This window comes from Lelliottia jeotgali (assembly GCF_977070485.1).
In genome coordinates this window covers 1-57,304 of record NZ_CDRVFO010000025.1, presented here as the reverse complement: position 1 = coordinate 57,304, position 57,304 = coordinate 1, and the positions used below count along the sequence as shown (strand labels likewise).

The 57,304-nt window shown below is 58.2% G+C and carries 49 protein-coding genes and 10 pseudogenes (1 of these 59 cut by a window edge); 18 read left to right on the top strand and 41 right to left on the bottom strand.

All coding sequences use genetic code 11. The features are described from left to right. From ACW4TB_RS25730 to ACW4TB_RS25700, 7 genes and pseudogenes are all read right to left on the bottom strand, one after another. Positions 1–727, bottom strand: a pseudogene (locus tag ACW4TB_RS25730) (DUF3422 family protein) (it extends 502 nt beyond the left edge of the window). Positions 728–965: 238 nt separating this feature from the next. After that, complete coding sequence (locus tag ACW4TB_RS25725) at positions 966–1,364, bottom strand: VOC family protein (protein ID WP_009681673.1); 399 nt, start codon at positions 1,362–1,364, stop codon at positions 966–968. Positions 1,365–1,407: 43 nt separating this feature from the next. Then, positions 1,408–2,517 (bottom strand): S-(hydroxymethyl)glutathione dehydrogenase/class III alcohol dehydrogenase, encoded by a 1,110-nt coding sequence (locus tag ACW4TB_RS25720; RefSeq protein WP_023435204.1) that lies wholly within the window; start codon positions 2,515–2,517, stop codon positions 1,408–1,410. A 59-nt stretch (positions 2,518–2,576) separates the two neighbouring features. After that, entirely contained in the window at positions 2,577–2,852 is a 276-nt protein-coding gene (gene frmR / locus ACW4TB_RS25715; RefSeq protein ID WP_007182548.1) for a formaldehyde-responsive transcriptional repressor FrmR, read from the bottom strand. 282 nt (positions 2,853–3,134) lie between these two features. Continuing rightward, the gene (locus ACW4TB_RS25710; protein ID WP_455828631.1) at positions 3,135–4,025 is read right to left on the bottom strand and encodes a carbon-nitrogen hydrolase family protein; all 891 of its coding nucleotides are present in this window, start codon (positions 4,023–4,025) and stop codon (positions 3,135–3,137) included. Further along, positions 4,022–4,630: a GNAT family N-acetyltransferase gene (locus ACW4TB_RS25705; protein WP_286776515.1), complete on the bottom strand. Its 609-nt coding sequence runs from the start codon at positions 4,628–4,630 to the stop codon at positions 4,022–4,024. Before ACW4TB_RS25705 ends, ACW4TB_RS25710 begins: the two co-directional genes overlap by 4 nt. Position 4,631: 1 nt before the next feature. Further along, positions 4,632–5,039, bottom strand: coding sequence for a ketosteroid isomerase-related protein (locus ACW4TB_RS25700; RefSeq protein WP_455828632.1), 408 nt, complete (start codon positions 5,037–5,039; stop codon positions 4,632–4,634). A gap of 154 nt (positions 5,040–5,193) precedes the next feature. Here ACW4TB_RS25700 and ACW4TB_RS25695 point away from each other — a divergent pair, with 154 nt between their 5' ends. Continuing rightward, on the top strand, positions 5,194–6,099 hold the full coding sequence (locus tag ACW4TB_RS25695; protein WP_455828633.1) for a LysR family transcriptional regulator: 906 nt from the start codon (positions 5,194–5,196) through the stop codon (positions 6,097–6,099). 307 nt (positions 6,100–6,406) lie between these two features. Here the strand turns inward: ACW4TB_RS25695 and ACW4TB_RS25690 are convergent, their stop codons facing one another. The 14 genes and pseudogenes from ACW4TB_RS25690 to ACW4TB_RS25625 all read right to left on the bottom strand — a co-directional run. Continuing rightward, positions 6,407–6,769 (bottom strand): ABC transporter substrate-binding protein, encoded by a 363-nt coding sequence (locus tag ACW4TB_RS25690; RefSeq protein WP_455828635.1) that lies wholly within the window; start codon positions 6,767–6,769, stop codon positions 6,407–6,409. 221 nt (positions 6,770–6,990) lie between these two features. Then, complete coding sequence (locus tag ACW4TB_RS25685) at positions 6,991–7,818, bottom strand: helix-turn-helix domain-containing protein (RefSeq protein WP_455828636.1); 828 nt, start codon at positions 7,816–7,818, stop codon at positions 6,991–6,993. A gap of 483 nt (positions 7,819–8,301) precedes the next feature. Beyond that, on the bottom strand, positions 8,302–9,573 hold the full coding sequence (locus ACW4TB_RS25680; RefSeq protein WP_455843106.1) for an OprD family porin: 1,272 nt from the start codon (positions 9,571–9,573) through the stop codon (positions 8,302–8,304). A 160-nt stretch (positions 9,574–9,733) separates the two neighbouring features. After that, positions 9,734–10,888, bottom strand: a complete 1,155-nt coding sequence (locus ACW4TB_RS25675) for an iron-containing alcohol dehydrogenase (protein WP_455828637.1) — start codon at positions 10,886–10,888, stop codon at positions 9,734–9,736. Positions 10,889–10,905: 17 nt separating this feature from the next. Further along, positions 10,906–12,060 carry an iron-containing alcohol dehydrogenase gene (locus ACW4TB_RS25670; protein WP_455828639.1) on the bottom strand — a complete coding sequence of 385 codons (1,155 nt, stop codon included), beginning with the start codon at positions 12,058–12,060 and terminating at the stop codon, positions 10,906–10,908. A 9-nt stretch (positions 12,061–12,069) separates the two neighbouring features. Further along, positions 12,070–12,717, bottom strand: a complete 648-nt coding sequence (locus ACW4TB_RS25665) for an ATP-binding cassette domain-containing protein (RefSeq protein WP_455828640.1) — start codon at positions 12,715–12,717, stop codon at positions 12,070–12,072. Continuing rightward, the gene (locus ACW4TB_RS25660) at positions 12,714–13,496 is read right to left on the bottom strand and encodes an ABC transporter ATP-binding protein (RefSeq protein ID WP_455828641.1); all 783 of its coding nucleotides are present in this window, start codon (positions 13,494–13,496) and stop codon (positions 12,714–12,716) included. The genes ACW4TB_RS25665 and ACW4TB_RS25660 overlap by 4 nt, the downstream gene beginning before the upstream one ends. Continuing rightward, on the bottom strand, positions 13,493–14,437 hold the full coding sequence (locus ACW4TB_RS25655) for a branched-chain amino acid ABC transporter permease (protein ID WP_455828642.1): 945 nt from the start codon (positions 14,435–14,437) through the stop codon (positions 13,493–13,495). Before ACW4TB_RS25655 ends, ACW4TB_RS25660 begins: the two co-directional genes overlap by 4 nt. Continuing rightward, positions 14,437–15,336, bottom strand: a complete 900-nt coding sequence (locus ACW4TB_RS25650; RefSeq protein ID WP_123722561.1) for a branched-chain amino acid ABC transporter permease — start codon at positions 15,334–15,336, stop codon at positions 14,437–14,439. Before ACW4TB_RS25650 ends, ACW4TB_RS25655 begins: the two co-directional genes overlap by 1 nt. Before the next feature lie 72 nt (positions 15,337–15,408). Beyond that, positions 15,409–16,728, bottom strand: coding sequence for an ABC transporter substrate-binding protein (locus ACW4TB_RS25645; protein WP_455828644.1), 1,320 nt, complete (start codon positions 16,726–16,728; stop codon positions 15,409–15,411). 30 nt (positions 16,729–16,758) lie between these two features. Continuing rightward, positions 16,759–18,003: an ABC transporter substrate-binding protein gene (locus ACW4TB_RS25640; RefSeq protein WP_455828645.1), complete on the bottom strand. Its 1,245-nt coding sequence runs from the start codon at positions 18,001–18,003 to the stop codon at positions 16,759–16,761. A 373-nt stretch (positions 18,004–18,376) separates the two neighbouring features. Next, positions 18,377–19,726 carry a sigma-54-dependent transcriptional regulator gene (locus tag ACW4TB_RS25635; protein WP_455828647.1) on the bottom strand — a complete coding sequence of 450 codons (1,350 nt, stop codon included), beginning with the start codon at positions 19,724–19,726 and terminating at the stop codon, positions 18,377–18,379. Between the two features lie 7 nt (positions 19,727–19,733). Then, complete coding sequence (locus ACW4TB_RS25630) at positions 19,734–21,449, bottom strand: sensor histidine kinase (RefSeq protein ID WP_455828648.1); 1,716 nt, start codon at positions 21,447–21,449, stop codon at positions 19,734–19,736. A gap of 211 nt (positions 21,450–21,660) precedes the next feature. Beyond that, positions 21,661–22,029, bottom strand: a pseudogene (locus tag ACW4TB_RS25625) (IS3 family transposase); the annotation flags it as partial. On the opposite strand from ACW4TB_RS25625, the pseudogene ACW4TB_RS25620 reads away from it, so the two are divergent. Further along, positions 22,028–22,198 (top strand): annotated as a pseudogene (locus ACW4TB_RS25620) (IS21 family transposase); the annotation flags it as partial. The pseudogenes ACW4TB_RS25625 and ACW4TB_RS25620 sit on opposite strands and share 2 nt — an antisense overlap. 343 nt (positions 22,199–22,541) lie before the next feature. On the opposite strand, the gene ACW4TB_RS25615 reads toward ACW4TB_RS25620, so the two are convergent. Next, positions 22,542–23,285, bottom strand: a complete 744-nt coding sequence (locus ACW4TB_RS25615; RefSeq protein WP_455828649.1) for an SDR family oxidoreductase — start codon at positions 23,283–23,285, stop codon at positions 22,542–22,544. Positions 23,286–23,407: 122 nt separating this feature from the next. Between ACW4TB_RS25615 and ACW4TB_RS25610 the strand changes: the two genes are divergently transcribed. Further along, positions 23,408–24,316, top strand: a complete 909-nt coding sequence (locus tag ACW4TB_RS25610; RefSeq protein ID WP_336848870.1) for a LysR family transcriptional regulator — start codon at positions 23,408–23,410, stop codon at positions 24,314–24,316. Between the two features lie 30 nt (positions 24,317–24,346). Here the strand turns inward: ACW4TB_RS25610 and ACW4TB_RS25605 are convergent, their stop codons facing one another. Next, positions 24,347–24,661, bottom strand: a complete 315-nt coding sequence (locus tag ACW4TB_RS25605) for an ArsR/SmtB family transcription factor (protein ID WP_455828650.1) — start codon at positions 24,659–24,661, stop codon at positions 24,347–24,349. Between the two features lie 84 nt (positions 24,662–24,745). On the opposite strand from ACW4TB_RS25605, the gene ACW4TB_RS25600 reads away from it, so the two are divergent. From ACW4TB_RS25600 to ACW4TB_RS25590, 3 genes are all read left to right on the top strand, one after another. Then, positions 24,746–25,837 carry an NADH:flavin oxidoreductase/NADH oxidase gene (locus ACW4TB_RS25600; RefSeq protein ID WP_455828651.1) on the top strand — a complete coding sequence of 364 codons (1,092 nt, stop codon included), beginning with the start codon at positions 24,746–24,748 and terminating at the stop codon, positions 25,835–25,837. Positions 25,838–26,025: 188 nt separating this feature from the next. Beyond that, on the top strand, positions 26,026–26,319 hold the full coding sequence (locus ACW4TB_RS25595) for a putative quinol monooxygenase (RefSeq protein ID WP_100773696.1): 294 nt from the start codon (positions 26,026–26,028) through the stop codon (positions 26,317–26,319). A 10-nt stretch (positions 26,320–26,329) separates the two neighbouring features. Beyond that, complete coding sequence (locus tag ACW4TB_RS25590) at positions 26,330–27,349, top strand: zinc-binding alcohol dehydrogenase family protein (RefSeq protein ID WP_455828652.1); 1,020 nt, start codon at positions 26,330–26,332, stop codon at positions 27,347–27,349. Between the two features lie 152 nt (positions 27,350–27,501). On the opposite strand, the pseudogene ACW4TB_RS25585 reads toward ACW4TB_RS25590, so the two are convergent. Together ACW4TB_RS25585 and ACW4TB_RS25580 are read right to left on the bottom strand one after the other, a co-directional pair. Beyond that, a pseudogene (locus ACW4TB_RS25585) lies at positions 27,502–28,697 on the bottom strand (OprD family porin). A 310-nt stretch (positions 28,698–29,007) separates the two neighbouring features. Further along, positions 29,008–29,482 (bottom strand): annotated as a pseudogene (locus ACW4TB_RS25580) (IS5 family transposase); the annotation flags it as partial. 86 nt (positions 29,483–29,568) lie between these two features. On the opposite strand from ACW4TB_RS25580, the pseudogene ACW4TB_RS25575 reads away from it, so the two are divergent. Next, a pseudogene (locus ACW4TB_RS25575) lies at positions 29,569–30,584 on the top strand (IS110 family RNA-guided transposase). Between the two features lie 235 nt (positions 30,585–30,819). On the opposite strand, the pseudogene ACW4TB_RS25570 reads toward ACW4TB_RS25575, so the two are convergent. The 6 genes and pseudogenes from ACW4TB_RS25570 to ACW4TB_RS25545 all read right to left on the bottom strand — a co-directional run. Then, positions 30,820–31,024: pseudogene (locus ACW4TB_RS25570) on the bottom strand (IS5/IS1182 family transposase); the annotation flags it as partial. Between the two features lie 26 nt (positions 31,025–31,050). Next, a pseudogene (tnpC, locus tag ACW4TB_RS25565) lies at positions 31,051–32,550 on the bottom strand (IS66 family transposase). Positions 32,551–32,613: 63 nt separating this feature from the next. Next, a complete protein-coding gene (gene tnpB / locus ACW4TB_RS25560; RefSeq protein WP_003189483.1) occupies positions 32,614–32,949 on the bottom strand; it encodes an IS66 family insertion sequence element accessory protein TnpB in 336 nt (111 codons plus the stop codon). Beyond that, entirely contained in the window at positions 32,946–33,266 is a 321-nt protein-coding gene (gene tnpA / locus ACW4TB_RS25555) for an IS66-like element accessory protein TnpA (RefSeq protein ID WP_009681580.1), read from the bottom strand. Before tnpA ends, tnpB begins: the two co-directional genes overlap by 4 nt. 417 nt (positions 33,267–33,683) lie before the next feature. Beyond that, a complete protein-coding gene (locus tag ACW4TB_RS25550) occupies positions 33,684–34,028 on the bottom strand; it encodes a hypothetical protein (RefSeq protein WP_154211951.1) in 345 nt (114 codons plus the stop codon). Between the two features lie 175 nt (positions 34,029–34,203). Then, entirely contained in the window at positions 34,204–34,506 is a 303-nt protein-coding gene (locus ACW4TB_RS25545; RefSeq protein WP_009681578.1) for a ribbon-helix-helix domain-containing protein, read from the bottom strand. A gap of 207 nt (positions 34,507–34,713) precedes the next feature. Here ACW4TB_RS25545 and ACW4TB_RS25540 point away from each other — a divergent pair, with 207 nt between their 5' ends. The 5 genes from ACW4TB_RS25540 to ACW4TB_RS25520 all read left to right on the top strand — a co-directional run bounded on the left by ACW4TB_RS25540 (position 34,714) and on the right by ACW4TB_RS25520 (position 38,470). Continuing rightward, a complete protein-coding gene (locus ACW4TB_RS25540; protein WP_009681577.1) occupies positions 34,714–35,106 on the top strand; it encodes a VOC family protein in 393 nt (130 codons plus the stop codon). Positions 35,107–35,227: 121 nt separating this feature from the next. Further along, the gene (locus ACW4TB_RS25535) at positions 35,228–35,788 is read left to right on the top strand and encodes a hypothetical protein (protein ID WP_009681576.1); all 561 of its coding nucleotides are present in this window, start codon (positions 35,228–35,230) and stop codon (positions 35,786–35,788) included. Positions 35,789–35,798: 10 nt separating this feature from the next. Beyond that, on the top strand, positions 35,799–37,367 hold the full coding sequence (locus ACW4TB_RS25530) for a GMC family oxidoreductase (RefSeq protein WP_009681575.1): 1,569 nt from the start codon (positions 35,799–35,801) through the stop codon (positions 37,365–37,367). Continuing rightward, entirely contained in the window at positions 37,364–38,158 is a 795-nt protein-coding gene (gloB, locus tag ACW4TB_RS25525) for a hydroxyacylglutathione hydrolase (RefSeq protein ID WP_455828653.1), read from the top strand. The genes ACW4TB_RS25530 and gloB overlap by 4 nt, the downstream gene beginning before the upstream one ends. Positions 38,159–38,179: 21 nt before the next feature. After that, complete coding sequence (locus ACW4TB_RS25520) at positions 38,180–38,470, top strand: c-type cytochrome (protein WP_009681572.1); 291 nt, start codon at positions 38,180–38,182, stop codon at positions 38,468–38,470. A 131-nt stretch (positions 38,471–38,601) separates the two neighbouring features. On the opposite strand, the pseudogene ACW4TB_RS25515 reads toward ACW4TB_RS25520, so the two are convergent. After that, positions 38,602–39,457: pseudogene (locus ACW4TB_RS25515) on the bottom strand (IS630 family transposase). 128 nt (positions 39,458–39,585) lie between these two features. Next, a complete protein-coding gene (locus ACW4TB_RS25510; RefSeq protein ID WP_455828665.1) occupies positions 39,586–39,882 on the bottom strand; it encodes a 3'-5' exonuclease in 297 nt (98 codons plus the stop codon). Between the two features lie 386 nt (positions 39,883–40,268). On the opposite strand from ACW4TB_RS25510, the gene ACW4TB_RS25505 reads away from it, so the two are divergent. The 3 genes and pseudogenes from ACW4TB_RS25505 to tnpC (ACW4TB_RS25495) form a co-directional block, all read left to right on the top strand. Beyond that, positions 40,269–41,117: a DEAD/DEAH box helicase gene (locus ACW4TB_RS25505; RefSeq protein ID WP_455828654.1), complete on the top strand. Its 849-nt coding sequence runs from the start codon at positions 40,269–40,271 to the stop codon at positions 41,115–41,117. A gap of 99 nt (positions 41,118–41,216) precedes the next feature. After that, positions 41,217–41,648: a hypothetical protein gene (locus ACW4TB_RS25500; protein ID WP_455828655.1), complete on the top strand. Its 432-nt coding sequence runs from the start codon at positions 41,217–41,219 to the stop codon at positions 41,646–41,648. Between the two features lie 589 nt (positions 41,649–42,237). Further along, a pseudogene (gene tnpC, locus ACW4TB_RS25495) lies at positions 42,238–42,828 on the top strand (IS66 family transposase); the annotation flags it as partial. A 235-nt stretch (positions 42,829–43,063) separates the two neighbouring features. Here the strand turns inward: tnpC (ACW4TB_RS25495) and lpdA are convergent. From lpdA to mdeB, 3 genes are all read right to left on the bottom strand, one after another. After that, positions 43,064–44,887 (bottom strand): dihydrolipoyl dehydrogenase, encoded by a 1,824-nt coding sequence (lpdA, locus tag ACW4TB_RS25490; protein WP_455828656.1) that lies wholly within the window; start codon positions 44,885–44,887, stop codon positions 43,064–43,066. A 10-nt stretch (positions 44,888–44,897) separates the two neighbouring features. After that, a complete protein-coding gene (gene aceF / locus ACW4TB_RS25485) occupies positions 44,898–46,214 on the bottom strand; it encodes a dihydrolipoyllysine-residue acetyltransferase (protein WP_455828657.1) in 1,317 nt (438 codons plus the stop codon). An 84-nt stretch (positions 46,215–46,298) separates the two neighbouring features. Further along, entirely contained in the window at positions 46,299–48,944 is a 2,646-nt protein-coding gene (gene mdeB / locus ACW4TB_RS25480; RefSeq protein WP_455843108.1) for an alpha-ketoglutarate dehydrogenase, read from the bottom strand. Between the two features lie 154 nt (positions 48,945–49,098). Here mdeB and ACW4TB_RS25475 point away from each other — a divergent pair, with 154 nt between their 5' ends. Then, positions 49,099–49,620 carry an Lrp/AsnC family transcriptional regulator gene (locus ACW4TB_RS25475; protein WP_455843105.1) on the top strand — a complete coding sequence of 174 codons (522 nt, stop codon included), beginning with the start codon at positions 49,099–49,101 and terminating at the stop codon, positions 49,618–49,620. Positions 49,621–49,785: 165 nt separating this feature from the next. On the opposite strand, the gene ACW4TB_RS25470 is transcribed toward ACW4TB_RS25475, so the two are convergent. From ACW4TB_RS25470 to ACW4TB_RS25450, 5 genes are all read right to left on the bottom strand, one after another. Beyond that, positions 49,786–50,076 (bottom strand): hypothetical protein, encoded by a 291-nt coding sequence (locus tag ACW4TB_RS25470; RefSeq protein ID WP_455828659.1) that lies wholly within the window; start codon positions 50,074–50,076, stop codon positions 49,786–49,788. A 58-nt stretch (positions 50,077–50,134) separates the two neighbouring features. Next, positions 50,135–50,566: a hypothetical protein gene (locus ACW4TB_RS25465; RefSeq protein ID WP_455828660.1), complete on the bottom strand. Its 432-nt coding sequence runs from the start codon at positions 50,564–50,566 to the stop codon at positions 50,135–50,137. Next, a complete protein-coding gene (locus ACW4TB_RS25460) occupies positions 50,550–51,032 on the bottom strand; it encodes a (2Fe-2S)-binding protein (protein ID WP_455828661.1) in 483 nt (160 codons plus the stop codon). The genes ACW4TB_RS25465 and ACW4TB_RS25460 overlap by 17 nt, the downstream gene beginning before the upstream one ends. Before the next feature lie 66 nt (positions 51,033–51,098). Further along, positions 51,099–51,530 (bottom strand): c-type cytochrome, encoded by a 432-nt coding sequence (locus tag ACW4TB_RS25455; protein ID WP_455828662.1) that lies wholly within the window; start codon positions 51,528–51,530, stop codon positions 51,099–51,101. Positions 51,531–51,680: 150 nt separating this feature from the next. Next, positions 51,681–52,349 (bottom strand): hypothetical protein, encoded by a 669-nt coding sequence (locus ACW4TB_RS25450; protein ID WP_438308564.1) that lies wholly within the window; start codon positions 52,347–52,349, stop codon positions 51,681–51,683. 481 nt (positions 52,350–52,830) lie between these two features. Here ACW4TB_RS25450 and ACW4TB_RS25445 point away from each other — a divergent pair, with 481 nt between their 5' ends. Both ACW4TB_RS25445 and gshA read left to right on the top strand, forming a co-directional pair. Beyond that, positions 52,831–55,686, top strand: a complete 2,856-nt coding sequence (locus ACW4TB_RS25445) for an FAD-binding and (Fe-S)-binding domain-containing protein (RefSeq protein WP_455828663.1) — start codon at positions 52,831–52,833, stop codon at positions 55,684–55,686. 3 nt (positions 55,687–55,689) lie between these two features. Further along, the gene (gene gshA / locus ACW4TB_RS25440; protein ID WP_009681568.1) at positions 55,690–57,267 is read left to right on the top strand and encodes a glutamate--cysteine ligase; all 1,578 of its coding nucleotides are present in this window, start codon (positions 55,690–55,692) and stop codon (positions 57,265–57,267) included. Positions 57,268–57,304: the final 37 nt, after the last annotated feature.

The following is a 57,304-nucleotide window of genomic DNA, read 5'->3' as shown; positions in this document are numbered from 1 at the left end:
CGGTCAATTCGGACAGCAGCACGTCGCTGTCGCGCCGTTCCACCAAGCTCGTACACATCTCGTCGGTGATCGCCGCAAGGCGCGACTCCATGCGCCGCAGCTCCGACGTCATCGACCGCGTCAACGGCAAGGACAGCAACGCCAAGGTACGGTAGGTCTCGATCTCCAGCAGACGTTGAGCCAGCGCACCCACCCGCGCCGGGGTCAAATCGCGGGCAAGGACGAGGATCTGCGTCAGGCCATCCTCATCCTGTCGAAAGTCGGTCAGGATGGCGGCAGAGCCGTTCTCCACCAGCGAGTAGCACAGGCTGGCAGGATCGAAGCGATCGGCCTCCTTCTCCGTTTCCGGCGTCCATGAAAGAAGTCTCAAACGGATGCCGGATACGATCGGGCCGGGAGGAACAAATCCATGCTTGAACGGATTTTCGCCGCACGGCTCTCCCGTCTCGGAATCCAGCGAAGCGCACCAGAGATACGTTGAGAACTCGGTGTGTTTTTCACAGTGCAGGTCTCCCTCATCCCATGTCACGCCGTGAAGCGGCGTAGCGTGGTCGGGCTCGGCAACGCCGAAGCAATGAGACAACTCACTCATCGCCATCTGATCCCTGGCCTGATCGCCTTCGGTCATGAAAGCGAGCTGCAATATGCCGCGGGGGGCCTGAATCAACAGATGCGGGCGCGCATGCACTTCACCCACGGCCGCAGCACGATCGGCATAGGCCGGCATGCCGTACACGGTGGCGGTCGGGGTGGGGTGTACGGTCGTCGTATTGATGTTGGCCGGCTCTTGCATAACGACCTCATTTCTTCTTGGTTGAAAAACACGCTTCAAAGCAAATGCCCGCAGCCATGCGTTTCGCACATGGCTGCGGGCCGATCTTCATGAGCGGGCACCGCTCTACACGGTCCGTCTACGTGTAGAGGCTTGTGCTGGCCCTTTCAGAACGCCCTCAGCTTCCTAGCTTTCAGACGAAGGTGTACGAGCAAACCTTGTTGCCCGCCGGATCACGCAGGTAGGCCGCATAGGCACCCGGCAGGTGGCCACGCGGGCCAGGCTGGCCCTCGTCGGTGCCGCCTGCGGCAAGGCCGGCGGCGTGGAAGGCATCCACTTCGGCGGGAGTGGCGGCCGCAAAGCCGACCGTCACACCGTTGCTGGAAGGCGCTTCACCATTGCCAGGACGGGCGATGATGAAAGCCGGCTTTTCGCGACCGAAAAGCACCCATCCGTTGCCGAAAGGACCGAGGTTCTTGATGCCGAGAGCACCCAGAGCGGCGTCATAGAACGCGGTCGACTTCTGGACGTCGGCGGCGCCGACGAAGACGTGCGAGAAGATGCCGTCGCCGGAAATGACAGGATTGGACATGGTTAATTTCCTTGGTGGCTGGTGTTGAATGGATAGTGAGTGATCAGTAGTGGATCACCGTGCGAATCGACTTGCCTTCATGCATCAGGTCGAAGGCCTTGTTGATGTCGTCGAGGCCCATGGTGTGGGTGACGAACGGGGCGAGATCGATCTCGCCTTTCATTGCGTCTTCCACCATGCCGGGAAGCTGAGTGCGGCCCTTGACCCCACCGAAAGCCGAACCCTTCCAGGTGCGACCGGTGACCAACTGGAACGGGCGGGTCGAAATTTCCTTGCCAGCACCAGCCACGCCGATGACGATCGACTGGCCCCAGCCGCGGTGGGCAGCTTCCAGAGCCGAACGCATCACGTCGACGTTGCCGATGCACTCGAAGGTGTGATCGACACCCCAGCCGGTCATCTCGATCAGAACCTCGTGAATCGGCTTGTCGAAGTCCTTCGGGTTGAGACATTCGGTCGCGCCGAAGGTACGAGCCAGTTCGAACTTCGCCGGATTGGTATCGATGGCGATGATGCGGCCCGCTTTGGCCTGGCGTGCACCTTGAATCGCAGCGAGACCGATGCCGCCGAGGCCGAAGATGGCCACCGAGTCGCCGGGCTGTACCTTGGCCGTGTTGTGCACGGCACCGATGCCGGTGGTCACGCCGCAGCCCAGCAGGCAGACGTGCTCGGGGTTGGCGTCCGGGTTGATCTTGGCCAGCGAGACTTCGGCGACGACCGTGTATTCGCTGAAGGTCGAGCAGCCCATGTAGTGGTAAAGCGGCTGACCGTTGTACGAGAAGCGAGTCGTACCATCGGGCATCAGCCCCTTGCCCTGGGTTGCACGAACCGCGACACACAGGTTGGTCTTGCCGGACTTGCAGAACAGGCACTCGCCGCATTCGGCGGTGTAGAGCGGAATGACGTGATCGCCAGGCTTCACGCTGGTCACACCTTCACCCACCTCCACGACGATACCCGCACCTTCATGACCCAGCACGACCGGGAAGAGACCTTCGGGGTCGTCGCCCGACAGGGTGAAGGCGTCGGTATGGCAAACGCCGGTATTCGTGATCTTGATGAGCACCTCGCCCTTGCGCGGCGGCTCGACGTCGATCTCGACGATTTCCAGCGGCTTTCCTGGCCCGAAGGCAACTGCTGCACGTGATTTCATGATGTCGCTTCCTTTACTAGCTAACTAAATTTGCCCTCACCGAGGGCACCCTGGTGCCTCTATCGCAGATAGGAGCGGACGATAGAGATGGTCTCGTCAATGGACTTGTTCTGCGAATCGCTCCTGATTTCGCTACTGGGAAATTCTTCCCGCAGATAGCTCTCCAGAACGGTTGCCATCAATCCGTTGACTGCCCCACGAACGGCCGCAAGCTGCTGAAGAATTGCAGGGCATTCCGCACCTGCATCAAGCGCTTGCTCAAGAGTCGCTACCTGACCTTTGATGCGCCGGATGCGCGTCAGTGCTTGCTTCTTTTCTTCCGGACTGTGTGGCATCGAACACCTCTCTAGTTGGGTACACCGCCGCATTATACAATACTCCCCCATAGTATATGCGGCCGAACTTCACCACAAATTCTGTGTTCTTCGAGCACTCTTACAGGCTAGTACAGGTTTGTTCCCAAGAAGCGCGAAACATTCATATCAATGAATATTTCTTGCATGTATCGACAGCATCGGGGCAAGTTCAAAACTGGTCAAACTGGAAAAATCTATGCGCAGATAGATATGACCTATCTAAGCCGACTAATTGAGTTGAAGCTATCAAGATGAGACCGGCTAGGCGACCTGATGACCCGAGTGTCGAGCTTTCCGCAGTGCAGGCAACATCTGTCCGTCCCACTCACGATCGACCGCAACCTGGGCCTGTTCTTGGTTTCGTTCGAGTGCTTCAACGTCAAGATCACCGATCGCCCATGTCTGCGTGCCGCAAGTAGTCGCGAGAATGCCATCCTCGGGGAATCCACGATCCATGGGTGCATAGATCGTGGCCTCGCCAGTGTTCGTGTCCAGCGCCGGACTCCAGTCAGCAGCTCCGGTCGTCACGGCCTGCGCGACGAACATCCGGTTCTCCAGTGCCCGCGCCATGCAGCCCACACGAACCCGGGTTGCACCTGCCCTCGTGTCCGTACAGCTCGGGACCAACAGCAGGCGTGCACCCGCCTCTCGCTGGGCTCGCACAGGCAATGGAAACTCACTGTCGTAGCAGACAGCGATGCCGGCACGCACGCCATTCAGGTCGAACACCTTGAGTTCGTCGCCCCCCTCGATGACGCCAGTGTCTTTCTCGAACCCCGTCAACTGCAATTTGTCCTGGTAGTCACGCGTGCCGTCCGGCGCAAACCACCACGCCCGGTTGCGATAGCGATCCGGTCCAACCCGGGTCAAGAACGTACCGGCCTGAATGGTCATGCGCTGCTCGCGCGCCAGGTCGGTGTACAGGGCTAGCCACGCAGGCTGCAAGGCCTGCAGCGCGGCCAGCGAGGCGTTGAAATCCTGGCGGATGCCAGACTCGAACATCGCAGCCAGTTCGAGGGACAGATATTCGGGCAACACGGCCAGTTCCGCTCCGGCACGGCTCGCCTCCTCCAGAACCCGCCGCTGCCGCGCTGCGAATGCCTCGAAGCCCGTGGGCTGACCCACTGCGTATTTCGCAACTGCTACTTTCATTTCGCGTTCTCCAGGGAGCGCAGCCACATCGTGAGCGTCTGCTCGGTTTCGCTCGGCTCACCCACCTGTTTCCAGGGCAGCGTAACCTTCATGTCCGACTGCCGCACGTAACCACGACGGGTCCAGAAGGGATCATTACTGCGGTAGTTGGAAGGACGCCGGGGATCGTCGCCTGCGCGATCCACCGACGCGAACGATGTCCACTGCATGCCGCCCAACGAACGGGCATGCGCTTCGCGTTCGTCAAAGAAGCGATGGCCCAGGCCAAGGCCCCGGAAGGCCGGGAGAAGGACTGATTCGCCGCAGTAAAACACTGCCTCCATCGGGATTCCTCGATCGGCGAACGGCACCTGGAAGGCCGGCTCCGCATCGCCGAGCGGCAATCCCGTGGACGCACCCACGACCACGTCATCAGCGAGCGCGAGTACCAGCAGGCTGTCTGCCGAACGGGCGTACATAGCGAGGTAGTGCTTCTCGTATTCGGTGTCGCCCTCGTACAGGTAAGGAAAGCTGCGGAAAACGCTCGCCCGCAGGCCTGCCACGGCATCGAACCATTCGGCAATGTCCGGACCACGACGAACCAGCACCTGCACATCGCTGGTCATTTCAGGCGTCCCCTCCAACCTGTGCGATCCAGTCGCCGAGATTGCAGTAGTTGGTGACACGAGCGATCTTGCCATCGCGGATCTCGAAGAACGCGCCGCCCGGCAGCACGTAGCGCTGGCCCTGGGCTTCCGGCAGCCCGTCGTCCGTGACTTTGTATTCGCCATGCACCACGTACTCCGCGCCTGCACACAGGCCGTCGGCGCTGACCATCACCACGATCCCGCGCAGTTGATCGCCATAGCAGCGGTCCATGCGCTGCAGGAAGGCGCGGAAGGCTTCGCGACCGACCTCACGAGCGCCCTGGTTCAAGTCGTGCGCGACGTCATCGGTCAACATTGACAGCATGGCCTCGCGGTCGCCGCGGTTGAAGGCGTCGTAGTAGGCAGTGATGAGAGTCGCAGCGTTCATTCGCGTTCCTTATTGGATTGTTCGGAGCGGAGCATTCCGGGGTGTTGTCAGTCTGGGCAACCGCGCCTCCCTTGTATATGGAATTGTTACGATTTTATAATTCCACAATCTGAAACAATCAACGAACAGCGAAATCGGCCATGAGGCGTGCGTCATGAACAAGGAACTGGAACTACTGCGCATCTTTCGGGTGGCGGCCGAAAGCAGCAGTTTTCGCGATGCGGCCGTCCGGCTGGGGACTTCTCCGCAAGGTGTAACCCGTGCCATCCAGCAACTGGAGCAACACTACGGCGAGGTGTTGTTTCATCGAAGCACGCGCCAGGTGCGCATCACCGCCTTCGGCGAAGGGCTGCTAGACCAAGTGCGCCCCGCATTGGAGCGGTTCGAGGATCTGTGGCGAACGCCTGGCTCCGACCAGCAGGCCACTCTGTCCGGTACGGTTCGCATCACCGCACCGCACAGCTTGGGCACCAGAGCGGTGCTACCGGCACTGGAGCGCGTGGCCGCGCGTCATCCCGGCATCACGCTGGATGTGCGCCTGTCCGATCGCATCAGCAATACGGTTGACGAAGGGATTGACGTCGGGATCAGGGTCGGATTCATGCGCGATAGCCGCTTCGTCGCACGCAAGGCCGCCGACATGAGACTCCCCATCGTTGCCGCTCCGCGCCTGATCAAGAAAGTGGGCGTACCTGCAAAGATCGATGCGCTAAGCAGTCTGCCAGTTACCGTGGCCTTGGATATTAATACCGGTCGTCCCTGGCCTTGGCACTTCAAGGCGGGACGCCAGTGGACACCTACCGCACCCACTCTCGTCGCCGACAATGCCGACATGGAAATGGGAGCGGCGCTGGCCGGGATCGCGTTCGCGCAGCTGGCGGACTACATGGCCGCCCCCTACATTGCCAGCGGGAAGCTCGTGCGAGTGCTGGAGAACGAAGAACCTCCGGCATGGGGGTTGTACGTCTATCGGCCTCAGCGTGGCCCAATTCCGGGAAGGGTTCGAGCGGTATTTGATGAAATGCTGGTCGCCGTTGGATCGTTGCCAGCTTTGCGCTGACACGTCGCAAGACGCTGTAGGGCACACACCTTGGAAAGCGGGGCACTGAGCCTCGGTGGCTCACCCCTCCGGTTGAATGGTAATCCCCCCACTAACCGAACTGGCCAGACTCTTTACTACCAGCATTTATGCAAAGCGAAGCAAATGAACGTGGTTTGAAGAGCACAGGGGAGAATGGTTTTTGTCGGAGACAAACACCATTCGTTGGAACGAAGTCATCAAGATGTGTCTACCGGACGCTTAGTGCGCCAGTTAAAGCTGGCGGAGGATAGTCGATGAAAGTTCGATACTGGTAAGAAATGGCGAATCAACCAGGCCCCGAGTCATGCATGTTGCACCGTGAGGTGCAGGGTGAACCGTCATGAAATTTAACGCCGTGCCGCAGCTTGAAAGTCCAGGTCTTGCCGTTGTCGCTGCTTTCGCAGGAGGTGGCAAGCCCGGGGGAAAACTCCTCAGCACTGCCTGGCACGTTGTATACCACTAGTGTCTCGTAGATATTGCCAAGCACCCGCACTTCTTCCGAAAAAGCCGAGGCTGGATCCCAATCCTTGAAAGAGGCTCGATCCGCGACAACCAAGGTATTGTTTGCCGCATACACCAAACCACTGGTCAATGGCGCAGTAATGGACAGTGCCATCAACCCCGCCATCAATGTTCTTTTGAATTTCATAGGTGTTCCTCTTATTTTTATGGTGGGCGCAGCGGATCACTTGTAGAAACAGGCACTCATTCAACTGGAATGAATGATGTGATTGGCCGTTAACGAAACTGACTTCTAAGGGGTGTATGGCATTATCGATCTGCCGCACGGCCAGCTCAATTTCGCGAGCACGAAGAAAAAAACGCCAGATGACGCCCAGAAGCGTCACCTAGCGTCTTTTTTAAAAAGGACTAAAACAGCGGAGGGACGAGGTTGAACTCACCTTCTGGTGGATGTACCAGCAGCCGCGCCCTCACCTCGACGGGAATCTCAGGGGCATCAATCGGAAAACAGCTGCAACTGGTGAGCGCGTTACGCAGGTCGATCGACTCGCCTAGGTGCTCAAATACAATATGGGCACCAAAAGGACGGCGGAAATTGTCACCCGAGACGCCGAGTACCAAGCCGTTGAGAAAACGAAAACGACTGCGGTAGGAGGGATAAATCGCTGACCAGATATAGCCCCGGGACGAGAGGTACTCGCGCTCGACGATGTAAATCAGATCCGATGAGGCAAAGCAGAACCCACGATATTTATTGATGCCGAAGCTCTTCAGCTGGTCATCGCCCAACCTCATCCGCTCGTAGGTTTTACTCAGGATTTTTTCGCCGGAGCGGGTCAAGCGGGTAATCGACTTGATCACCTCCCCCGGCGCAGAAGGCGACATCAAATAGACAAAGTAGTAGCCCTGGTACTTCGACAGCTCCTGCGCGGAGCTCGGAAAAAAGTCGGCTGGTACCGCACTGTCCGACTCTCGCGCCGTGCGTTGCCTGTTGAGCAGAGCGCGGAAGGATTCATGCTCGGAGAATATTTCATCCTCATCCACCCCAAAAAAAGTGCAGATCTTGCGCAGGGTAAAGGATGAGGGAGTCGCTTGCGCCCCCAAATATTTGTTGAACTGCTGGCGGTTGATATCAAGGGAGCGGCACACCTTCGCCACCGACTTATAATATCCGCAGAGAAGGCGCAAGTTTTGACTGAAGTCTTGCATCGACTGGGATGAACTGGAGCTCACCATAAAGAGTATTCCTAATGCCACAATTGACAACACGCTGAACTAATCGTCGCTTGGGGTCACGGTTTCAAAAGCTGAGTGCAATACAGTACCTGAAAGTGGCGCAGAAGCTCGGCATTGCCAACCCGTGATCGACGTGAGCATTGAGCCCGACCATAGCGTCTATGGTGAGGGAATATTCAACAGATACACAATCTTATCCAGCGATTCCTGACGCCTCGGTAGAATTAGCATCGGCTGCATATTTGTAATTCGTGCCTATTGCTACCCAAGACGTCACCGCTGTGCTCTTCATTGGCACCGCCGGTGCGGGCGAGGTGTCTGCATCTATGATGGGGGGGGAAACGGTGTCCTGTCTTTCATGGGCTCGTTCAGCAGGTTTCAGATGTGCTTGCAACTCCTGCGGGCCCGATCGCAATCTCGTTCTTTGGCAGCGGCTACAAAAGTCTGTAGCCGCTGGCGTAGCGTGCGATCTGTTTAGCGGTATTAAAGCGCCGAGAAGGGGTAGCTGATAATCAGACGGTTCTCGTCGAACTCCAGGCTGCTGTAATCGCGACGCAGGGTGCTGTTGCGCCATTTCAGCGACAGGGTTTTCAGGCTGCCACTCTGGATCACATAGGCCAACTCACTCTCCCGGCCCCACTCCTTGCCGTCAATCACAGTCGCGGTGTGTACGTCTTCACCGCTGATGTAGCGGTTCATCAGGGTCAACCCGGGAATGCCGACACCAACGAAGTTGAAGTCGTGACGCAACTGCCAGGACCGCTCCTTGGCATTGTCGTAACTGGAGTTGTAGCTGTCGTTGGCCAGGGTGCCGCCGCTGGTGCCATTGACGCGCATCCAGGCATTGTCGCCGCTGACTTTCTGCAAGCCCAGGTAAAAGGTGCTGCTGCCGTACTTGGCCGAGAACATGGCGGAGGCGGTTTTGTTGTCCAACTCCCCTGCCCGCTCGCTGCCGCTTTCCTTGCCGACGAAGTAGCCAAGATTGGCACCCAATACCCAGCTACCCACTGCTTGGCTGTGCACCAGGTTGATGAACTGCTGGTTGTAGATGTCCTTGAGCTCGGCATTCCACAGGCCAATCATGGTTTGCTTGCTGTTGAAGCTGTACTCGCCCCCGGCAAAGTTGAACCGATCGGAGGTAACTCCGGCCCGACCGGTCATCGACATATCGTCCATGCTTGCGTCGTTGCGTGGGCTGTTGCCGCGAAACTGCCCTCCATACAGGGTCAAACCGTCGATTTCCTTGGAGGACACCTGCCCGCCCCGGAAGGTTTGCGGCAGGGAGCGCCCGTCATCGGAACGCAGGATCGGCAGTACCGGCATCCATTCGCCGACCTTCAATTCGGTTTTCGACAGGCGAGTCTTCAACGCCACGCCCAATCGCCCAAAATCATCGGCAGGACGGCCATCCTCATGCACCGGCAACAATTGAGTGTTGGTGGTGCCACGGCCACTATCGAGCTTGAGTGCATACAGCCCCAGCACGTCTACACCGAAACCCACCGTCCCCTGGGTAAAGCCGGACTTGGCGTCGAGGATAAAACTCTGGGTCCACTCCTCGGCCTTGCCTTGGGAATAAGCCGGATTGGTGAAGTTGCGGTTGATGTAGAAGTTGCGCGCCGTCAGGCTCGCCTTCGCGTCCTCGAATAAACCCTCGGCCAGGGCCGGAAAGGCAGACACGGCCAGCGCCAGTCCGAGGGCATGGGTGCTGACGACAGGTGCAAGCATGCGGATGGTTTTACTGCTGCAGTTCATTATTTTTATTCTCATGGTTAAAAAGCGCACAGAACCCTCCCCTCTGCGTTGACAGACGAGGTGAAAAAAGGGAGGGGGGGGCAAGCTGATACGGCCCCTCAAATGAGGGTGCGTACCCCTTCAGCACACCGCCTGTTAACAGGCGATGCGCGTCAATCGGTTAGAAGATGCTGCGGTAGAGGGCTTCTACGTCCTGCTCGGTCATGTCCTTGGGGTTGCTGTCGATCAGGCGACGTAGGTTCACCACCACCGAGCTGGCCATTTCGGTCAGGGCGGGTTCGTCCACTCCCAGTTTCGACAGTCGGGTTTCCAGGCCACTGTCGGCCACCAGCGCCTCAATGACCTGGACAAAGGCTTCGGCGGCTTCGGCGTCGTCCTCGAAATGGCGGCCCGGCAATAGGTACGCCGCGAGCTCCGCGTATTGGCTTTGCGCAGCGCTCAGGTTGAAGCGCAGCACCGGCGCCATCACCAGGGCATTGGCGTGGCCGTGGGGAATGTGAAAGCGCGCCCCCAGCGGATAGGCCAACCCATGGATCGCCGCCACCGAGGCGTTGACGAAGGCCATGCCCGCCATCAGCGAGCCTTGCAGCATCGCCGTGCGCGCCGCCACGTCCTGACCGTTGGCCAGCACTTTGCGCAGATTGGCGCCCAGCAACCCTAGGGCGGTGGTGGCCAGGCCATCGGCAATCGGATTCTTGCGGGTGCAACTGGTGTAGGCCTCGATGGCATGCACCATGGCGTCCAGGCCGGTGGCGGCGGTGACCTTGGCCGGCAGACCGAGTGTCAGTAGTGGATCCAGCACCGCCACGTCCGGCATCAGTTGCGGCGAATACACCGCTTGCTTGCGCTGTTGCTCGTCAGTGATGACAGAGACCCAAGTCACTTCCGAGCCGGTGCCCGCCGTGGTCGGCACCAAGACCAGCGGTACCCGTTGTCCCTGGGCTTTGTCAGTGCCATACAACTCCTCCAAGGGCTGTTCACTGTTAATCAACAACGCCACCAGTTTGGCCGTGTCCAGCGAACTGCCACCACCGAGGCCCAGCACGCCATCGGCCTTGAACTGACGTGCCTGCCCGGCCGCCTCCTTGACCACGGCGGACGACGGATCGGGAACCACTTGATCGAACACCGTGACCGCGCAGCCAACCGCTTCTAGCGCTGCCTGGGCCTTACCTGCAAAACCGAGGCTGACGATGCCAGGATCGCACACCAGCATTATCCGTTGTGCGCCAAGGCCCTTGAGCACCGAGCCCACACTGTGCAACGCGCCCGCTTTGCAGACAATGCGCGGAACGCTTCTGAATTCATAACTCATCGGTCAGTCCTTTTTGTTTACAGCACCGAGGCATAGATGGCGCGGGCATCTTGGCGAGTTACCGGACGCGGATTATTGATAAGCAGGCGTTCGACCTTCATCGCGTCATCGGTCAGGCGATCCAGGTCGTCGGCAGTCACGCTCACGTCCCGTAGCCGCTGGGCAAACGGCATGCGTTCCACCAACCGGGTCATGAACTCAATAAAGGCATCACAGGCCAACGCCTCGCTGGCAAAGCGCTGCCCTGGCAGCACCGCCGCCGCCAGTTGCGCGTACAGCGCCTCGGCTGCAGGACGATTGAAGTTCAACACCGGCACTAGCACCAAGGCGTTGCTCAAGCCGTGGGGCACATGGAAGTGGCCGCCCAACGGGTACGCCAGGGCATGCACCGCCGCCACCGGCGAGTTGGCAAAGGCCATGCCTGCTAGCATCGAGCCGAGAAGCATGTCGGAGCGGGCCGGTAAATCCCCAGGCGTCGCCAGGACCCGATCCAGATTGCCCGCCAGCAGGCGCAACGCCTGCATTGCCAGGCCATCGGACAGCACATTCTTCTTGTGCACGCTGGTGTAGGCCTCGATGGCATGGACCATGGCATCGATACCGGTCATGGCGCTGACGGCTGCCGGCAAACCGACGGTCAGTCGGGCATCCAGCAGCGCGATATCCGGATACAGCAATGGGCTGACAACGCCCTTTTTCTCATTGCCGGGCGTGGTGACAATCGCCACCGCCGTCACTTCCGAGCCCGTACCCGCCGTGGTCGGCACTTGGATCAATGGCAAACGCGGGCCTTGGGCCAGGTTGATACCGTAGATCGACTCCAGCGCCTGCTCGCGACCACAGAGCAAGGCTACCAACTTCGCGGTGTCCAGGGAGCTGCCGCCGCCCAGGCCGATCACTGCTTGGGCGCGGCAGTTACGGGCGGCATCCACCGCGTGCTGCACCGATTCCGACGGCGGATCGGCCTGCACATCGCTGTACAATGTCGCGTCGACCCCGGCTTCGTGCAGGGCTCGCAAGGGTGCATCCAGCAAACCGGCGCGCAACAAGCCCGGATCGCTGACCAGCAATACCCGCTCGGCCTTTAGCTCGCGGCATAAGGTGCCCAGGCGCAACGCGCCATCGATCTCACAGATCACACGTGGCGTCGTTTCAAAGTTAAATGTCGACATACATCTGCCCTACCCTGCTGTCACGCTGCCGCGCTCGATGCGAAACAACGCATCGACCAGGTCGGCAGAATGTGTGTCATCGGATTCGGAGATCAACACGCACAGGCCTTCCTGGCCCAGCTTGGCAATCACCTCGCTTAAACGCCGGGACAAGACCGGCGCTACGCCCTCGAAAGGTTCGTCCAGAATCAACAGTTGGTTGCCCGGCATCAGTGCCCGGGCCATGGCCACCAGCTTCTGCTGGCCACCGGACAACTGCATCGCCTTGCGGTCACGGAACTGGGCGATCTCTGGAATCAGGCTGTAGACCCAGTCCAAACGCTGTTTGCTGTCGGCCAGTTTGTTGGCCCACACTGGCAGCATGATGTTCTCCTCCACGGTCAGCGACGGAATCAGGCGCCTGTCTTCGGGCAAGTAGCTGATACCCGCTGCGGCGCGGGTAAAAGCCGGCTGCGCGCGCAGGTCATGTCCGTCAAAAAACATCTCGCCGCAGTCCGTGGGCAACAAACCCATGATGGCGCGGATCAAGGTGGTCTTACCGGCGCCGTTGTGGCCGATCAGACCGACCATTTGCCCGGGGCCGATGGACAGCGAGACGTCATTGAGGATCGGTATGCCTTCAATCGATACATTGAGATTGCGAATTTCCAGGCTCATTTCACGGCACTCCTTTGCGCCTTTTCGTGGGCTTTGGCGCCGCCAGTGACAAACTCCTGCACCTGCGCATTGGCCAAGACTTCTTCCGGGGCGCCGTCGGCCAGGACTTCACCGCTGTAGAACGCGAGAATGCGCGACACATAGCGGCGTACCACGTCCATGTCATGCTCGACGAACAGCACGGTTACTTGATGCTCGGCAACGACGCGCATCACTGTGTCCATCAGCGCGGTTTTCTCTTCGGCGCTAACGCCGCTGGTGGGTTCGTCGAGCAGCAACATCTGCGGATCACCAATCAACGCCATGGCAATGTCGATAAGTTTGCGCACCCCTTGCGGCACCGCGGTGACCAGAGTGTCACGCCACTGCGGTATGCCGAACTCGACAAGAATGGCGTCGGCACGGGCAATCCGTGAGGCGCTGCGCATAGGCACCAGCAGCGCTGGAAACGGGCTTTCGGCCGCCGCCACCGCAATCAGCAGGTTGTCTAGCACGCTCAATTGCGCAAACAGTTGGGCGACCTGGAACGAGCGGGCCATGCCCGAGCGGGTAATCGCTCGAGGCGTGCGACCAATGATCGACTGGTTATTGAACAGGATCTCGCCCCGACTCGGCTTCAAGTAACCTGTGACCATATTGATGAAAGTGGTCTTGCCGGCGCCATTGGAGCCGATCACACCGACCACTTCCCCTTTGTTGATCCGCACATTGACGTCCTTGGCTGCAGTGACGGCGCCAAACTCCTTGCACAGACTTTGGGTTTCGAGAATGCAGGTCATGCTTTAGCCCTCTTGGCGTTACCGGTAAACAGGCTCCACAAACCCTTGGGCAGGAACACGATGATCGCCAGTAAGGTGAAGCCCAGAATCATCTGCCAGCTATGGGGCACCAGTTCGATGGCGTAAGTGCGCACCAAGGCAAACACGATGGCGGCGATAAAGGGTGCCGCCACGTGGGCGGTGCCGCCGAGCAAGGCGATGAACACGAACTCACCGGAGGTGATCCAGTAGGCCATTTCCGGGTCGATATGCCCGGCCGACAAGCCCATGAAACCACCTCCCAATGCCGATACGGCCGCGGCGGCTACGTAGTTCATGTACAGCACCCAGCGTGGGGACTGCCCGAGGTATTCGACACGCACTTCGTTTTCACGAATTGCTTCACACATCATCCCGGCATTGCTGCGGCTGTAGCGATGCAGCAACACCGCCAGCACCGCCGAACTGGCAACGATGATCATGAACAATACCAGCGGTCCCTGCCCGGCGGCCGGCGACCAGCCAAACAGGGTCCAGGCCTTGACGTTGAAGCCGTCAGTACTGCCCAGGGCCGAGCTTTTCACTAGCACGCCATAGAGGATCATCGAGAACGCCAACGACAGCATGGCGAAGAAAATCTCCCGATAGCGGGTCATCAGCAGACCTAGAATCATCGCCAATAGAACCGCGGAGCCAACGCCGATCACTAGCAGCAAGGCTAGGTCGGTAATGTTTAGGAAATGCCCACTCATGCCCACGGCATAGCCGCCAACGCAGAAGAACAAGCCCTGACCAAAGGTCACCAGTCCGGCGCGCATCTGCATCACCACGCCTTGCACTACCATGGCCTTGGCTAATGCCATGGTCAGCAAAAACACCAGCCATTGGGGAGCAATCCAGCCACCGGCGGCCAGCAGCGCTGCAACCGCCAGCACAATCAGTTCGGTTTTATCCATGCGCATCAGATTTTCCTCGCTAGCACGCGGCCGAACAGTCCTTGCGGACGTACCGCCAGAACCAGCGCCATGACGCCGTAAATAACAAACAGTTCGAATTCCGGCGCATAGTGCACCGCCGCCGCCCGGCTCAGTCCTACTAGCAAGGCGCCTACCGCAGCGCCTTCGATACTGCCCATGCCACCGATCACCACCACGGCGAAGGCCAGGACGATAATCTCCACGCCGATGCCCGGCGCTACGGAAATCGCCGGAGCGGTCAAGGCGCCGGCCAAGGTGCCGAGCATGGTGCCCAACACAAAGACCAGGGTGAACATACGCTTGACGTTGACGCCCATGGCCATAGCCACTTCACGATCGTGGATCACAGCCCGCAGGACCTTGCCCTGGTTGGTGCGTTCCAGCCACAGGTACAAGCCCAGTCCAAGCACCAGCGACACGCCTACCAGCATCAGGTCGTAATTGGAAACCTTCAGCCCGGCCAAGGCGCTACGGCCCATTTCGGCATAGGGTTGATAGGCAAAATAGGGGTTCACGCCCCAGATCATTTTCATGGTGTCTTCCAACACCAGCAGCAGCGCGTAGGTGATGATCACCATCAGCACTTCGTCTCGGCCGTACATAAACTTGAGCAGCCCGCGCTCGATAATCAGGCCAACGATCAGCCCAGCCACCAGGGCACAGCCAAGCATCAGTAGGTAACCGGCCCAGACCGGGCCGATACCATTATTGAAATACCAGCCCACCAGCGAAGCTGCGGTGTAGGCGCCAATGGCATAAAAACTGCCATGGGCCATGTTCAGGATCCGCATGACCCCGTAGATCACCGTCAACCCTGCCGCGACCAAAAACAGCCACGAGGCATAGATGGTGCCGTCAATCAGCACCGCGAAAAGACTCATCATAGAGGTCCTACCTTGGCATAAAGGTGGCGATGCCGAACGGGCCGCCACTTCGGAACAATCAATCGAGATTGATCAGTTGCACTGGGCACCGGGGAAGCCAGCCTTGATCCATTCCAGGGCGGTAGTGCCGTCGGGTGGAGTCACGCATTCGCCCGAGAAGGCGATGACGTTTTGCACGCTGCCTTTCTTGCTCGCCTTGTCGTATTGGTACTCGCCATAGGAAATACCCTGCATCGCCTGATGCCCCCCGGCGCGAGCCATTTGCACAGTGCCGGACACCGACTCAAAGGTCGCGCCCTTGAAGGCCTTGGCGATTTCCTGCGGCGCGGGGATCTTGCCCGATTCAACCTTGGCGTTTTCAGCTGCGTGCTTGAGGCCGAGAATGGCTTGGGCCATTTTACTCGCTGGGTAAGTCGGGGCGGTGTTGTACGCGGTTTGGTACTTGTCCTTGAACCAGCGATTGAGTTCGTTATCCGGCGCGAACGCACCAAACGGGCCACGGCCACCTATGATCATGCCTTTGGGAGCCTGGTCCTTGTAGCGGTCCAGGGCAGACTCGCCGCAGGTCAGGACCGCGGTGGCGTCTTCCAACAAACCACGGGCATTTGCTTGCAACACAAGCGCTTCCATGTCGCCGCCCCAGAAGCTGGAGTGGATGATGTCCGGGCGCTTGACCGACAGAGCGGAAATCTCGGCGCCGTATTGGCCCTGGAAGACCTTAGGCATCTGCGACTCGACCACCTTGGCCTTGGGCATCAACTGCTCCATGGAGTGGGTGAAGTCTTTCCAGCTGTCCTGTCCAAAGGCATAGTTCTGCTGAATGCCGGCAATTTTCTGCGCGTCTGGGCGGGTCTTGGTCAGGTAACGGGCGGCGCCGATATTGTCCACGGCCGCATCAAGGCCGGTGCGGAAGACAAACTGCGGGGTCTTGTCTTCGTTGAACAGCTGAGAAGTGCCGCAATCGTAAAACACGGTCATGGCGCCCAGTTCTTCGGCCACAGGCGCAATGGCCAGGCAGTCGCCGGAGGAAATGTAGCCCACCACTGCATCGACCTTCTGGCGCTGCACCAGGTTGCGGAACTCTTCGACCTGTTTAGCCGCGCCGCCCGCTTCGTCGATGATCACCACCTCGATTTCGGCACCGTTGATACCAATGGTGTTGTAAGGCGCCGGGAGCTTGCCTTGGTTTAGCCCTTCCACCAGCACTTTGGCGGCGTTCGCGGACGGCTCACCGAACGGCCCCGCTGCTGGGCCCGATAGGAAAGTCACCACGCCGATACGAAACTTACCGTTCTCGGCAGCCATGGCTGAGGAGCCCATGGACAGGGCCACGCCAGCGGTAATGGCGAGGGTCAAACGGTGCTTCAGTATGTTTTTCTTATAATTGTTCATCTGTGCTTCCACTTTCGATTGATGAATTGACTAGGGACTCTCGGGACGACTCTTTTTCGAGTCAGGGCTTTCAGCGCTCATTCGACGCTTGATGGTTGCGCTGTTCTGCTGCAGTTCCTGGGCGGAATACACCACCCAATTACCCAGCATCACCTTGGCGGGCGGGTAATCGTTGTTGAGCACCGGAGTGCCAATTGCCTGGGTCTGCTGAATCTGGTGGGTTTGCGGATCGATCCTTGAGACGAACCCGGGCGGATCTTCTGGCAAGGCAATTTCCAGGCCTTCCAAGGCACGTATCAACTCCTGGGAGTCGGTGCTGCCCAGCGCTTTGTCATAGGCTTTGGCTAACACCATGACACCGGTGTAGGCACCTTCGGCGGCGTAGGTCGGGTAGCGACCATTGATGGCCTGAAAGCGCTCGACAAAGGAGCGATTGCGCGGCGTATCCGGCCAGTTGTTATGGTGCCGTGCCGAGAGGATCAGCCCCGGCAGAGCTTGGTCGCCCAAGGACACCAGGAAATCGTAGTTTCCACCGGTGTCGAAGTTGGCCAGGCGCGAGGTGGCGAACAACTGGGTGCTTGCTGCCTGCTTGACGAAGGCCTGGAAGTCACCGCCCCACAGGGCCGAGACGATGATGTCGGGTTTAGCTTGTTCCAGAGCGGAGATATAGGCGGAATAGTCAGGCTCATACAAGCGTGGCCAGAGTTCGGTGACGTCCTCGAACTTGACATCCAGTTGTGCAAAGGCCTCGTGCAAGTCATCGCGGGACACGTGGCCGTATTCGTAATCCGGGCCTATGAACGCCAAGCGTTTCCATCCGGTTTGTTGTTGCAAGGCTTGCAGGTAGCGGGCACCGGCGGCCATCGAGGTCCAAGTGTCATTGGTGACGCGGAAATAGTACGGGTGGCCGTTTTCCAGGGTCATGCGCGAGGACGCATGGTCGGTGCCGATCATCAGTACTTTCTCGTGCTTGGCCAACTGACTGACCGCCAGCCCCACACCGGACGAGACCATACCGCACAGCACTTGCACACTGTCCTGGTGGATGAAGTTTTTCGCCAGGCCCACGCCATAGGAAGCCTTGGACTGATCGTCATCGATGATCACGCGCAGACGTGGCACTTGCTGGCCGGCCTCGCGCTGAGCCTGCAACTCGGCTAGGGCAATCTGGATCCCCGCGATGCTGTCCTGGCCGTAGATCGCTGCGCGCTCGGTCATCGGGTAAAGGCAGCCCATCGTCAGGTCCGCCTGAGAGGCGGCAGCGCCCAACTCCACGCGGCCGACCTGAGCTGAAGCAACAACGCTCAGCAAAAGACTGCACACTGTGAGCGAGCAATAAAACCATGGACGTGGCAGTGACATAAGTATCCTTTAGGGCGTTGGCAACGCCTCTTGTTAGTTCGCCAGAGGGATAGAGCAAAGGGTGTGCCAGATAGGCTGAAAAGCTTGTAGGAGTTGCCGAGGCAAGTGGCTGCGATCGGACGCATAGCGGCCGCCAGCTTGGAAATGCAGTCTGCCAGGCATACCTGGGCGCCCGGGGTGAGCGCGCTTGAAATTGATCGCAGCCACTTGCCTCGGCAGCGGCTACTGAGATTTGCGACGATTGTATTGAGCGCTTGGCGCTCAACCTGCGCGCATTGTTGAGCGGTTACCGCTCGGACGAACGATCCAGTCCCAGGCGATGCAGACGGCGCTTGAGCGCGTGCCGGGAAATCCCCAACAGGCTCGCTGCCAGGCCCTTATGGCCCGATGCGCGGCTCAGAGCATCGGTGACTAGATCGCGCTCGGCGAGCTCGAGCTGCTCGCCCAGTACCAATGGCTCGATCTGCAGGCCTTGCATCGGTGACGGCAACATCGCCGCGCTGATCGCCTGCCCCGGTGACAGAATGGTCAAGCGCTCTACCAGGTTTTTAAGCTCGCGCACATTCCCCGGCCAGCGGTGACGGGCCAATGCCTGGGCGCTGTCCGGCAGGAAGCGGATCGGCTCGACACCTTCCTCCAGAGCCTGGCGCCGGGCGAAATGCTGGGCCAGCAACAGCACGTCATCACCGCGCTCGCGCAGTGAAGGGATATCCAGAGTGATAACGTTCAGGCGATAGAACAGGTCCTCACGAAACCGTCCCGATTGCACGTCATCGGCCAGATCCCGATTGGTCGCCGCCACCACCCGCACATCCGCGCTACTCGCGGCACTGGCGCCCACGGCTCGGTAGCTGCCGTTCTCAAGAAAATGCAGAAGCTTGGCTTGAAGCGTCAGCGGCAATTCGCCGATCTCATCGAGAAACAGCGTGCCGCCATTAGCCTGACTGACCAGCCCGGCACGCTTTTGGTGAGCACCGGTATACGCGCCTTTTTCCGAACCAAACAACTCTGCCTCGATCAACTGCTCCGGCAATGCTGCGCAGTTGACCTCGATGAACGGTTGCCCGCCCCGCCCGCTATGGTTGTGCAGGGCTTGTGCGACCAAAGTCTTCCCCGTGCCGGATTCTCCAAGCAACAAAATCCGCGTCGCTGAACTACGGGCAATGCGCCCCACCGCTGCGTGCAAAGTGCTCATCGCCGGGCTATGGCCGAGCAGGCCAGCGGCCAGTTCATCACTCACCGCCACTGCGGGTTCTTCGCATCTGGCCAATGACAAGGTGCTGGCGATGGTCGCCAGCAGGTCGTCGAGTTCAAAAGGTTTGGTAAGGTAGTCAGTGGCGCCGCTTTTCACTGCCTGTACGGCGGCGCGGGTGTCACCGTGAGCGGAAATCATGATCACCGGCAGTCGTGCGTGAAGCTGGCGTATACCGTCCAACGTGGCTAGGCCATCGATGCCCGGTAAACCGAGGTCGAGCAGCACGATATCGATGCCGGTGGTCCCCCCCGCCAACAGCTCCAGCGCTGCCTCACCACTGCCGGCCGTGCTGATGCGCATTCCTTCGCCGCGTAGGGCATAGCTGAGGGAGCGCACCAGCGCCTCTTCGTCATCTACTATCAAAACGTGAATGTCAGTCATCGGTGGTTTACTTCGCCTCGTTCCCTGGGGGCGCGGGGAAGTCCAGGATCACCTGAGTCCCTACGCCAAGCGTACTGATAATGTCCATGCGCGCACCGTTGGCTTCCAGCAGTTGCTGACTGATGCTCAAGCCCAGCCCGGTACCCCGCGCCTTGGAGGTAAAAAACGGTTGGCGGATGCGCTGCAAGTCCGCCTCGGAGATACCGCAGCCCTGGTCAATGACCATGACTCGCACCTGCCCGCCCCATACTTTGGCGCACAGGCGCACGGGGCTCTGGTTGTTGCAGGCCTGGAAGGCATTCAAACAAAGGTTGACCAGGATCTGCCGGATTTGGTCCGGGTCGACGTAAAGCTGCAAGCCTGGTTCTGTTTCGCACAGCAATTGCGGGTCGTCCGGCCCTGCCAGCCGGACGATCTGCTCGAACAACGGCGCCACGGCAACCCACTCGGGTTGAGCCGGGTGAGGTCTTCCATATTCCAATAGATCGCTGGTGACATGGGATAAGCGGTCGATTTCCTTACCCAGGTCGCTCAGCAAGTGGCGTCGCTCGGGTTCTTCTTCTCGGCGCAGCAAGGCTTGCACTGTAGTTTTCATGGTTGTTAGGGGATTGCGCACCTCATGGGCCACGCCCGTGGCAAAGGCCCCCAGCACCGCGAGATTTTCTGTCCGCACAGTGTTTTCCAGCACGTCCGCTAAGCGTGCGGCCATTACATTGAACGCCCGCGCTACATGGTTGATTTCGTCGTCACGGGGCTGTTCAGCCAGGCGATAACTCAGGTCGCCCATGGACAACTGATGAGCGCCCTGTAACAAGGTGCTGACCCGCGAGCGCAACTGTCGGGACAGGGTAAAAAACACTATGAGGATAAACACGATAAAACCAGCAGCTATCCAGTACAACCACCAGCGTGCATCGTTCAACGGCTTGAGGATGGCCCCAGGCTGTACACTGAACACCAGTTGCCAACCGGGAATTATCTGCGGGCCGTCATGCCACTGATTCGGCGCCTCGACCGCGCGCCCGGTGGGGTCGATAAAGGCACCGCCTGGCACCCGCAGCAACGGCGAAACCACCCCGCTCATCCCGCCACTGACGAGCAACTCGGTGAGCGATGCAAGGCGCAGGTGCAAGGCGATGCGCACGCGGTGATCGGTGCGACCATTGCGGATGGTCTTGCGGATCAAGAAACCACCCGAGCGCCCGGGTTCGGCCAGCAATGGTCCGATCACTTCGATATCACCGACCCACTGGATCGGCAGCCCGGCGATAGACCAATGAGTGTTGGTCCAATAGGGCTCTCCAGAGGCGGCTTGCCCCGGCAGCACGCTGACCAAATGATCCTGTTCATCGAAAAACAACACGCCATACAGGAACGGCAAATCCGCTTCGATCTTGAGCAAAGACTCCACGTCACTGCCGGGGGCGGACTGATCGGCAATGAACCCCGGCATGTTCGGGTGATTGGACAATGCCGAGACCTGGTAAAAACGATCATCGAGAAACGACGACAAGCGGTTCGCCGTGGACAAGGCCTGGGCGTCCAGACGTTCACCAGTCAAGCGATTGAGCAAATCTTTGGCCAATTGCTCATAGAGCACTGCCAGCATAATGAGGGCGATGCTCATCACAAAGACGGACAGCAAGGTATAGCGTGCCACCAGGCTGCTGTGCGGCCGGGCGAACCACTTGCGTAGCAAGCAGAAGTAAGCAGTGCGGTTCATGGATTTTTTGATTATTTTTATAAAGTCGCTGCCAGCATAGGGACGACAGCTTGTATCTGTCTATTAGCATAAGCAGCGGCGGCAATCATACGGCTACCAAGGCACGAAGCTGTAAACGGTCATGAAGGGCCGCAGAAGGCTTGAAACCGGCGCTGCCTTCAAAGATGTTTACAACAGCTTCGCACCGGATCTCTGAATCGCCCCTGGTTTCCTAGACACTCTCCAAGCTCAGGAAATAGCGTTTCTCATACTCTACTGGAGACAGCTGCATAGCACTACTGTATCGGCGTTTAGGATTATAGAACATCTCGATATAATCGAAAATATCACTTCGGGCTTCTTCACGGGTGGTGTAGATCTTTCGTCGGATTCGCTCCCGCTTCAAAAGCTGGAAAAAGCTCTCGGCTACGGCATTGTCGTGGCAGTTTCCCCGCCGGCTCATGCTGCTGATTACATTGTTGGCCTTCAAGAAACTTTGCCAATCCGAGCTGCTGAACTGACTGCCTTGATCCGAGTGAATCATCACTTGCTGCTGAGGCTTGCGTCGCCAAACAGCGATCAACATCGCGTCGATAGCCAGCATTCGTCTGTATCCCACGCGGGTGGTTGTCATCGCCGATGACACGATGACTGCCAGCCTCGAGCGCCACTTTGATCGAGACCAGGTCAGTTATGACTGACAGCATTACATCCCGCTCCTCGAACGCAAACCCGGAGCACTGCGCAATGGCGCGCCGTTTACGCAGCTTACTGGCACTTTAAGTTCATTTTGCCTTTCAAGCGCAGGCTATCTGCTCCTCGTCCGTCAGGCTCAGTTTGCGCGTCGTGCGATTGAGCAATCGTGCGCCCATCCGGTCTTATAGGCAAACAACGCTTTTACCCACCGCCGAACGGGTCAGGCCCAGTGCAGTCGCCTCAGCGATAAAGCTTCCCGCCTTCACAGCAAAGACAAACGCGCTGATATCACCGAATCGGTTGGCTTGCGTGGGAGTTTGGCTCCAGGTTAGACATTCGAAGTATTTCAATAGCGCTAAAGCTTAGTCGCTCACGCCCGTGCCTTTGTGCAAGGGCGCAAACGGCAAAGGGTACCTATCAGAAGTCTTGCGCAGTGGGACGCAGAACGATTTCGTTGATGTCGACATCGACAGGTTGCTCGATCGCGTATGCGATGGCCCGTGCAACCGAATCAGCCGGGATGGCCTTCTTGTAAAACTCGCCAACAACCTCGGCGCTCGGCTGGTGCCCGCTGCCGAACTTGAGCTCGGAATCCACTGCGCCCGGCTCGATGGTCGTCGTGCGAATATTCCCGCCGACTTCATGACGCAGGCCATCGGAAATAGCGCGCACCGCAAATTTGGTACCGCTGTACACCGATCCACCGGGGCTGAACACCTTGATGCCGGCAACCGACGAGATGTTGATGAAGTGACCGCCGGCCTGTTGTTCGAAAAGCGGCAACGCGGCCGCAATGCCATATAACACGCCCTTGATGTTGATGTCGATCATGCGATCCCACTCTTCGGTGCGCAGTTGCGAAATCGGAGAGATCGCCATCAGCCCTGCATTGTTGATCATCACATCGATGCGACCGAATGCCTCGACAGCCTTGGCGACCAGCGCAGACAAGTCCTCTTTGTTTGTGACATCTATCGGATGGGCAATCGCCTTGCCGCCTGCTGCGGCGATCTCCCGGACAATCGCGTCCAGACGGTCCTGGCGACGGGCGCCAAGCACCACATGGGCCCCGAGCGCTGCCAGATGACGCGCCGTTGCTTCGCCCAGACCGCTACTCGCACCGGTGATAACGACCACTTTACCCTGGATGTTTTTACTCATGCTCAGCGCTCCTGTTGAGACCTGTTTGGGTTGATGAGTGCAGTCTGCGCTGGTTTTATTCGTCAGAAAATGGAAGAGTTCGGATTTGAGAATTCCATTTTCTGCAACGGGAGTTGACGCCAATGCTCAATCGCATGGAGCTGATTCGGATCTTTTCGGTGGCGGCGCAATCGACCACGTTTCGCGATGCAGCAACCCGTCTCGGCACCTCTCCGCAGACCGTGACACGCGCCATCAAAGAACTGGAGCGCACGCTTGGGGAGCTGTTGTTCCACCGCAGCACGCGGCAGGTTCACGTCACCGCTTTTGGTGCCAAACTTGCCGTGCAAGCCCGGGAAACCCTGGATCGGGTAGATCAGTTGTTTATCGCCAACAGTAAACAGGAGGTAAAAGGCGCCGTCGGCATCACGGCCCCCCACGCCATTGGCAAGCTGTATCTGATTGAGTTTCTGAAGCCGCTGATGCTTGAGAATCCGGGCCTGAGCATCGACCTGAGCCTGGATGACCAGCTCACCGACGCGGTGGCCAACAAGATTGACATCGGTATTCGTGTCGGAGCTGTGCGGGATCGGCGCTATATCGCCAGAACGGTGACCCATGTCGACCTGAAAATCGTCGCGGCGCCGTCACTCCTCGACACCGTGCAATGCCCTGGCAGCATCGAGGATCTGAAACGCTTGCCCCTGTCGATGCTGATCGATCGCAACAACGGCCGCCCCTGGCCGTGGGTGCTTGCCGATGGGCAAACGTTCCTGCCTGCCTCCCCGGCATTTACCTGCGACGATCCAGAAACCGAGCGAGAGATTGTTCTGGCGGGAATCGCCTTTGGGCAAATGCCCGGTTATCTGGCAGAACCCTATCTGTCTGAAGGGCGACTGGTCGAGGTCATGCAACACGATGCCCCGCCGCCTTCCGAATTGATCATGTATCGCCCGCAATCAGGGCCCGTGGCACCGAGAGTGAGGCTGGTGTACGACCACCTGGTCAACTGCTTCTCAGATCCGCGTGTTTTTGCGCAGAGCGCGCGCTGAAAGAGTTGTGTGGAAAAACACCCGTGAGCCTCATCTTCCTTTTTCGTCGTACTGGGACAGGATCGTTTCCAGCAGGCCCGGAAAACGGTGACTCAAATCTTCCCTACGCAACGAGTTCATGTGGGTCGTGCCGATGGTCTGGGTTTGAACCAGTCCGGCATCTCGCAGCACCCGGAAATGGTGGGACATGGTGGACTTCGCTCGGCCACCGTCCAGCTCGCCACAGCTGGCCTCTCCCAGCTCGGCGAGACGCCGGACAATCTCCAGGCGCACAGGGTCGCTCAAGGCGTGAAACAGACGCTCAAGAACGAATTCGTTGAGAGGAAGGTGTTTGAAGGGGCGCATGAGCGAATCATACACGGGTTTGCTCTATGCCTATAGTTCGAATATTATCGAAAAAAGGAAATATAAATTTCGGAGAAAAACCTGATGTCTGCGCTGTTCCAACCTTTCACGCTCAAGGATATTTCCCTTCGCAACCGGATCGCGATTCCCCCAATGTGCATGTACTCGGCGGAGGATGGCCTGATCAACGAATGGCACACTGTGCACTATGCCACCCTCGCGCGGGGCGGGGCGGGACTGGTGGTCGTCGAGGCGACCGCCGTGTCCCCCGAAGGACGGATCACGCCTGGCTGCGCTGGTATCTGGAATGATGAGCTCGCCCGCGCCTTCGTGCCGGTGGTGCAATCGATCAAGGCTGCCGGCGCAGTGCCAGGTATCCAGATTGCCCACGCGGGGCGCAAGGCCAGTGCGAACCGCCCTTGGGAAGGTGACGATCATATCGGCGAGGATGATGCACGTGGCTGGCAGACCATCGCCCCGTCGGCTGTTGCCTTTGGCGCTCATCTCGCCAAGCTGCCCAAAGCCATGACGCTGGAGGATATCGCCCGGGTGCGCGAGGATTTTGTCTCAGCCGCTCGCCGTGCACGTGAGTCCGGCTTCGAGTGGCTGGAGCTGCATTTCGCCCATGGCTATCTGGCCCAGTCATTCCTCTCTGAACACTCCAACCTTCGTGACGACGCCTACGGCGGAAACTTCGATAACCGTAGCCGCTTTCTGCTGGAAACACTGGCGGCGGTTCGCGAAGTATGGCCAGAGCACTTGCCGCTCACCGCTCGCCTGGGTGTCATCGAATACGACGGCCGGGACGAGCAGACCTTGTCAGAGGCTATCGAACTGACACGTCGTTTCAAGGATGGTGGATTGGACTTGCTCAGCGTCAGTATCGGGTTCACTATCCCTGAATCCAACATTCCTTGGGCCCCCGGATTCATGGGCGAAGTTACCCAGCGCGTACGGCGCGAGGCGGGGATTGCGGTGGCCTCGGCATGGGGCTTCGGCACGCCGAGCGTCGCCGAAGAAGCGGTGAGAAGTGGTCAACTGGACCTGGCGATGATTGGCCGGGCGCACCTGGGCAATCCTAACTGGTCCTATTCAGCCGCCCAGGCGCTGGGTGTAGAGCGTGCTGCCTGGACCCTGCCCGCTCCCTATGCCCATTGGCTTGAACGCTACAGGTGATCCCGCCGGAGCGAGAGCGCTCGCGTGGCCCTAGGGCTATCAACTTGGTCGAATGCCCAAGTGGGCAAGATTGTTGTCGCGCTCTCACCCGGATTCAGGTTTTTGGCCGCATGGCCGGCATGGACATCTTCGATACACCCGTGCCAGCCAATGCTCCCTCTTCATATCGCACACAGACAGGAGGTTTGATGACCGCCCCTCTGACACTGATTGCCACCTTGGTCGCCAAGGCCGGCTTCGAAGTCGAGCTCGAGCAGACGCTGCAGGGCCTGCAAGGCCCAAGCCGAAGCGAAGCGGACTGCATCCAGTACGATTTCCACCGTGATGCCGAGCAGGCTCGCACTTTCCACATGATCGAGCAGTGGCGGGACGAAGCGGCGCTGACTGCTCACGAAGCGACACCGCATTTTCAGGCAGCGCTCCCCTTCATCGAACGCGCTGCCGAAAAGCTCACCTTCACGAAAATGTATCGCATCTCCTGAGGATCTTCGAATGAAAGCCATTGCACACTTCAAATGCCTGCCTATTGAACATCCCGACGCCTTGGTGGAGATAGATATACCCGAGCCAGTGCCGGGGCCGCGCGACTTGCTCGTAGAGGTAAAAGCCGTATCGGTCAATCCTGTCGATACCAAGGTTCGGCAGGGCTATGTACCGCACGAGGACGAAAGCCAGCCGCGTATCCTCGGTTGGGACTCTGCCGGCGTGGTCAAGTCGGTGGGCAGCGACGTGACGCTATTCAAGCCCGGCGACAAGGTCTGGTACGCCGGATCGCTGATCCGCCCGGGCAGCAACAATGAGCTGCAACTGGTGGATGAGCGTATCGTCGGTTCCATGCCCCAGTCACTGGAATTCAGCCAGGCTGCGGCATTGCCACTGACTTCCTTGACCGCTTGGGAATTACTTTTTGATCGCCTCGGTGTTGCACGCGATACCAACGACCGAGGCGAAACGCTGCTGATCATCGGCGCTGCAGGCGGGGTGGGTTCAATCCTGACTCAGCTGGCGCGTCAGTTAACCGGGTTGACGATCATTGGTACGGCTTCGCGCCCTGAAACCCAGGCCTGGGTCACCGAGCTTGGTGCGCATCATGTCATCGACCATACCAAGCCACTCAGCGAGGAGCTCAAGCGCATCGGTATCGCACAAGTCAGCTATGTCGCCAGCCTGACCCAGACCGATCGGCACTACGAGCAAATCATCGAATCACTGAAGCCTCAGGGCAAGCTGGGCCTGATCGATGACCCGGCCACGCTTGACGCCGTACCGCTCAAGCGCAAGAGCCTGTCGTTGCACTGGGAGCTGATGTACACCCGCTCGCTTTACGAGACAGAGGACATGCAAGAGCAGCACAACATCCTCAACGAAGTTTCGCGGCGCATTGATGCGGGTGACTTGCGCACCACCGTTGGCGAAAACTACGGGCGCATCAGCGCAGAAAATCTTCGTCGAGCCCATGCTCTGCTGGAAAGCGGCAAGGCGAAGGGCAAGATCGTGCTGGAAGGCTTCTAAGAGGGCGTAGACAAAATAAATCAAACCGGCTGCACCACCTACCTAATGTCCTGAGCGTCGGGCGGATAATCCTGCACAGAAGCACCCGTGTTGTCGGGTGCCTTCCTCAGCATGGCCGGACTGAAAGCGGCTATTCACCCTCATGACACTTGTTAGAGAAGCGGAATGCTATAGCTTACAAAAACTCGGCTCTGATCTACGTTACGAGCCGCTTCGCTGTTGGACTTGCCGTTACGCCAGCCGAACCCGACACCTTTAAGCGCTCCGGACTGAAGGACGTAGTCCAGGCTAATGTCTCTTTCCCATTCCTTTTGGTTGTCGCCGGACGTAGTTTTAATATTATCGCCGGAGAGGTACATGACCGAGCCTTTCAGGCCAGGAACTCCCAGAGCGGCAAAGTCGTAAGCATACTGACCGAAAGCTGTGCGCTCGCCTGCGTGGGTGAACGTTTGGATCAGGCGGTCTGTATACAGATACAGGCTTGCTCCACCGGCGCCCTTGTCTATCAGGTTGCCCTGATTGAGTTGAGTGAAGTTGCTGCCATCCGACACACTTTGATACCCCGCAGTAATCGCGTGGCCACCCAGCGTATAAACCAACGCGGCACTCCAGGTACGGTTGTCGATCTCTCCATCACCGTTTTTGGTGTAGCCATTCATTCTGTAGCCTGACGTACCGGAGCTATTTGCACCTGACGAGTCAGTTTTGAAGTAGCGCAGGTCGGTTTTAAGGGACTGATTGTCCGAGAGCGCAAGGGTGTGAATCAATCCAAAAAAATGCTGCGTATAGTAGTTATCGAGGTTTGCGTAGTAGTACTGAGCTGTCAGATCCTTGTTGACACTCCAATCGCCCCCGGCGAAGTCAAACTGATTGCTCTCACGCGTACCACCAGCAACTGCCAACCCCGTCTGATCGCTTGAACCACGCCCTGTCGCATGTTCGATCCGACCTCCAGTCAAGGTCAGCCCCTTGAACTCGCTCGAGGTGATTTGACCGCCCTCGAAGGTTTGTGGAAGTACGCGCCCATCGTTGGCAACCAGAACTGGGAGTTTCGGAATCAAGGTGCCGTAGCGAAGTTCGGTTTTCGACACTTTGACTTTTCCGGTCAGCCCCACCCGGCTCCACTCGTCGACGGCACGGTTGTCACTGTCAGAAGGCATCATGGTGCTGCCGACATGCCGTCCTTTGCCGCTGTCCAGGGTAACCCCCAGCAATCCCAGGCCATCGACACCAAAGCCAACCATGCCTTCGGTATAAACTCCAACATGAAGCCCTGCGCCCATTCTTCGGTTTTGGAAGGGGCGGCAGTGCCATCGCGGCTGTCGTTATTGAAGTAGAAGTTCCTCATCCCCAAGGTGGCCTTGCTATCACTTAGAAAGTCAGCATGCGCCTGTGCACTCAGGGTGATACCAAGAAACACCGAACTGGCAGCAATTTTTTTCCCACTCAATTGCATAGCCCTCTCTTTGCTATTTTAAAGCAATAGAAGCAACGCAAAAACTTAGAGGTCAACGCAACGCACACGAAGGACCGGTACTTAGGGAAACTCCGAACAAGTTGCCCCGAGCACGCAGTGCACTGTGCTTTGACGCCGAAATGCCCATTTTTCCAGCCGCCAAGTCAGTGCAACACCAGGGCTTTGCCCTGGTTCTGACCCGCTACAGACGTACCTCTCCCGCAGTGTTCAATAAATGCCGGCGCGCCATCCACAGACTCGCCAGCGCAAACAACGTCGTCAGTTGCGCCGTGTCTTGGCCACGCCGCGAAACCGAGTTCTCACATAGCCGAACTGAAGCTTGATCACTCGGAACGGATGCTCGACTTTCGCCCGTACCTGCGCCTTGACCTTCTCGATCTGGCGCTTGGCTGAGTAGAGCACGCGCGTTGGCCCAAGTGCTTGTAGGTGCTGCGTCGCGCAGCGATCTGCCAGGTCGCCGGTCGCCCTTCATGCTCCGGTCGTTTCTCAACGCCGGTATAGCCCGAATCGGCACTGGCGACGTTCGCTGCGCCATGCAGTAGATGTGAAACTTCCGTCACGTCAGCCACGTTGGCGGCTGTACCATGGACATGATGTACCAGGCCCGATTCTGCGTCGGCTCCGATATGCGCTTTCATGCCGAAGAAGTACTGGTTGTCTTAATGAGATGGTCAGCCCAGTTCGAGAAACCCGGTGAGTCTAGACTTACCGGGTTTCTCTCTTGACCGAAGGAGGATCTCTCATGAACACCGTAACGCTTCTAGGTATCGACATCGGCAAGAACACCTTCCACCTGCATGGCCAGGATGCGAGAGGAAATCAGCTCATGCGCAAGAAGCTCAATCGTTGCCAATTGCTGCCGTATCTGGCGCAGTTGCCAAGCTGCAAAATTGCATGGAGTCCTGCGGCAGTTCGTAATGGCTGGCTAGGCAGATCGAGGGCTTGGGCCACCGCGTGCAATTAATCGCGGCGCAGCATGTGAAGGCCTACGTCACTGGCAACAAGAATGACTTTATCGATGCAGAGGCCATCTGCGAAGCCGCGTCGCGACCCAGAACCCGCTCGGTTCCAGTAAAGACCCTTGAGCAGCAGATCCTGTCGACTGAGCACAAGCTGCGCAAGTCTTGGGTGGATAATCGCACGCGAATCATCAACCAGGTGCACGGTGTCCTGCTGGAGCTCAGGATCATTTTCCCCATTGGACATGCTGCTCTGGAGCAGGTGCCCGCTTTGATGGAACGCCATGAGCTGCCGATTCGACTGCGTAATGCGGTTGAGCGAATGCTGCTCGATATTCAACGCCTGACGAGAGATATCAAGGGGATCGATGTCGAGATCAAACAGCAGTTGTCTGAGGACGCCGCCGGCATGCGCTTGCTGAGCATCCCCGGCATCGGCCCTCTCACCACTAGCGCGCTGGTGGCCGATGTCGGTGACGCTTCGACTTACAAACGCTCACGCGACTTTGCCGCGTCACTCGGGTTGGTGCCTCGACAGTATTCAAGCGGTGGCAAGACGAGCTTGCTTGGCATCAGCAAGCGCGGCGACAAGTATCTGCGCTGCCTGCTGGTGCAAGGCGCTCACGCACTGATGATACGAATCGACAAGCGTGACGATGCACTCGGAGCTTGGGTAAGAAATCTTTTGGCTCGCAAGCCCCCGAACAAAGTCGCCTGTGCGCTGGCCAACAAGACGACAAGAATCGTCTGGGCAGTATTAGCCCGAGGCGGCAGCTACAACGTGAAACAGATGGCTTGACCTAACCGACTTACCACCGGCTTTTGCGACGACAGTGATTATGACGATAAACGGCAGACATCCCAACTGAAAACCTGAAGACGAAGATAGTTTTTAAAGCTGATCCCTTTATCAAGGACAATTGGGAGCGACTTCTCATCAAGGGCCGAGCGCTAATGAACGTGCTCACCACGAGCCCGGATACATTAGCGCAAGCATGCTTTACCGTTCATCAAACTGCGTTGCAGGAGGTGGGCTGACTATACATCTTCGTCTGGTGCATTTCCGGATCGCGCTTGCCATCCTTGTTCTTGGTCGAACTGGGCGCGTGGATGATGGTGGCATCGACAATCGTACCCTGGCGTAGCGACAGACCTCCCTTTGTCTTGCAAGTAGTTGTTGATGGTTTCCAGAATCCCTGCCGCGAGTTGTTGCATCTCCAGCAGGTGCCGGAAAGTAAGCGTCCGCCCAACTCACCTTGTGCAAGTCAGGCTGGCACCCGCTGCGTCGGCAGCCGCGTCAGCACATTCTTGAGATAGGCATACGGATCATGCCCATTCATGCGCGCTGATTGGATCAGGCTCATGATCGCAGCCGCCCGTTTACCGCTGCGTAGCGACCCGGCAAACAGCCAGTTCGAGCGCCCGAGTGCCCATGGCCGTATCTGGTTCTCGACTTGGTTGTTGTCGATGGGCACAGCCCCATCGTCTTAGTAGCGCGTCAGCGCTACCCAGCGTTTCAGGCTGTAGTCGAGGGCTTTGGCCGTGGCTGATCCGTTGGGCACCAAGTCGCGCTGGGCCAACATCCACTCATGCAGTGTTTTGCTGATCGGTACCGCCAACTCCTGACGTAATCGCCACCGATCTTCATCGCTCATGTCCCGTGCCTGGCGCTCGATCTCGTATAAACCGCCAATCGAATGCAACGCCTGTTCGGCCAACTGGCTTTTGTTCGCCACATGCAAATCGAAAAACTTGCGACGGGCGTGGGCCATGCAGCCGATTTCAGTGATGCCTTGCTCAAAGCCGGCTTTGTAGCCAGCGAAGTCATCGCAGACCAACTTGCCGTTCCAGTCGCCGAGGAAGTTGCGCGCATGTTCGCCAGCACGGCTTGAGCTGAAGTCGTAAACCACGGCTTTGAGGGCCGAAAACGGCGTCGTGCTGTAGGCCCAGACGTAGGCCCGGTGGGTTTTCTTCTCGCCCGGTGCAAGCATTTGCACGGGCGTTTCATCAGCATGAATCACGCCCTGCTTCAGCAACGCCTCACGCAATGCATCGACCAACGGCTGGAGCCGCACGCCGGTTTGTCCAACCCATTGGGCCAAGGTCGAGCGAGCGATTGCCAGCCCGGCGCGGCCAAAGATTTTCTCCTGCCGATACAGCGGCAAGTGATCGGCAAACTTGGCCACCATTACGTGGGCCAGCAAACCTGCGGTTGGGATACCTTTGTCGATAACCTGCGCTGGCACCGGCGCCTGGATCAGTATTTCGCACTGGCGGCAGGCCCATTTGCCACGTACATGTTGCTCGACGGTAAACACGCCCGGCGTGTAATCCAGCTTTTCGCTGACGTCTTCGCCGATGCGTTGAAGCTGGCAGCCACAGGCGCACTGAGTGTTTTCGGGTTCATGGCGAATGACGGTGCGTGGAAACTGCGGCGGCAAGGGCGCACGTTTCGGGGATTGCCGTGGCTCGGCCTGTGGCGCAGCTGGGAGGAGCTGTTTTAGCTCGGCCTCGATAGCTTCAAGGTCTGTGTCGAGGAGGTCATCCAGCAAGCTGTCTTGTGCTGGGCTGATCTGCTCGCTGCGCTTGGCAAACTTGTGGCGCTTGAGCAGGGCGATTTCGAACTTGAACTGTTCGATGAGAATTTCATCGTTCTGGATCTTCCTGCTCATCGCCTCGACTTGGGACTGCAATTGCAACGCCTGTGCCGCCAAGGCACGAAGCTGTTCCGGAGTCATCTGGTCGAGGTTGGGCGAGAAAGTCATGCCGCCGATTGTGCCAGAGCAGGCCCGAAACGACGACAAGCAGACCGGCCAAATGGCCGGCGGTTACAGCATGCTGATCACGCCGCCTGAGCCGACCCGCTGCCACGGCAGGCCCAGCACCAACGCCTGGAGTTGCTCGCTGTCGAGTTCGACCTCACAGCCGTGGCGAATTCCGGGCCAGTGAAACTTGCCTTGATTCAGGCGCCGCGCGGCAAGCCAGACGCCCACGCCATCGTGCACCAGCACTTTCATCCGGTTAGCACGGCGATTGGCGAACAGATAAGCGCAGTGCGGCTTCGCCGCACCGAACACCGCGATCACCCGGGCCAAAGCCGTTTCGGTACCGGCGCGCATGTCCATCGGCTCGGTGGCCAGCCAGATTGCATCAATGCGGATCATTGAGCGACAGCCCGGATAAATTGCGCACAGCCCTCGGGATCCGAGGCTGGCCATCTCACTGTGATCAATTGGCCGGCCATGGGCAACTCGATGATCACTGAGGCTTCGGCTGGCCGTTTAGGTGCGGCTTTTAGCGGAACGAACGCCGGTAGTGAAGTCGCTGCGGGCTGGTCTCGATAGAGCGGCATCCATTTGCGGATGACATTGGCATTGATGCCGTGGCTGATGGCGACACTCGATACGGTTGCCCCAGGTTGCAGGCATTCCTGAACGACCTGGGCTTTGAATGGTTTCGGATAAGAGCTTCGTTGGCGCATGGAAATCCTGGCGATAAGGGTGATCGCGTCCGCTTAAAAATACGCGGACACCATCGCCCTAAAAGCTGGAGTTCGTAAGGTGAGTTCACCGGACGCTTACTGTTGGCTGCCTGCAAGCCTGCGTATTCAATGATACGGTCTCGATTTGATCTCGCGACCTGGGCAAGCGCTGAGGCTTCGTGGATAGCGAGGTCGGAACACAGGCCTTGGTGGTAACAGCTCAACAGATAGCGTATTGCGGACGCCGCAGCTACGCCATTCCCTGGGTCTAGCTTCAGCGCTGCCAATCGGGCGTCATGGGCTTCACTGAAGCGGAAGCTTCCTTCCAGCTGATTAGCAAGGTTCGTCCAACTCTGTGTGCGAATGGCATCTGCAGCCTCAGTGTTCTGAGCCACGTGCCAGAAGTAGCCACGGGCTTCAGCCCGCAGGGCCTTGGTAGATTCGAGGTGGGTCTAGCCGATCACCTTCTTCGCTGGTGAAAGCCGCTGCACTGATTATTGCCGTGGCCAGGTTGAACTTCACATCAGGGGTTGGGAAGGTCGAATGAAGCTCTCGGTACAGTGCAAGTCCTTCCTCAACAGCGTCGCGCGCCTGAATCAACACACCTGCGTTTACCAGAGCCGCAGCCTGAATAACCTTAAGGTTTGGCGCCTGTGGGCCATCAGCGACGATTCTTCGCGCTTCCCTGATTGCTGCACCTGGATCGGTGTCCTCCAAATGGTTCAAACGGGCCAGCAGCTCTTGGAAATCGTAATTCGCCAAAGGTAACGCCTCTGCAGTTGGAATATGCCAATAAGAAGCCGTGCCACACGCCCTACCCTAAAAACAGCCTCGTCAGCACGTTGCCTAATACTCTCGCCTCCTGTGAGGTGCGCCTAAGAGTGGTCGGTTGCCGGCAGATGAGCACCTGCCAGGACACCGTCACGAGGCAGTTCACTTACCCCGCTGCGATCGAAAGTGGCACCACCCTATTGGCCACCTGCTTTTGGCTGAGGTAGCGGGTGCAGCTCACCCTCAAGAACGAGGCAAAATTCACCACTTCTCCCCGGTAATCCATGACTTCCTCGTACAGCTTAGCGATGAGTTGGTTCGTGCTGACACCATCCGCTGAAGCGATCTCGGTCAGGATGTCCCAGAACTGGTTTTCTAGACGCAGGGTGGTGACCACGCCCCGGATGCGCAAGGAGCGCGAGCGCGATTCATAGAGAATCGGGTCTGCCTTCACGTACAGCTCACACATGATGCCTCCGCTGGTTTCACCTGGCTAAGTCGCGTCGTGGGCATATGCCCACACCTGAAGCTACCTTCCCAAGGCATCACGCGGGTAATACACCGCTATTACACGTGCCCATTTCGCTGCCGAGGCGCACGTAATAGCCACTTATTACCCACCAGATTTTCATTCTGCCATCTTGAGTGCATAACAACACCACAGGAAAGCCTGATAATGTCGAAATTCCTCCACACCATGATCCGCGTAGGTGACCTGGATGCCTCCATGAGTTTCTACGGACAAGCATTCGACCTGCAGGAATCCCATCGCCTTGAGTTCGACGATTTCTCCCTCGTGTACCTGCGCGACCAGCAAAGCGGCGCCGAAATCGAACTGACCTGGAACAAGGGCCAAGACAGCTACACCCACGGCAGTGGCTATGGCCATGTCGCCTTCGCAGTAGAAGACCTTGATCTCCATCACGCTCGCTTGAGCGAAATAGGGCTCTCACCTGCCCCCATCAAGGAATTCAAACGTGGCGAGGAGATGCTCGCTCGCTTCTTCTTCATCCAAGACCCCGACGGCTACAAGATTGAGGTGCTGCAGCGCGCCGGCCACTACCAGTAACGCAACCACAAGCATCAGACGCCTAGGCGTCGTCTATCAATACAGCGCGGAAAAACGCCACTCCCCAACAAAGCAGCACCCGTGATGTCAGGCTCCTAATAAAAACAACAAGGAGAACAGCATGCAGGATATACAAGCCAGCCGCCGTAGCTTTCTGAAAGGCAGCGGCGGAATTCTCTTGGGCACGTTGCTTTTCACCTCCGGCCCCATTGCCCTGCTCGCCCCCAGTAAAACCTGGGCGCTCGAGATGAAAATGCTGAACAACGATCAAGCCGCACGACTGATCGTTGTGGTGCGCCGGATCTACCCTCACGATCAGATGGAAGACGCTGTGTACGCCTTTGCGATCAAAGCACTGGACGACCGCGCCGTTACTGACCCCTCCATTCTTCCCCTGCTTGAACAAGGTTTGAACGAGCTGGACAAGTCTGCCGACGGCGCCTGGCTGAATCTGGATGAGCCCCGCCAATTGGCCTTGCTGGAGTCCATCCAGACCACCCCGTTTTTCACCCTGATCAGATCAGTATCGGTCAATGCTCTTTACAGCAATGAACTCGCCTACCAGCACTTTGGCTACGAGGGCGCCTCCTTCCCCAAAGGCGGCTACTTGATGCGCGGCTTCAACGATCTGAAATGGCTGCCTGCTGCCCCTACCGAAGCCAGTCCCCCCGCCTTTTCCTGAGGATGCGTACATGACTACATTCAATTTCGACGACGACTCGGTAGTGGTGATCATCGGCTCTGGTGCGGGTGGCGGGACACTGGCCAATGAACTGTGCCAGAAGGGTATTCCAGTCGTTCTGCTGGAAGCTGGACAGCGCCAATCCTCTGCCACATTCATCAATGACGAATGGCCTTCATTCGAGCAATTGTCCTGGGGCGATACTCGCACTACCTCGGGCTCGTGGCAGATCGCCAAGGACTTCCCGAATCTCCCCGCCTGGATCTGTAAAACCGTCGGTGGAACCACCACTCACTGGGCAGGTGCCAGCCTTCGATTCCAGGAGCATGAATTCCGAGCGCGGCAGACCTACGGCGACATCAAAGACGCGAATCTGCTCGACTGGCCACTGACGCTTGCAGAATTGGAGCCCTTCTATGCAAGGGCAGAAGACAAGATGGGCGTGACGCGCACCAACGACATTCCTGGACTGCCGGGAAACAACAATTTCCAGGTGATGTACAACGGTGCTCGCAAGCTTGGTTACAAGAAATGCAGTACCGGCCACATGGCGATCAACAGCCGTGCTCGCGCAGGACGTGCTCAATGCATGCAACTCGGATTCTGCTTCCAGGGCTGCAAGATGGGGGCAAAGTGGTCAACGCTGTACACCGAGATTCCAGCAGCGGAAGCCACAGGTAAGCTCGAGCTCCGCACGCAGGCGCACGCAGTGAAGATCGAGCACGATGCCAAGGGACGCGCGACTGGAGTGGTCTACGCGGATGCGCAGGGACGACTGCAACGCCAGAAAGCGCGTCTTGTTGCGGTCGCAGGCAATGCCATCGAAACGCCCCGCTTGCTGTTGAATTCGACCAGCACATTGTTCCCTCATGGGATTGGCAACGGTTCAGGGATGGTTGGTAAGCACTACATGCGCCATACCACCGGCTCAGTGTTTGCGGAGTTCAAGGATCCGGTGCACTTCTACCGCGGCACCATCATGGCCGGCCTAATCGGTGATGAGGTGCACTTCAATCCCGACCGAGGCTTTGTCGGTGGCTACGAGATGGAAACCATCTCGCTCGGCCTTTCCTTCATGGCTGCGTTCTTCAACCCCGGCGCCTGGGGGCGCGACTTCACCCGCGTCATGGACAACTACACGCATCTGGCTGGCATGTGGCTGGTCGGTGAGGACATGCCCCGGGAAACCAATCGCATCACCCTGAGCGATACCGTCAAAGACCGCTTCGGCATTCCAGTGGCCAACGTGCACTACGACGACCACCCCAACGATATCGCCATGCGAGAGCATGCCTATCAGCAAGGTAGTGCGGTCTATGAGGCCGTCGGAGCACTGAAGACGCATCGAGTACCACCCTACCCCTCGACTCATAACATGGGCACATGTCGCATGAGCCACAAGGAAGCTGATGGCGTCTGCAATAAATACGGGCAAAGCCATGAAGTCCCGAATCTCTTCATTTCGGATGGCAGTCAGTTCACCACCAGCGCAGCCGAGAACCCTACCCTGACGATCGTCAGCCTCGCGATCCGTCAGGCTGAGTACATTGCCGATGCCTTAAGGACGCATGCGGCATGACTACTACTCCCGACAACCGTTTGGAGATTTGCGCTCTCCCGGCATTCACCGACAACTACATCTGGCTTCTGGCTGATCACTCAAACCAGGCCTGTGCAGTCGTAGATCCAGGTGATGCCGGGCCAGTTCAAGCCTGGCTGGCTGAGCATCCTGGTTGGGTGCTCACTGATGTACTGATCACTCACCACCACAGTGACCATGTGGGCGGTATCGAGAAGCTGAAGTCTGCGTTCGACCTTCTCGTCCATGGCCCGGAAAACGAGCCGATCCCCTATAGGGATCGGCCACTCAAGGATGGTGATCTGATCCAGGTATTGGGACGTACCATCAACGTGATCGGGGTGCCTGGCCATACTTCCGGACACTTGGCTTACCACCTGGTTGGTGAGAATGTGCTGTTCAGCGGCGACACGCTGTTCAGCGCCGGTTGTGGGCGCCTGTTCGAGGGTACGCCGCTGCAGATGCTGACCTCGCTCGAATGCCTTGCAGCGCTACCGGAGCAGACGCAAGTCTACTGTGCACACGAGTACACCCTCTCCAACCTGCGTTTTGCATTGGCTGTTGACCCAGACAATCAGCAAATCGCCGAGCGCTTGGCCGAGGTCTGCGAAATCCGTGACCGCGGTGAGTGCACCTTACCGACCCGAATCAGCGTTGAGCGTGCATTTAACCCGTTCCTCCGCGTACGGGAAGCGAAGATCGTTGAGGCTATCGAACGTCACGCGGGGCTGACCATCAGATCCGCCGAGGAATGCTTCGCTGCAATGCGCAAGTGGAAAGACAATTTCTGAACAACAACAAGAGGATCATCTATGAGAAAAACACTGCTGATTGCCGCTACAGCCTTCATGATTGCTTCTGCCCAGGCAGCTCAAGAGCCTGAGGCCGTATTCGCAAAATCCTGCGCCATGTGCCACAACGGCCAACTCCCAAACGCGCCCAAGAAAGGTGATGCAGCTGCGTGGAAACCTCGCCTTGCTCAAGGGCAAGAGGCACTACTCAAAAACGTAGTGAATGGATTGAGTGTCATGCCACCACGTGGGCTCTGCAGTGACTGCAGTGACGAAGACCTCGTGGCAACGATAGGCTGGATGTCTCGCTAACCGATAGGAAAATCGAGCCGCTATAGGACAATGGGGCATCCACAAAGGTCAGCCTTGCTGTTCTGGTGATTTTAGACATGATGCGCCTAAACTCGACAGCCGCCGAGCTAGTGTGCTGTTCGCGAAATAATTTACCTGCCGCATGCAGCTTCAAGTACCTCACGCGCCCGTTGGATTTTGCTCAAAATCTCCTCTCCTTTAGCGTTCCAAACGTACCGGGTCGGCTGAGCATTGCGTAACGCCATGAACGCTGTAATGGAGCTTTCCAACTCGCGAACTGAGGCAAAACTGCCGTCGCGCAGGTACACCGTGATGTCTCGAAAGAAGCGTTCAACCATGTTCATCCATGAGCTGGAGGTCGGCGTGAAATGAATATGAAAGCGCGGATGCTTTGCTAGCCAGGCCTTCACCGCAGCATGCTTGTGGGTCGCATAGTTATCGACGATCAGATGAAGCTGGAGGTGCTTTGGCGTTTCTTTATGAATCTTCTGAATCCGGCGGGGCCAGATAGAGCCCGATCACATCCCAGAATTTCTCCTCGAACTGAGGATCATTGGACAATTTGAACATCCGCGTCAGGTGAGGCTTCAGATCATTGGCAGCCCACAGTTTATGGACTGTGGTCGAAGAAATACCCGCCGCCTTTGCCATGCTCCGACAGCTCCAACGCGGTTCGCCAATGCGAGGTCGGGTGACCTGTTCCAAGACCCGGCGAACCGTCTCCTCAGGCAAAGAGGACTTGCGCCCGCGCCCCGGTTTGTCGACCAGTCCGTCCAGCCGATGTGCCTGGAAGCGCTGGCACCAGTCGGTAATCGTTGGGCATGAAAAACCGGTCAGCCGTGCGATGTTGTCACGGGTTTCACCCTCGGCAGCCAGCAGAATAATCCGTGCTCGACGGCCTTCGCGCTGAGGGATCGTTGCAGAGCGAACTCGTCGCTTCAGTTCGGCTTTTTCTTCGGGGCTAAGCGTGATGTCCAAGGCACTCACTGTCAGCTCTCCAGGGTAGGGATGGCGCTTGAAGTGTAGCCGAACTACTCAGGAACTTATTTCGCGAACAGCACACTAGGTGCATCATATTATGCAAAATCGCCTATCGTTTGTCGTATCGATTGGAGCTAGTCAAGCAGTTCTGAAACCTCACCATCTTGATATTTGAGCCCGTCACACCAACTGCTGATCGTCCCAAGAGCTTCCACAGGACGCATCTCGCCGTTTGACACATAGCTAATATGCAGCTTGTCCCGTGCGCGCGTCATGGCCACATAGAGCTTTACAACATCACCTGCTTTACTATCTTCATCGGCGCGAAGGGTAGCGTGTGGTTCGGACATGGTGGATGCCAGAAAAACAGTTCCAAACTCAAAACCTTTAGCACTTTCTACAGTAGACACCCGAACTCCTTCGGAGTCGATTTAGAAATTCCCTTTAATGTCAATGCACGGAATATTAGCAGCCTTCATTGCTGTCATAATTTCATTTCGGAAAATTCGGCTACGTGAGATTACGCAAATATCTGACAGGGCAGAATCACCATGAAACTCTCTCAAGCTGGCAACCTCGGATAACACGTGCTCGAGTTCAGCTTACTTGGAGCGACACCTAACCAGCGCGGGTCGTTCTCCTCTCCGAGTCGCAAAATCTGGCCGCAACGGTTTCTCTTGATTATCCTCATCAATGTCGGAGAACTCATGATTGCTAATCACCAACACAAGCGGCCATACCCAAGCCTAGACCAAGAATTGCCCGTATTCGACACCCGCATACATGGTGTCAGAATCAAACACCGCATCGAGCGCGAATGGCATATCAGGATCACCAGCGCTTTGTACTGCTACCGCAACTGGTTCAACTGCAGCCTCACCTGGCGAAGCTCAGCCCTGGAGCACATGCGAAGAGGCTTCGGGGTGGCGGAGCACTGGATGCCGCACCAGCTGTCCGCTCAGCGGCTTGCCGACATGGCCAATCCCTCGGCAAGGAGATCGGGCCTGAGGGTGACAAGTTGTGGGTGGGTCTCCCGCTGGTGGTCCACCGCAGGTGCGACCGCCCCATGTTCGAGGTCGCCAACCGCATCGCCTACTCCGGGGGCATGGTCTACGGTACCTCCCCGAGGGTATCCGGCACCCCGCTCACCCTCCCGTCGGGGTGGGTACAGGTCAGCGGTACCTCCCAAGGCAACTGGGTACCCTCCGAGGGGCGGGCGCTGAATCGCCTGGTCACCCTCCTGACCCTCGAGGGGGTAGACCCGAAGTCCATCGCGGTGGTCACCCCCTTCGGTGACGTGGCCCGGCAGGTAGCCGGGAGTCAGCTGGCAAGGGCAGGGGCCACCTGCGGCACGGTCCACACCATGCAAGGAAAAGAGGCCGCCTGTGTCGTGCTGGTGCTGGGGGGGAACGCCGATCCCCAGCGACCAGGTGCCAGGGAGTGGGCCGTCTCCAAGCCGAACCTCCTCAACGTTGCCGTTACCCGAGCCAAACAGCGCCTGTACGTGATCGGCGATCGCGCGGACTGGGCGAAGCGGCGCTACTTCAACGAGATCATGGACCTGCTGCCAATGGTCGATGTCGAGGCCGCGCTGGCGGCGATGGAGGGCAGCGCTTCGGTACCGGTCGTTGGTGGCGGCGCCCGCTCGATCGGCGACCGGCAATAGGCTCTGGTACGGCCGCACGCGCTCAGGATGGGGCCCAGGGCTTGGCCAGGTCCCATTCCCCTCAGATGGAGCAAATGCCGCCTAAACAGCGCGCCTCGCATGAAAACATTGCACCTGTACCTCGAACCAGTCGACGCCGGTGCAGAGCGGGGTGCGATGACAGAATGGTCGCTCGGTAGATTCGCCCGCTGGAGCTGCTTCTGCACAGGCAATGGTCTCACCACCAGGAGCTGTCATGAGCAATTCGATCGTTCGCCCTGTCCTCGCGGCGCAGCTGACTTTCTGCCCGATGTGCGAGTACTGGGGATGAAGTGGCAAGCCAAGCGGAACGCAGCTGGCCAGGTCGTCCCGCGGTGCTGGGTCACCGATAGCGGGTATACCGTCGCCGAATGCCGAGTGCCCCATCCGCGCTTTCCCATCACCAGGCCCGGCCAGGCCTATCCGTTCGCCTATGCCAGCGAGCGGGATGAGGTCGTGAGGGCGATAGAGCAAGACATGATCGCGAATACGGACTTGATGGACAGCGACTGAACAGCCTCGTAGCCTCGACGCCAGTTTTACAAGCATGATTCGTCTCGACGCATGATTGGCCACCGCCGGCTCGTTTGCCCGCCTCACCGTTTCCCAGCTAGACCGTGCTCCCCGCAAGGTGGTAACCACTCAGGGCAGGACTGCGGTAGCTATGACACGCCATCGTGTCCTGCCCTGCCGCCAGCAGCTCGCTTTGGACGCGTCAGAGGACTTTTTTGCGTGTATGGCGATCCGAATTACAGGCGCTCCAGGGCGTGATCATCAGGAGAATCACAATGTGTAGTCACTATGAGGCTCCAACGCCCAGGCAGTTAGCTGCGACCTTTGGCTTGGGGAGCGAGAGTGATCAAGGCAAGCTCGATCTATGGCCCGGTTATGTGGGGCCTTTCCTACGCAGAGCGGAGTTGAACGACGAAGACAGCCGCCCCATCGAGCTGCTGACCGGTGCGTTTGGGTTGATCCCACACTGGAGCTGCAATTTATGTTGGGTCAATCGCCTATCGACAACAGAGAAACTGCCTATTTGGCCGGTCGGAATCACATAACTCAGGCCGCAAAATAACCTGCGTTATGTGTTGGAGCACATAATGCCGGCTACAAAGCAAGCTTTCAGCAAGGCATCACCGAAATCGGCTGCATGGCCCATGCCCGCCGCAAGTTCTTCGATCCGCATGCGACGAACAAAAGCCAACTGGCCGAACAGGCGCTGCACTCAATTGGCGGGTTGTATGAAATCGAACGGCAAGCGCGGGAAATGACCGACGAGGATCGCTGGCGAATACGTCAGGAAAAAGCGGCGCCCCTTATCGACGCACTGCATACCTGGATGCTGGCCCAGCGCGACCTTGTGCCCGAAGGCTCGGCTATCGCCAAAGCTCTGGATTACAGCCTCAAACGCTGGGGCGCACTGGCTCGATATATCGAGGACGATGCTGTGCCCATAGATAATAATCCAGTGGAAAACCAGATACGGCCGTGGGCACTCGGCCGCTCCAACTGGTTGTTCGCCGGTTCACTGCGCAGCGGCAAACGAGCAGCGGCGATCATGAGTTTGATCCAGTCGGCGCGCATGAATGGGCATGATCCATATGCCTATCTCAAAGATGTGCTGACGCGGCTGCCAACGCAGCGTGCCAGTGAGATTGATCAACTGCTGCCGCATCAGTGGGTGCCGGCCTGAGTCACGCAAGGTGACTTCGGCGGACGCTTACCTTGAAAGAGCTATCTCGCCCGGAGTGCAGAGCAAGCAGGACAGGTACTTGATGAGCGCGGCTATGAACCCTGAACGTATCGGTGACACAAATTGAATAAAAAAGCCGCGCGGGATCACCGAGCGGCTGATAAAACATTCAATAGAGGCAGATCGATGACGTATCGCCCACTCTGGCAAGAGAGGCAGGTCAAAGGACGCTCACCTATCTTTTACGTGAAGTTGCAGGCAAGTCCGTGCAACTGCCATGGGCGACTTCTGCCGCCAACCCTACGGTTTCACCCAATGTCGGATGAGGGTGGATGGTCTTACCGATATCCAATGCTTCGGCGCCCATTTCGATTGCCAGGCAAACCTCACTGATCAGATCGCCCGCACCGGTTCCGACGATGCCGCCACCGACCACCCGATGCGTCTCGGCATCGAACAGAAGCTTGGTAAAGCCTTCATCACGACCGTTGGCAATCGCACGTCCGGACGCGGCCCAAGGGAAAACTGCCGACTCAACTGTGATGCCTTTGTCCTTGGCTTCTTGTTGAGTCAGACCGGCCCAAGCCACCTCTGGATTGGTATAGGCAACGCCCGGAATCTGCAACGCATCAAAGCGGCTGCGAGCCAGTTCAGCATTGTTCGAGGCTTCACCTGCTGCCACTTCAGCGGCGACGTGCCCTTCATGAACAGCTTTGTGAGCCAGCATGGGCTGACCGACGATGTCGCCGATCGCGAAGATATGCGGCACGTTGGTGCGCATCTGCTTATCAACGGCAATGAATCCGCGCTCACCTACGTTGATACCCGCCTTGCCGGCATCTATCTGGTCACCATTGGGCTTTCGGCCCACTGCAACCAATACCAGATCATAGCATTGCGGCTCGGCAGGGGCTTTTTCACCCTCGAAAGTCACCCAGATACCCTGCTCGCTAGCCTCGGCTTTCACCGTGCGGGTTTTCAACATCACGTGATCGAACCGATGGCTGTTGTGCTTTTCCCAGACCTTCACCAGATCGCGATCAGGTCCTTGCATTAACCCGTCCATCATCTCGACCACATCGATGCGCGCACCCAGGGCCGAATACACGGTGGCCATCTCCAGGCCGATAATCCCCCCGCCCACCACCAGCATGCGTTTGGGCACGGCCCCGAGTTCCAGGGCACCGGTGGAGTCGACGATGCGTGGGTCCTGCGGCATAAAGGGCAGCTTGACGGCCTGGCTGCCGGCAGCAATAACACATCGTTTGAAGCGAATGACCTGCTTGTCACCTGTCTGTTTCCGACCGGCATCCGAAGTGATGGCGACCTCGATATGGTAGGGATCCAGAAAACGACCATACCCACGCACAACCTCGACTTTGCGCCCCTTGGCCATAGCGGCGAGCCCACCAGTCAGTTTGTTAACCACGGACTCCTTGTGCGTGCGCAACTTGTGAATATCAACATTGCTGGCACCGAAGTCGATCCCCAGTGACGCCAAATGCGGTACTTCCTCCATCACCGAGGCGATATGCAACAACGCTTTGGAGGGGATACAGCCAACGTTTAGGCATACGCCGCCAAGCGAGGCATAGCGCTCCACCAACACAGTTTTTTGCCCCAGATCCGCCGAGCGGAAGGCGGCCGAGTAACCGCCAGGACCACCACCCAGGACGAGCACATCGCATTCAAGATCAACGCTGCCGGCGTGGGTAGTAGCCACTGCGGACGCTGGCGCAGGCGACGCGAGACTCGCAGTCGCAGTCGCAGATACTGAAGGCGTTGCTAAAGGAGGCGGTGCAGGTTGGACAGCCACCTCATTCGACTCCAGCCTCAACAACACTGCGCCTTCTGCCACTTTCTCGCCGACTTTGACCAACACTTCCTGAACCACGCCCCCAGCAGAAGAAGGGACATCCATCGTCGCCTTATCGGATTCGAGCGTGCAGATAGCGTCATCGACTGCAACCACATCACCGACTTTGACCAGCACCTCGATTACCGGCATTGCGGCAGCATCGCCGATACTCGGCATCTTCACTTCAATAACCTGACTCATGGGCTGCCCCTCAAAGTGTAATTCGACGGAAATCTGCCAACAAAGCAGCCATATACTGGAGGAACCGTGCCGCAGCAGCACCATCCACGACGCGGTGATCCCAGGACAGTGCCAGGGGCAGAATCAGGCGAGGTGCAAAGGCATTGCCATCCCAAACCGGTCTGGTTTGCGCGCGAGTAACTCCAAGGATCGCCACTTCTGGCGCATTGATAATGGGCGTAAAGCTGGTACCGCCAATGCCACCCAGACTGGAAACGGTAAAGGTCCCACCCGTCATGTCGGCGGGGCCCAACTTGCCGTCCCGCGCCTTTCTCGCCAACTCGCCACATTCCGTTGCGATCTGACCGATGCCTTTCTGATCGGCGTCGCGAATCACCGGTACCACCAGCCCGTTCGGCGTGTCGGCAGCGAACCCGATATGGTAGTACTGCTTGAGGATCAGGATCGGCTCACCCTCTTCATTGCCCAGCGAACTGTTGAACTGCGGGAAGGCTTTCAGGGTGGCGACCGCGGCCTTGATCAGGAAAGCCAGCATGGTGTACTTGATCGCGTCCTTGCCGCCTTCGGTGTTGAGCTGCACGCGAAAGGCTTCAAGCCCGGTGATATCCGCTTCTTCGTTGTTGGTGACGTGGGGGATCATCACCCAGTTGCGCGAAAGGTTAGCGCCGGAGATTTTCTTGATACGCGACAGCGCGACTTTCTCGACAGTGCCGAACTTGCTGAAATCCACGTCCGGCCAGGGCTGCAGGTTAAGTCCGGTGGAGTGTTCGGCACGTGGCGCGGAGCTGTCGAGACGAACGAGGGCGTCCTTGACGAAGCGTTCGACATCCTCGCGAAGCATCCGCCCGCCCTTGCCGGTGGCCGCCACTTTCGAGACGTCCACACCCAGTTTGCGCGCATAACTGCGAACCGAAGGGCTGGCGTGGGGTTTCGGGCCAGAGGCAGTCACCACTGGCGCCACCACCGACACCACAGCGGCAACAGGGGGGGCCACGACAAGTGGTGGTGGCGACGCAACGGCACTCACCACTACATCAGCCACGGCAGTGCCATTCACTGCAACCTGAGCGACAGGCGCCGCATTGGCGTCCATCTGCAACGTGAGGATGACGCTGCCTTTGGAAACCCGATCCCCCTCCTTGATGGTCACCGCCACAACGGTGCCCGCACCAGGGCTTGGGACATCCATGGATGCCTTGTCCGACTCCAGAGTCAGCAATGGGTCATCGAACGCTACTGTATCGCCCGGCTTGACCAACACTTCGATCACCGGGAGGTCTTTGAAGTCCCCAATGTCAGGGACATGAATTTCTCTGATTTCACTCATGACATATCGCCGCCAAGAAATAGATCCGTTGCGGGTTCACGCAACGGATGGAGCGCTCACCGAGCGCATACGAAGAGCAAACCGTTAGCGAGTCCAGGGAGCTGGACGGTCACCATCCAGGCCGTAGCGTTCGATGGCTTCGGCCAGCACCTGACGCGGCAATTTGCCGTCACGCACCAGTCCATCCAGCGCTGCCAGGACGACCTGGTGACGATCGACTTCAAAGAAACTGCGCAAGGCGGCGCGAGTATCACTGCGGCCAAACCCGTCGGTACCCAGGGCAATGAAGCGCGCATCGACGTAGCTGGCGATCAGTTGCGGCCAGGCGCGAACGTAGTCGGAGGTGACAATCACTGGCGCATCACCGGCGAGGGAAGCGCAAAGATGGCTGACCTGCTCAGGATCGGACGGGTTCAGGCGATTGTGTCGCTCCACTGCCCGCGCTTCGCGAGCCAGCTCGCTGAAGCTGGTGACGCTCCACACCTCGCTAGATACCTGCCAGTCGGCCGCCAGCAGCTCGGACGCCGCGATCACTTCCCGCAGGATGGTGCCGCTGCCCAGCAGGCGGACTGAGCCACGGGATGGCGCTGCATCCGTCACGGCGTAGCGATACATGCCGCGAATGACTTGATCCTCGACGCCGGTCGGCAACGAAGGCTGCGCGTAGTTTTCGTTCATCACGGTGATGTAATAGAACTCATCGACATCCCGCTCCATCATCTGGCGCATGCCATGGTCGACAATCACCGCCAGCTCGCCGGCAAACGCCGGATCATAGGCGCGGCAGTTGGGCACGGTGGCTGCCACGACATGGCTGCTGCCGTCCTGGTGCTGCAGCCCTTCTCCACCCAGGGTCGTACGCCCTGCCGTGGCGCCCAGCAAAAAGCCGCGGGCGCGCTGGTCAGCCGCTGCCCAGATCAGATCGCCGACGCGCTGGAAACCAAACATCGAGTAGTAGATATAGAACGGCAGCATCGGTTTGCCGTGGGCGCTGTAGGAAGTCGCAGCAGCCACCCAAGACGACAGTGCGCCCGCTTCCGTAATGCCCTCCTCCAACAGCTGGCCATCACGCGCTTCGCGGTAATACAGCATCGAGCCCGCATCTTCTGGCTCGTAAAGCTGCCCCAGCGGCGAGTAGATACCAATCTGGCGGAACAGGTTGGCCATACCGAATGTGCGCGCTTCGTCCGCGACGATAGGCACCACCCGCGGCCCCAGTTCCTTATCCTTGAGCAAACCGCCGAGCATACGAACCACAGCCATGGTGGTGGACATCTCTTTGCCGTCGGCCTCGAAGGCGAAACGCGCGTAGTCAGCCAGGGCGGGGATGGCGACGTGCTCGTTGCCCTTCTGCCGCGCCGGCATATAGCCGCCCAACGCAGTCCTGCGCTCGCGCAGATAACGCATCTCCTGGCTGTCTTCGGCCGGTCGATAGAAGCGCAATTGCGCGACATCGTCATCCGACAGTGGCAGCGCGAAGCGATCGCGGAACGCCTTGAGTGCGTCGATATCCAGCTTCTTCGCCTGGTGCGAGGTCATGCGCGACTCGCCAGCACCGCCCATGCCGTAACCTTTCTTGGTTTTGGCGAGGATGACGGTCGGCCGTCCCTTGTGCGCCTTGGCAGCGGCGAAGGCCGCGTGTAGCTTGCGGAAGTCGTGGCCGCCACGCTTGAGGGCATCGATCTCAGCATCGGACATGTGCGAGACCAGCTCCTTCACCTCCGGATCCTGCTGGAAGAAGTGCAGCAGGTTGTAGGCACCGTCCTTGGACCCGAGCGTCTGGTACTGGCCGTCGACGGTCTGAGCAAAACGTTGCAGCAAGGCGTTGTTGGTGTCCCGCGAAAACAACGGATCCCAATCCGAACCCCAAATGACCTTGACGACATTCCAGCCAGCGCCGGTGAACAGCGCCTCAAGTTCTTGAATGACCTGACCGTTGCCACGCACCGGGCCGTCCAGACGCTGCAAGTTGCAGTTGACGATGAAGGTCAGGTTGTCGAGTTTTTCCCGCGCCGCAAGCGTGAGCCCGGCGATGGATTCCGGCTCATCCATCTCACCATCACCAAATACGCCCCAGACATGCCGGTCGGCGGTTTCGGCCCGGTTGCGGTGTTCGAGGTAGCGCATGTAGCGCGCTTGATAGACCGCACTGATCGGGCCAATGCCCATCGAACCGGTCGGAAATTGCCAGAAGTCCGGCATCAACCAAGGATGCGGATAGGAACTTAATCCGTTGCGGCCTACTTCCTGGCGATAATTGGCCAGTTGCTCTTCCGACAGCCTGCCCTCAAGGAACGCACGGGCGTAGACACCCGGGGCCGAGTGCGGCTGATAAAACACCAGATCGCCGCCATGACTTTCGTCGCGGGCGCGGAAGAAATGGTTGAAACCGACCTCGAAGATTTCCGCGGCGGAGGCATAACTTGCGATATGTCCGCCCAGATCCCCATAAGCCTGATTGGCGCGCACCACCATGGCCAATGCATTCCAGCGAATGATCGACGTGATCCGTTCCTCGACAGCAAGGTCTCCTGGGTAGGGACCCTGCCGTTCAATCGGAATTGTGTTCCGATACGCCGAGTACGGGTGCACATGCGAGGTGATGCCAAGTGCTCTTGCGTGTTGCTCTAACTGTTTAAGCAGAAACTGACCGCGCTCGGACCCGCCATCGCGCACGACTGCCTCCAGCGACTCCAGCCACTCCTGCGTTTCATCTCGGTCAATATCCATCGACCCAGTTGTCGAATTTTCGATTAGCACACCCATATCTGCCTCCTCTCTTATTGTCATTAGCTTAGCGATGAATCGACAGAACGTGCTTCCGTACTAAGCTTCATTTTTACAAAATTTAGGTATATCATGCCTTAAAACAACCAATACCTTGATGAATATGCCGAAAACTCAGCTAGACCCAATAGATCTGCGCATCCTGGAAGAGCTTCAAATTAATGCTCGACTCACTAATGTTGAGCTCGCATCTCGTGTCCATCTGTCACCTTCTCCCTGCCTGACAAGAGTGAGAGCATTAGAAGAATCGGGGTTAATCAGTCGCTACGTAACCCTGCTTGATCCATATGAACTCGGTCTGAGCGTAAGCGTGTTTATCCAGATCACGCTTGAGCGCCAGATAGAGCATGCATTAGAGACATTCGAAGAAGCGGTACAAGACTACCCAGAAGTCATGGAGTGTTATCTCATGACCGGAGACGCTGATTACCTGATCCGGGTCGTAGTTCCCGATGTCCAGGCGATGGAACGATTCATCGTCAATCAGTTGTCGAAAATCCCAGGAGTTGCGAACATTCGTTCGAGCTTTGCCCTCAAACAGGTCAAGTACAAGACTGCGCTGCCGCTTTCTCGCGGCGAGCCACCAAGAACTGGTGCCAGCAAACATCGTCATAAATAAACCAGCGCGACGACAACGGGTGATGCACGGCCCCAAGGAAATCGCAGAAGTGATGAGACTCTTGAGGGCGATGCCGAATTGACCCACGTGCCGACGTAAGACTGCCCCACCTCTAAATCAGCACAAACTCTGCACAACCAATGTTTTTCGAGGAATCAGCCTAGGTCAGTGACATCTCGGCAACTGGGTCAATTCGGCGTCAGCGCCAACACCATATCGGGTCGGTGGCAGCAACGGGCTGGCATTCACCATGCCCTCAACTCTGGCGTCGATACCGAAGACGGCGTCACCCGTGGTTTTGTTGGCAATGTCCAGCGAAGTGACCGGTTTACCCACCAGCCTCAGGTCGGCATCGGCCTTCAGTGGCAGCGCTTTCAGCTCCGCTTCGCTGAACTCACGGGTCACGCCCAAGGTGACCAGTTCGGCGTAGGAAATTTCCTGTTTTCCGCAAACCACCCTACCGCCGCGGGCCACACAGGAATCGGGCGAAACGCCCCATTTTTTGGCAGCAGCTTCAATCAATGCCACCCGTCAGGCAGCACCGGCCTGACAGTAAACCGGCCAGCTCTGGGACACCGACCAACTCCCGCCGGTCACCATCAGGCCCCATTTCCTGGCACTGTCCACATGGACGATTTCCACATTTTCCCAAGACACCTCCAATTCGTCCGCAAGGATTCGGGCGATGGAAGTACCCCACGTGCTGGCCCATTTCGACCCGAATGATGTTGACCTTGACCTTGCCGGCGTTGTCGATGGAGTACCACACCGAAGGTTCGTAGATTGCGCCTTCACTGGGTAGCGCCGCGTCATCGGTCGTCGCAGGATCCATGGCCGCTAACACGCCGCGTGGAAAGCCAAAGCTGAGCCCCGCCAGGGTCATGGCAACCAGAAAGCCACGGCGAGTCATGCCTGTTGGTCCGCCCGTATTAAACAGCGCGCTCATCGTTGACCTGCTGCCTCATTGCAGCAGCCGCTTCATGAATCGCTTTGCGGATGCGTACGTAAGTCATGCAGCGGCAGACGTTGCCACTCATCACCGCATCGATATCTGCATCGGTCGGATCGGGAAAGTCGCTCAGCAGCGCGGCGGCCTGCATGATCTGACCAGGCTGGCAGTAGCCACACTGTGGTACCTGCAATTTATGCCAGGCCACCTGCAACGGATGATTGCCTTGCTCGGACAAGCCTTCGATGGTGGTGACACTGGCACCCACCACGGCGGAGACAGGCGTGATACAGGAACGGGTGGCTCGGCCACCAACGTGTACGGTGCAAGCACCGCAGGCACCAATACCGCAACCGAACTTGGTGCCGGTCATGTTCAATTCGTCACGGATAACCCACAGAAGAGGCATGTCTGTGTCCACGTCGGCAACTGTTGGCTTGCCGTTCAACATAAACCTGGCCATGGCTCACTCCTCCCGCGAATTAATGCTCAAACCGGGGCTGACGACGAATCTCAGCGACTTTCTGTTTCAGATCAGCCATGGCTGTTCATTCGCCGTTTGTCGCAGGTAAGTGGCAATGGCTGTTATGTCGTCATCATTGAGCGCTTCGCGGAACTGAGGCATGACCACACCGCGAATCCCTTGATCGCTTCTGAAGCCATCGAGTATGACGTTGATCAGATTACTCGGGTCGTCAAGATGAGTAGCGCTGCCCAGGGCCAGCAACGGACGGCCTTTCACCAGCTGGCTACTGCTGTAGTGGCAAGCAGAACAGGTGCTGTTATACAGCCGGGCACCATGATCGATCCGCAAGTCTGTGGTCTTGTGCTGTGCCTGGTCAGCGGCCTGGAGTTTAGGACTGGCCGCTGGTTCGTTGTTGTTGTCACCCGCCAACTCGCCAAAGTAAACACTCAACGCTTTGATATCCGCGTCAGGCAAGGCAGACAAGCCCTCATGCACGACAGGCGCCATCGGGCCAGCGGCACTGCCGTGGAATAGAGAGTTGCCAGTACGCAGGTATTCATGGAAGTCCTGCACTCGCCAAGGCAGCGGCGACATGCTGGTGCGGGTCAGCGATGGTGCGACCCAGCCGTCAATCGATGCGCCTTCTTACATGTGACTGTATTTTTCGCCCCCCAGCGCATTACGTGGCGTATGGCAGGCACCGCAGTGGCTGATTCCCTGGGCCAAATAGGCACCGCGGTTCCATTCCTCAGACTTGTCGCTACGCTTTTCAAACGGATCGGTGTTGGCGAACAGCAGTTTCCAGCCTGCTTGCAGAAAGCGAAGATTGATCGGAAACGGAATACCGTTTTCCTTCTTCTGCTGATTGATCGCCGGCACGGATGACATGAGGAAGGCATAGACAGCCTTGATAACGTCATCCGTCATTTTATTGAAGTGCTCGAACGGGAACGCCGGCAACAAGTGATGACCATCGCGGCTGACACCGGCACGCATGGCGCGGATAAACGCCTCTTCTGACCAACGACCGATACCCGTGTCAGGGGCCGGAGTGATGTTGCTGGAGTAGATGGCACCGAACTGGGTGTTCATCTGATAGTTACCCGCGTACTCCTGACCACCCGGGGTAGTTTGACAAGTACGGCAGTAACCGGCAGCGGCCATGATTTTGCCGTGCTCGACCATGTCCGAAGGGAATAGGTTCCTGGTCGGGGGTGTAATGGATCCGATTTCCGGATGCCAAGCGTAAATTCCGAACAATACAGCTCCGGCAACCCCTATACCAATGATGCTGACAAAAATGCGCTTAAGCAATTCACATCACCCCACAGGTTAATGCGTGCATTAAAGGGAGAGCGCAACCCTCTTGGACATTCCGTGTTTTTTGGGTAATCAGTGCGATACAGTGATTGAATTAGAGCGTTTCATTATGACCCTTGGCGGGATTTTGCCCAGCGTTTTTTTTAGCGTTTACAACCCGTCAGGAAATACCTCCATCACCACGACAGGTCTGGAACTTCGAACGCGTAACGCATCGTAGTACCAGGCTATTACCCTCCCGCTGCGCGATACCTGCATGATCTGGAACAAGGATCATCACCCTACCTGCAATCGCCCTTCAATCTCTCTGCAACCGGCTAATGGCCGTGTTTACACCCAAGCCGTCAAAGGCCCGGTGTTCCAGGAAAAACGAACGAAGATCGATACAACGATCACAAAAATGCAGGCCTGCTCAACCAGGGGCTTGTTGCCACTGAGATGAGTCATTGCCCTGCCCCACCTCGCCGGAGGATCTGTGAGCCTGCCTGTCAGATTTCGTGAAGCTGTAAATACAATAATTCCGCGTGCGCGGCGATTCGATGACGATCTGTCCACCCTGGCTTTCGGAACGGATGCCAGCTTCTATCGCCTGATTCCGCAACTGGTGATTCGCGTCGAGTCCGAAGATGAAGTGGTGGCGCTGCTGCAATTGGCACAGCGCGACCGGGTTCCCGTGACCTTCCGCGCCGCCGGCACCAGCCTGTCCGGGCAAGCCATCAGCGATTCGGTGTTGATCGTGCTTGGGGATAACTGGAACGGTCGCGAGATCCGTGGCCAAGGCACACAGATCCGCCTGCAACCGGGGGTGATCGGCGCGCAGGCCAATGCCTGGCTGGCACCGTTCGGGCGCAAGATCGGCCCGGACCCGGCCTCGATCAACGCCTGCAAAATCGGCGGCATCGTGGCCAACAATGCCAGCGGCATGTGCTGCGGCACGGCGCAAAACACCTATCACACCCTGGCCGGCATTCGTCTGGTGCTGGCCGACGGCAGCCGTCTCGATACCGAAGACGCCACCAGTATCGCGGCGTTTCGCGCCAGTCATGGCGACCTGCTGGAGCGCCTCGCGACCTTGGGCCGCGAGACCCGCGCCAATGCCGAACTGGCCGCGAGAATTTGCCACAAATACCGTCTGAAAAATACCACCGGCCTGTCACTCAACGCCCTGGTGGATTATGACGAACCTGTGGATATCCTGAGCCACTTGCTGGTGGGCTCCGAAGGCACCCTCGGCTTCATCAGCGCAGTGACCTACGACACGGTGATCGATCACCCGAACAAGGCCTCGGCGCTGATCGTATTCCCGGATGTGGAAACCTGCTGCAACGCCGTCACCGTGCTCAAAAGCCAACCGGTGTCAGCGGTAGAGTTGTTGGACCGCCGTAGCTTGCGCTCGGTGCAGAACAAGCCCGGCATGCACGCTTTCGTACAACAGCTGTCGAACAATACCTGCGCCCTGCTGATCGAATCCCGCGCGGCATCTACCTCGTTGTTGCAGGAACAGCTGGCGCAGATCATGGCGTCGCTGTCTTCGTTCCCGGTAGAGAAGCAAATCGATTTCACCGAAGACCCGCTGGAAAACGCCCGGCTCTGGGCGATCCGCAAGGACACCTTCCCCGCCGTCGGCGCGGTGCGCAAAACCGGAACCACGGTGATCATCGAGGACGTGACCTTCCCGGTGGAACAACTGGCCCTCGGCGTGAACCGGCTGATCGAGCTGTTCGACAAACATCACTACGACGAAGCGATCCTTTTCGGACACGCACTGGAAGGCAATCTGCACTTCGTCTTCACCCAGGGCTTCAACAGCGCGGAAGAAGTCGCACGCTACCAGGCGTTCATGGACGACGTGGCGCAACTGGTGGCTGTCGAGTTCGGCGGTTCGCTCAAGGCCGAGCACGGTACCGGGCGCAACATGGCACCCTTCGTCGAACTGGAATGGGGCAGCGACGCCTACCAGTTGATGTGGCAGCTCAAGCGCCTGCTCGATCCCAACGGCATTCTCAATCCGGACGTGGTGCTCAGCGAAGACCCGCAAATCCACCTCAAGCATCTGAAACCGCTGCCGGCCGCCGACGAGATCATCGACAAGTGCATCGAATGCGGCTTCTGCGAGCCGGTCTGCCCCTCCAAAGGCCTGACCTTGAGCCCGCGCCAGCGGATCGTGATCTGGCGGGACATCCAGGCGAAGAAACGCGCCGGGGTCGACACCCGCGAACTCGAAGCGGCCTACGAATACCAGGGCATCGACACCTGCGCCGCCACCGGTCTTTGTGCGCAACGCTGCCCTGTAGGAATCAACACCGGCGAGCTGGTGAAAAAGCTTCGTGGCCAGCACGCCACCCATAAGAAAACTGCCAACTGGCTGGAGGGAAATTTCGCCACGGCGCTGCAAGGTGCGCGTTTCACCCTGCACGTGGCCAATGGCGCACGGATGTTGCTGGGTGCGCCACGCCTGGCAAAGTTATCCGCAACCTTGACGCGCTTGTCCAAAGGCCAGGTTCCGCAATGGACCAACGCCATGCCACAGCCGGAAAAAGCCATTCGCTTCAGCCCGACAGTGAGCGACGAACGCCCGCGCGTGGTGTACCTGGCCGCATGCGTTTCACGGGCGATGGGGCCGGCGGCGGGCGACAAGGAACAAATGTCGCTGTACGACAAGACCCGCGGCCTGCTGGAAAAAGCCGGTTACCAGGTGGTCTTCCCGGACAACCTGGACAACCTCTGCTGTGGCCAGCCGTTCGCCTCTAAGGGTTATGCTGAACAGGCCGAACACAAACGCCAGGAACTGATTGGCGCTCTGCGCCACGCCAGCCGTGGCGGACTCGACCCGATCTACTGCGACACCAGCCCCTGCACGTTGCGCCTGATCCAGGACCTGGGCGAAGTACGCCTGGACCTGTACGACCCGGTACGTTTCATTCGTACGCACCTGATGGATCGACTGCAGTTCACGCCGCAGGAAGCGCCCATCGCGGTGCATGTCACCTGCAGCACCCAGCACCTTGGTGAAAGCCAGGCGCTGATCGATCTGGCGCGCAAATGCAGCAACAACGTGGTCATCTCCGAAGGCATTCATTGCTGCGGGTTTGCCGGCGACAAGGGCTTCACCACTCCCGAACTGAATGCACATTCACTGCGCACTCTGAAAGATGCGGTGCAGTACTGCAGCGAAGGCATTTCCACCAGTCGCACTTGTGAGATTGGCCTGAGCCAGCATGGCGGGATCGATTATCACGGGCTGGTGTATCTGGTGGACCGCGTGACCCGAAAAAAGACTGGAACAGCAGGACAACCGGTCTCATCAACCCAACTGTGTGCGCAGGAATGACCCTTGAGTGATCTTCTGTTTCGTCGACAAAGGCTGCTGGCGCAACCGGCCCATTACGACCTGTTGAGTCAATGCCTGAGAGGGATTGAGCGCGAATGTTTGCGCGTGGATTGCGAGGGACTCCTTGCACTGACACCGCACCCTGTCGCACTGGGTTCGGCACTTACCCATCCGCAGATAACCACCGACTACTCCGAATCCTTGCTGGAATTCATCACTCCGGCCATGCCGGGGGCAGTGGAATCCTTGGCCTGCCTGGAGCAAATCCACCGATTCGCTTGCAGCAACCTTGAAGGGGAATTTCTGTGGAGCTTGTCCATGCCATGCCCCCTCCCCGAAGAAGAAAACATACCGATCGCCTTTTACGGCACTTCACATACAGGGCAGTTGAAATATCTCTACCGCAAAGGATTGGCCTTGCGCTATGGCAAAAAAATGCAGTGCATTGCCGGCATTCATTACAACTTCTCGATGCCCGAAGCGCTCTTCGCGCTTCTGCAACGGGAGGAAGGTGATACGCAGGCCCTGCAGGATTATCAGTCAGCGTGCTATATGGCCCTGATTCGTAATTTCAAACGCTACAGCTGGTTGCTGATGTATCTGTTCGGCGCCTCCCCAGCGGTGGAGTCCAGCTTTCTCAAGGGAAGCGCGCACGCACTCGAACGGCTCGATGAGCACACTCTCTACCTGCCCTTTGCCACCAGCTTGCGCATGAGCGATCTGGGTTATCAAAGCCGAGCCCAATCCGACCTCAATCCGAGTTATGACACCCTTGGCAATTACATGGAAATGTTACACCGTGCGGTCTCCACGCCCCACCCAGGCTATGAGGAAATGGGGACTCACCAGGCGGGCGAACGAGTGCAGCTGAGCACTCACACACTGCAGATTGAAAACGAGTTCTACGCCAGTATCCGCCCCAAACGGGTGACAGATATCGGCGAAAGACCGCTTCAGGCGTTGTTGTCACGGGGCATTCAATACGTGGAAGTGCGCTGCCTGGACATCAATCCATTTATGCCAGCGGGAATGGATCTTGTCCAAATGCGCTTTCTCGATGCGTTTTTGTTGTTTTGCGCGTTGCAGGACAGTCCGCGACTGAGCAGTGATGAGCAACTGCATGCCGATCAAAATTTCCTCAAGGTCGCCAAAGAAGGTCGTCGACCCGGGCTGCAACTGCTGAGGGAAGGACAGAACACCGATTTGAAAACCTGGGCTTGCGACTTGTTGGAGAGCATTCAGCCACTCGGCGCGTTGCTGGATCGAAGCCACGCTGGCGACCTCCATACCGAGGCCGTCCAATCACAGCGAGACAAGGTCGAAAACTGCACCCTGACGCCTTCGGCACAGGTGCTGGAGGCGCTGCGAAAACGAAAATCGAGTCTGGCGCGGTTCGGCCTTCTTCAGAGCAAGCAGCACGCCGAATACTTCAAGGGTCTGGCCGGCGACGAAGAGTCGAATCTGGAGGCGCTGAGCGTCACCTCAAGGCTGCACCAGCAAGCGCTTGAGCGAGCCTCCATAGGCGAATTGGACGCCTATGTCCAAACTTACATCAGCCGCATTTCTCAGCTCCACTCGTGATCATTTTCAATGGGCGCAGAAACTCTTTGCCCCTGTT

Excerpts from the sequence above, each read along its gene's own strand:
- ACW4TB_RS25725 (WP_009681673.1), bottom strand. The coding sequence starts at position 1,364 with ATGTCCAATCCTGTCATTTCCGGCGACGGCATCTTCTCGCACGTCTTC.
- ACW4TB_RS25720 (WP_023435204.1), bottom strand. The coding sequence starts at position 2,517 with ATGAAATCACGTGCAGCAGTTGCCTTCGGGCCAGGAAAGCCGCTGGAA.
- frmR (WP_007182548.1), bottom strand. The coding sequence starts at position 2,852 with ATGCCACACAGTCCGGAAGAAAAGAAGCAAGCACTGACGCGCATCCGG.
- ACW4TB_RS25710 (WP_455828631.1), bottom strand. The coding sequence starts at position 4,025 with ATGAAAGTAGCAGTTGCGAAATACGCAGTGGGTCAGCCCACGGGCTTC.
- ACW4TB_RS25705 (WP_286776515.1), bottom strand. The coding sequence starts at position 4,630 with ATGACCAGCGATGTGCAGGTGCTGGTTCGTCGTGGTCCGGACATTGCC.
- ACW4TB_RS25700 (WP_455828632.1), bottom strand. The coding sequence starts at position 5,039 with ATGAACGCTGCGACTCTCATCACTGCCTACTACGACGCCTTCAACCGC.
- ACW4TB_RS25695 (WP_455828633.1), top strand. The coding sequence starts at position 5,194 with ATGAACAAGGAACTGGAACTACTGCGCATCTTTCGGGTGGCGGCCGAA.
- ACW4TB_RS25690 (WP_455828635.1), bottom strand. The coding sequence starts at position 6,769 with ATGAAATTCAAAAGAACATTGATGGCGGGGTTGATGGCACTGTCCATT.
- ACW4TB_RS25685 (WP_455828636.1), bottom strand. The coding sequence starts at position 7,818 with ATGGTGAGCTCCAGTTCATCCCAGTCGATGCAAGACTTCAGTCAAAAC.
- ACW4TB_RS25680 (WP_455843106.1), bottom strand. The coding sequence starts at position 9,573 with ATGAACTGCAGCAGTAAAACCATCCGCATGCTTGCACCTGTCGTCAGC.
- ACW4TB_RS25675 (WP_455828637.1), bottom strand. The coding sequence starts at position 10,888 with ATGAGTTATGAATTCAGAAGCGTTCCGCGCATTGTCTGCAAAGCGGGC.
- ACW4TB_RS25670 (WP_455828639.1), bottom strand. The coding sequence starts at position 12,060 with ATGTCGACATTTAACTTTGAAACGACGCCACGTGTGATCTGTGAGATC.
- ACW4TB_RS25665 (WP_455828640.1), bottom strand. The coding sequence starts at position 12,717 with ATGAGCCTGGAAATTCGCAATCTCAATGTATCGATTGAAGGCATACCG.
- ACW4TB_RS25660 (WP_455828641.1), bottom strand. The coding sequence starts at position 13,496 with ATGACCTGCATTCTCGAAACCCAAAGTCTGTGCAAGGAGTTTGGCGCC.
- ACW4TB_RS25655 (WP_455828642.1), bottom strand. The coding sequence starts at position 14,437 with ATGCGCATGGATAAAACCGAACTGATTGTGCTGGCGGTTGCAGCGCTG.
- ACW4TB_RS25650 (WP_123722561.1), bottom strand. The coding sequence starts at position 15,336 with ATGATGAGTCTTTTCGCGGTGCTGATTGACGGCACCATCTATGCCTCG.
- ACW4TB_RS25645 (WP_455828644.1), bottom strand. The coding sequence starts at position 16,728 with ATGAACAATTATAAGAAAAACATACTGAAGCACCGTTTGACCCTCGCC.
- ACW4TB_RS25635 (WP_455828647.1), bottom strand. The coding sequence starts at position 19,726 with ATGACTGACATTCACGTTTTGATAGTAGATGACGAAGAGGCGCTGGTG.
- ACW4TB_RS25630 (WP_455828648.1), bottom strand. The coding sequence starts at position 21,449 with ATGAACCGCACTGCTTACTTCTGCTTGCTACGCAAGTGGTTCGCCCGG.
- ACW4TB_RS25615 (WP_455828649.1), bottom strand. The coding sequence starts at position 23,285 with ATGAGTAAAAACATCCAGGGTAAAGTGGTCGTTATCACCGGTGCGAGT.
- ACW4TB_RS25610 (WP_336848870.1), top strand. The coding sequence starts at position 23,408 with ATGCTCAATCGCATGGAGCTGATTCGGATCTTTTCGGTGGCGGCGCAA.
- ACW4TB_RS25605 (WP_455828650.1), bottom strand. The coding sequence starts at position 24,661 with ATGCGCCCCTTCAAACACCTTCCTCTCAACGAATTCGTTCTTGAGCGT.
- ACW4TB_RS25600 (WP_455828651.1), top strand. The coding sequence starts at position 24,746 with ATGTCTGCGCTGTTCCAACCTTTCACGCTCAAGGATATTTCCCTTCGC.
- ACW4TB_RS25595 (WP_100773696.1), top strand. The coding sequence starts at position 26,026 with ATGACCGCCCCTCTGACACTGATTGCCACCTTGGTCGCCAAGGCCGGC.
- ACW4TB_RS25590 (WP_455828652.1), top strand. The coding sequence starts at position 26,330 with ATGAAAGCCATTGCACACTTCAAATGCCTGCCTATTGAACATCCCGAC.
- tnpB (WP_003189483.1), bottom strand. The coding sequence starts at position 32,949 with ATGATCCGCATTGATGCAATCTGGCTGGCCACCGAGCCGATGGACATG.
- tnpA (WP_009681580.1), bottom strand. The coding sequence starts at position 33,266 with ATGCGCCAACGAAGCTCTTATCCGAAACCATTCAAAGCCCAGGTCGTT.
- ACW4TB_RS25545 (WP_009681578.1), bottom strand. The coding sequence starts at position 34,506 with ATGTGTGAGCTGTACGTGAAGGCAGACCCGATTCTCTATGAATCGCGC.
- ACW4TB_RS25540 (WP_009681577.1), top strand. The coding sequence starts at position 34,714 with ATGTCGAAATTCCTCCACACCATGATCCGCGTAGGTGACCTGGATGCC.
- ACW4TB_RS25535 (WP_009681576.1), top strand. The coding sequence starts at position 35,228 with ATGCAGGATATACAAGCCAGCCGCCGTAGCTTTCTGAAAGGCAGCGGC.
- ACW4TB_RS25530 (WP_009681575.1), top strand. The coding sequence starts at position 35,799 with ATGACTACATTCAATTTCGACGACGACTCGGTAGTGGTGATCATCGGC.
- gloB (WP_455828653.1), top strand. The coding sequence starts at position 37,364 with ATGACTACTACTCCCGACAACCGTTTGGAGATTTGCGCTCTCCCGGCA.
- ACW4TB_RS25520 (WP_009681572.1), top strand. The coding sequence starts at position 38,180 with ATGAGAAAAACACTGCTGATTGCCGCTACAGCCTTCATGATTGCTTCT.
- ACW4TB_RS25505 (WP_455828654.1), top strand. The coding sequence starts at position 40,269 with ATGGCATATCAGGATCACCAGCGCTTTGTACTGCTACCGCAACTGGTT.
- ACW4TB_RS25500 (WP_455828655.1), top strand. The coding sequence starts at position 41,217 with ATGAAAACATTGCACCTGTACCTCGAACCAGTCGACGCCGGTGCAGAG.
- lpdA (WP_455828656.1), bottom strand. The coding sequence starts at position 44,887 with ATGAGTCAGGTTATTGAAGTGAAGATGCCGAGTATCGGCGATGCTGCC.
- aceF (WP_455828657.1), bottom strand. The coding sequence starts at position 46,214 with ATGAGTGAAATCAGAGAAATTCATGTCCCTGACATTGGGGACTTCAAA.
- mdeB (WP_455843108.1), bottom strand. The coding sequence starts at position 48,944 with ATGGATATTGACCGAGATGAAACGCAGGAGTGGCTGGAGTCGCTGGAG.
- ACW4TB_RS25475 (WP_455843105.1), top strand. The coding sequence starts at position 49,099 with ATGAATATGCCGAAAACTCAGCTAGACCCAATAGATCTGCGCATCCTG.
- ACW4TB_RS25465 (WP_455828660.1), bottom strand. The coding sequence starts at position 50,566 with ATGAGCGCGCTGTTTAATACGGGCGGACCAACAGGCATGACTCGCCGT.
- ACW4TB_RS25460 (WP_455828661.1), bottom strand. The coding sequence starts at position 51,032 with ATGGCCAGGTTTATGTTGAACGGCAAGCCAACAGTTGCCGACGTGGAC.